At 66.3% G+C, this 56,302-nt stretch carries 50 protein-coding genes; 26 read left to right on the top strand and 24 right to left on the bottom strand.

The features are described 5' to 3' along the window. Position 1: 1 nt before the first annotated feature. Positions 2 to 1,006: an HNH endonuclease gene (locus D1604_RS09630; protein WP_119413108.1), complete on the bottom strand. Its 1,005-nt coding sequence runs from the start codon at positions 1,004 to 1,006 to the stop codon at positions 2 to 4. Between the two features lie 113 nt (positions 1,007 to 1,119). Here D1604_RS09630 and D1604_RS09625 point away from each other — a divergent pair, with 113 nt between their 5' ends. Next, the gene (locus D1604_RS09625) at positions 1,120 to 2,232 is read left to right on the top strand and encodes a hypothetical protein (RefSeq protein ID WP_147399907.1); all 1,113 of its coding nucleotides are present in this window, start codon (positions 1,120 to 1,122) and stop codon (positions 2,230 to 2,232) included. A gap of 99 nt (positions 2,233 to 2,331) precedes the next feature. Here the strand turns inward: D1604_RS09625 and D1604_RS09620 are convergent, their stop codons facing one another. The 4 genes from D1604_RS09620 to D1604_RS15635 all read right to left on the bottom strand — a co-directional run bounded on the left by D1604_RS09620 (position 2,332) and on the right by D1604_RS15635 (position 7,106). Continuing rightward, positions 2,332 to 5,430 carry a hypothetical protein gene (locus D1604_RS09620; protein WP_147399906.1) on the bottom strand — a complete coding sequence of 1,033 codons (3,099 nt, stop codon included), beginning with the start codon at positions 5,428 to 5,430 and terminating at the stop codon, positions 2,332 to 2,334. Beyond that, a complete protein-coding gene (locus D1604_RS15645; RefSeq protein ID WP_147399905.1) occupies positions 5,427 to 5,792 on the bottom strand; it encodes an HNH endonuclease signature motif containing protein in 366 nt (121 codons plus the stop codon). Before D1604_RS15645 ends, D1604_RS09620 begins: the two co-directional genes overlap by 4 nt. 7 nt (positions 5,793 to 5,799) lie before the next feature. Next, positions 5,800 to 6,327, bottom strand: a complete 528-nt coding sequence (locus D1604_RS15640; protein WP_147399904.1) for a hypothetical protein — start codon at positions 6,325 to 6,327, stop codon at positions 5,800 to 5,802. 125 nt (positions 6,328 to 6,452) lie between these two features. Then, positions 6,453 to 7,106: a hypothetical protein gene (locus D1604_RS15635; protein WP_147399903.1), complete on the bottom strand. Its 654-nt coding sequence runs from the start codon at positions 7,104 to 7,106 to the stop codon at positions 6,453 to 6,455. A gap of 173 nt (positions 7,107 to 7,279) precedes the next feature. Here D1604_RS15635 and cas1 point away from each other — a divergent pair, with 173 nt between their 5' ends. Further along, entirely contained in the window at positions 7,280 to 8,344 is a 1,065-nt protein-coding gene (gene cas1, locus D1604_RS09610; protein WP_119413104.1) for a CRISPR-associated endonuclease Cas1, read from the top strand. Here cas1 and D1604_RS09605 read toward each other — a convergent pair. Continuing rightward, positions 8,341 to 8,577: a helix-turn-helix domain-containing protein gene (locus D1604_RS09605; RefSeq protein WP_119413103.1), complete on the bottom strand. Its 237-nt coding sequence runs from the start codon at positions 8,575 to 8,577 to the stop codon at positions 8,341 to 8,343. The two genes, cas1 and D1604_RS09605, sit on opposite strands and share 4 nt — an antisense overlap. Before the next feature lie 117 nt (positions 8,578 to 8,694). Here D1604_RS09605 and D1604_RS15630 point away from each other — a divergent pair, with 117 nt between their 5' ends. Then, a complete protein-coding gene (locus D1604_RS15630) occupies positions 8,695 to 9,690 on the top strand; it encodes a hypothetical protein (RefSeq protein WP_147399902.1) in 996 nt (331 codons plus the stop codon). A 202-nt stretch (positions 9,691 to 9,892) separates the two neighbouring features. Here D1604_RS15630 and groL read toward each other — a convergent pair whose 3' ends face one another. After that, the gene (groL, locus tag D1604_RS09600; protein WP_024354449.1) at positions 9,893 to 11,539 is read right to left on the bottom strand and encodes a chaperonin GroEL; all 1,647 of its coding nucleotides are present in this window, start codon (positions 11,537 to 11,539) and stop codon (positions 9,893 to 9,895) included. A gap of 57 nt (positions 11,540 to 11,596) precedes the next feature. Then, positions 11,597 to 11,884: a co-chaperone GroES gene (gene groES, locus D1604_RS09595; protein ID WP_024354450.1), complete on the bottom strand. Its 288-nt coding sequence runs from the start codon at positions 11,882 to 11,884 to the stop codon at positions 11,597 to 11,599. Between the two features lie 239 nt (positions 11,885 to 12,123). Between groES and D1604_RS09590 the strand changes: the two genes are divergently transcribed. After that, entirely contained in the window at positions 12,124 to 12,591 is a 468-nt protein-coding gene (locus tag D1604_RS09590; RefSeq protein WP_119413102.1) for a hypothetical protein, read from the top strand. Between the two features lie 59 nt (positions 12,592 to 12,650). Here D1604_RS09590 and D1604_RS09585 read toward each other — a convergent pair whose 3' ends face one another. Beyond that, positions 12,651 to 13,034: a DUF4260 domain-containing protein gene (locus tag D1604_RS09585; protein ID WP_119413101.1), complete on the bottom strand. Its 384-nt coding sequence runs from the start codon at positions 13,032 to 13,034 to the stop codon at positions 12,651 to 12,653. Then, positions 13,031 to 14,635: a glucose-6-phosphate isomerase gene (pgi, locus tag D1604_RS09580; RefSeq protein WP_119413100.1), complete on the bottom strand. Its 1,605-nt coding sequence runs from the start codon at positions 14,633 to 14,635 to the stop codon at positions 13,031 to 13,033. The genes D1604_RS09585 and pgi overlap by 4 nt, the downstream gene beginning before the upstream one ends. 165 nt (positions 14,636 to 14,800) lie before the next feature. On the opposite strand from pgi, the gene D1604_RS09575 reads away from it, so the two are divergent. Then, positions 14,801 to 15,277 carry a hypothetical protein gene (locus D1604_RS09575; RefSeq protein WP_119413099.1) on the top strand — a complete coding sequence of 159 codons (477 nt, stop codon included), beginning with the start codon at positions 14,801 to 14,803 and terminating at the stop codon, positions 15,275 to 15,277. A gap of 148 nt (positions 15,278 to 15,425) precedes the next feature. On the opposite strand, the gene D1604_RS09570 is transcribed toward D1604_RS09575, so the two are convergent. The 4 genes from D1604_RS09570 to D1604_RS09555 all read right to left on the bottom strand — a co-directional run bounded on the left by D1604_RS09570 (position 15,426) and on the right by D1604_RS09555 (position 19,362). After that, positions 15,426 to 16,097 (bottom strand): thioredoxin family protein, encoded by a 672-nt coding sequence (locus D1604_RS09570; RefSeq protein WP_119413098.1) that lies wholly within the window; start codon positions 16,095 to 16,097, stop codon positions 15,426 to 15,428. 22 nt (positions 16,098 to 16,119) lie between these two features. Further along, complete coding sequence (locus D1604_RS09565) at positions 16,120 to 18,321, bottom strand: protein-disulfide reductase DsbD family protein (RefSeq protein ID WP_119413097.1); 2,202 nt, start codon at positions 18,319 to 18,321, stop codon at positions 16,120 to 16,122. 103 nt (positions 18,322 to 18,424) lie between these two features. Then, positions 18,425 to 18,880: an OmpA family protein gene (locus tag D1604_RS09560; RefSeq protein WP_035302946.1), complete on the bottom strand. Its 456-nt coding sequence runs from the start codon at positions 18,878 to 18,880 to the stop codon at positions 18,425 to 18,427. Positions 18,881 to 19,008: 128 nt separating this feature from the next. Beyond that, entirely contained in the window at positions 19,009 to 19,362 is a 354-nt protein-coding gene (locus tag D1604_RS09555) for a YMGG-like glycine zipper-containing protein (RefSeq protein ID WP_024354458.1), read from the bottom strand. Between the two features lie 154 nt (positions 19,363 to 19,516). Between D1604_RS09555 and D1604_RS09550 the strand changes: the two genes are divergently transcribed. Together D1604_RS09550 and D1604_RS09545 are read left to right on the top strand one after the other, a co-directional pair. Continuing rightward, positions 19,517 to 20,500 carry a diacylglycerol/lipid kinase family protein gene (locus D1604_RS09550; protein WP_119413096.1) on the top strand — a complete coding sequence of 328 codons (984 nt, stop codon included), beginning with the start codon at positions 19,517 to 19,519 and terminating at the stop codon, positions 20,498 to 20,500. After that, positions 20,500 to 21,288, top strand: coding sequence for a metallophosphoesterase family protein (locus D1604_RS09545; RefSeq protein WP_024354460.1), 789 nt, complete (start codon positions 20,500 to 20,502; stop codon positions 21,286 to 21,288). The genes D1604_RS09550 and D1604_RS09545 overlap by 1 nt, the downstream gene beginning before the upstream one ends. A gap of 68 nt (positions 21,289 to 21,356) precedes the next feature. On the opposite strand, the gene D1604_RS09540 is transcribed toward D1604_RS09545, so the two are convergent. The 3 genes from D1604_RS09540 to D1604_RS09530 all read right to left on the bottom strand — a co-directional run bounded on the left by D1604_RS09540 (position 21,357) and on the right by D1604_RS09530 (position 22,381). Further along, entirely contained in the window at positions 21,357 to 21,536 is a 180-nt protein-coding gene (locus D1604_RS09540) for a DUF1328 domain-containing protein (protein WP_003166483.1), read from the bottom strand. Positions 21,537 to 21,638: 102 nt separating this feature from the next. Next, positions 21,639 to 22,037: a hypothetical protein gene (locus D1604_RS09535; RefSeq protein WP_024354461.1), complete on the bottom strand. Its 399-nt coding sequence runs from the start codon at positions 22,035 to 22,037 to the stop codon at positions 21,639 to 21,641. Next, positions 22,037 to 22,381, bottom strand: coding sequence for a glycine zipper domain-containing protein (locus D1604_RS09530; RefSeq protein ID WP_003167924.1), 345 nt, complete (start codon positions 22,379 to 22,381; stop codon positions 22,037 to 22,039). Before D1604_RS09530 ends, D1604_RS09535 begins: the two co-directional genes overlap by 1 nt. A 143-nt stretch (positions 22,382 to 22,524) precedes the next feature. Between D1604_RS09530 and D1604_RS09525 the strand changes: the two genes are divergently transcribed. From D1604_RS09525 to murJ, 6 genes are all read left to right on the top strand, one after another. Next, on the top strand, positions 22,525 to 23,178 hold the full coding sequence (locus D1604_RS09525) for a fumarylacetoacetate hydrolase family protein (protein ID WP_119413095.1): 654 nt from the start codon (positions 22,525 to 22,527) through the stop codon (positions 23,176 to 23,178). Further along, a complete protein-coding gene (gene maiA / locus D1604_RS09520) occupies positions 23,175 to 23,822 on the top strand; it encodes a maleylacetoacetate isomerase (RefSeq protein WP_119413094.1) in 648 nt (215 codons plus the stop codon). The genes D1604_RS09525 and maiA overlap by 4 nt, the downstream gene beginning before the upstream one ends. A 70-nt stretch (positions 23,823 to 23,892) precedes the next feature. Next, positions 23,893 to 24,792 carry an aldo/keto reductase gene (locus D1604_RS09515; RefSeq protein ID WP_233552019.1) on the top strand — a complete coding sequence of 300 codons (900 nt, stop codon included), beginning with the start codon at positions 23,893 to 23,895 and terminating at the stop codon, positions 24,790 to 24,792. Positions 24,793 to 24,887: 95 nt separating this feature from the next. Continuing rightward, complete coding sequence (gene mutS / locus D1604_RS09510; RefSeq protein ID WP_119413092.1) at positions 24,888 to 27,584, top strand: DNA mismatch repair protein MutS; 2,697 nt, start codon at positions 24,888 to 24,890, stop codon at positions 27,582 to 27,584. A 67-nt stretch (positions 27,585 to 27,651) separates the two neighbouring features. After that, a complete protein-coding gene (glnD, locus tag D1604_RS09505; RefSeq protein WP_119413116.1) occupies positions 27,652 to 30,342 on the top strand; it encodes a [protein-PII] uridylyltransferase in 2,691 nt (896 codons plus the stop codon). 30 nt (positions 30,343 to 30,372) lie between these two features. Continuing rightward, positions 30,373 to 32,070, top strand: coding sequence for a murein biosynthesis integral membrane protein MurJ (murJ, locus tag D1604_RS09500; protein ID WP_119413091.1), 1,698 nt, complete (start codon positions 30,373 to 30,375; stop codon positions 32,068 to 32,070). Here the strand turns inward: murJ and D1604_RS09495 are convergent. Then, complete coding sequence (locus D1604_RS09495; RefSeq protein WP_119413090.1) at positions 32,065 to 32,568, bottom strand: hypothetical protein; 504 nt, start codon at positions 32,566 to 32,568, stop codon at positions 32,065 to 32,067. The genes murJ and D1604_RS09495 overlap by 6 nt on opposite strands. Positions 32,569 to 32,818: 250 nt before the next feature. Here D1604_RS09495 and trpS point away from each other — a divergent pair, with 250 nt between their 5' ends. From trpS to D1604_RS09480, 3 genes are read left to right on the top strand one after another with little or no spacing between them, the layout of a single operon-like run. Then, a complete protein-coding gene (trpS, locus tag D1604_RS09490; protein ID WP_119413089.1) occupies positions 32,819 to 33,856 on the top strand; it encodes a tryptophan--tRNA ligase in 1,038 nt (345 codons plus the stop codon). 16 nt (positions 33,857 to 33,872) lie between these two features. Continuing rightward, complete coding sequence (locus D1604_RS09485) at positions 33,873 to 34,598, top strand: GNAT family N-acetyltransferase (RefSeq protein WP_119413088.1); 726 nt, start codon at positions 33,873 to 33,875, stop codon at positions 34,596 to 34,598. Positions 34,599 to 34,630: 32 nt separating this feature from the next. Continuing rightward, on the top strand, positions 34,631 to 35,095 hold the full coding sequence (locus tag D1604_RS09480; protein ID WP_119413087.1) for an OsmC family protein: 465 nt from the start codon (positions 34,631 to 34,633) through the stop codon (positions 35,093 to 35,095). 15 nt (positions 35,096 to 35,110) lie between these two features. Here D1604_RS09480 and D1604_RS09475 read toward each other — a convergent pair whose 3' ends face one another. Next, the gene (locus D1604_RS09475; protein WP_119413086.1) at positions 35,111 to 35,875 is read right to left on the bottom strand and encodes a dienelactone hydrolase family protein; all 765 of its coding nucleotides are present in this window, start codon (positions 35,873 to 35,875) and stop codon (positions 35,111 to 35,113) included. A gap of 107 nt (positions 35,876 to 35,982) precedes the next feature. Between D1604_RS09475 and D1604_RS09470 the strand changes: the two genes are divergently transcribed. Together D1604_RS09470 and D1604_RS09465 are read left to right on the top strand one after the other, a co-directional pair. Beyond that, positions 35,983 to 36,621 carry a PadR family transcriptional regulator gene (locus D1604_RS09470; protein WP_233552017.1) on the top strand — a complete coding sequence of 213 codons (639 nt, stop codon included), beginning with the start codon at positions 35,983 to 35,985 and terminating at the stop codon, positions 36,619 to 36,621. Further along, complete coding sequence (locus D1604_RS09465) at positions 36,618 to 37,433, top strand: siderophore-interacting protein (RefSeq protein ID WP_119413085.1); 816 nt, start codon at positions 36,618 to 36,620, stop codon at positions 37,431 to 37,433. The genes D1604_RS09470 and D1604_RS09465 overlap by 4 nt, the downstream gene beginning before the upstream one ends. Before the next feature lie 337 nt (positions 37,434 to 37,770). On the opposite strand, the gene purH is transcribed toward D1604_RS09465, so the two are convergent. The 3 genes from purH to rpe form a co-directional block, all read right to left on the bottom strand. Then, positions 37,771 to 39,375: a bifunctional phosphoribosylaminoimidazolecarboxamide formyltransferase/IMP cyclohydrolase gene (gene purH / locus D1604_RS09460; RefSeq protein WP_119413084.1), complete on the bottom strand. Its 1,605-nt coding sequence runs from the start codon at positions 39,373 to 39,375 to the stop codon at positions 37,771 to 37,773. Positions 39,376 to 39,448: 73 nt separating this feature from the next. Continuing rightward, positions 39,449 to 41,263 carry a heparinase II/III family protein gene (locus tag D1604_RS09455; RefSeq protein ID WP_119413083.1) on the bottom strand — a complete coding sequence of 605 codons (1,815 nt, stop codon included), beginning with the start codon at positions 41,261 to 41,263 and terminating at the stop codon, positions 39,449 to 39,451. Continuing rightward, complete coding sequence (gene rpe, locus D1604_RS09450; RefSeq protein WP_119413082.1) at positions 41,260 to 41,940, bottom strand: ribulose-phosphate 3-epimerase; 681 nt, start codon at positions 41,938 to 41,940, stop codon at positions 41,260 to 41,262. Before rpe ends, D1604_RS09455 begins: the two co-directional genes overlap by 4 nt. 337 nt (positions 41,941 to 42,277) lie before the next feature. Between rpe and D1604_RS09445 the strand changes: the two genes are divergently transcribed. Next, the gene (locus D1604_RS09445) at positions 42,278 to 43,258 is read left to right on the top strand and encodes a magnesium transporter CorA family protein (RefSeq protein WP_119413081.1); all 981 of its coding nucleotides are present in this window, start codon (positions 42,278 to 42,280) and stop codon (positions 43,256 to 43,258) included. Here D1604_RS09445 and D1604_RS09440 read toward each other — a convergent pair. After that, a complete protein-coding gene (locus D1604_RS09440; RefSeq protein WP_024354478.1) occupies positions 43,255 to 43,986 on the bottom strand; it encodes a TetR/AcrR family transcriptional regulator in 732 nt (243 codons plus the stop codon). The genes D1604_RS09445 and D1604_RS09440 overlap by 4 nt on opposite strands. Positions 43,987 to 44,165: 179 nt before the next feature. Here D1604_RS09440 and D1604_RS09435 point away from each other — a divergent pair, with 179 nt between their 5' ends. From D1604_RS09435 to D1604_RS09405, 7 genes are all read left to right on the top strand, one after another. Next, positions 44,166 to 46,424 (top strand): TonB-dependent receptor, encoded by a 2,259-nt coding sequence (locus tag D1604_RS09435; RefSeq protein ID WP_119413114.1) that lies wholly within the window; start codon positions 44,166 to 44,168, stop codon positions 46,422 to 46,424. Positions 46,425 to 46,546: 122 nt separating this feature from the next. After that, a complete protein-coding gene (locus D1604_RS09430) occupies positions 46,547 to 48,073 on the top strand; it encodes a spinster family MFS transporter (RefSeq protein WP_119413080.1) in 1,527 nt (508 codons plus the stop codon). 145 nt (positions 48,074 to 48,218) lie between these two features. Next, complete coding sequence (gene sucC / locus D1604_RS09425) at positions 48,219 to 49,409, top strand: ADP-forming succinate--CoA ligase subunit beta (protein WP_119413079.1); 1,191 nt, start codon at positions 48,219 to 48,221, stop codon at positions 49,407 to 49,409. A 56-nt stretch (positions 49,410 to 49,465) separates the two neighbouring features. Next, the gene (sucD, locus tag D1604_RS09420; protein WP_024354482.1) at positions 49,466 to 50,368 is read left to right on the top strand and encodes a succinate--CoA ligase subunit alpha; all 903 of its coding nucleotides are present in this window, start codon (positions 49,466 to 49,468) and stop codon (positions 50,366 to 50,368) included. Between the two features lie 398 nt (positions 50,369 to 50,766). Further along, on the top strand, positions 50,767 to 53,781 hold the full coding sequence (locus tag D1604_RS09415) for a 2-oxoglutarate dehydrogenase E1 component (protein ID WP_024354483.1): 3,015 nt from the start codon (positions 50,767 to 50,769) through the stop codon (positions 53,779 to 53,781). Between the two features lie 55 nt (positions 53,782 to 53,836). Beyond that, complete coding sequence (gene odhB / locus D1604_RS09410) at positions 53,837 to 55,324, top strand: 2-oxoglutarate dehydrogenase complex dihydrolipoyllysine-residue succinyltransferase (RefSeq protein WP_119413078.1); 1,488 nt, start codon at positions 53,837 to 53,839, stop codon at positions 55,322 to 55,324. Between the two features lie 85 nt (positions 55,325 to 55,409). Continuing rightward, complete coding sequence (locus D1604_RS09405; protein WP_024354485.1) at positions 55,410 to 55,847, top strand: hypothetical protein; 438 nt, start codon at positions 55,410 to 55,412, stop codon at positions 55,845 to 55,847. Here D1604_RS09405 and D1604_RS09400 read toward each other — a convergent pair. Continuing rightward, positions 55,844 to 56,110 (bottom strand): DUF6356 family protein, encoded by a 267-nt coding sequence (locus tag D1604_RS09400; RefSeq protein WP_024354486.1) that lies wholly within the window; start codon positions 56,108 to 56,110, stop codon positions 55,844 to 55,846. The two genes, D1604_RS09405 and D1604_RS09400, sit on opposite strands and share 4 nt — an antisense overlap. Positions 56,111 to 56,302: the final 192 nt, after the last annotated feature.

The raw sequence follows: 56,302 nt of genomic DNA, 5'->3' as shown, positions 1-56,302 counted from the left end.
TTCACCCCTCCAAGTCCGCAGCGAAGTCAGCTACCGATTTCTCCATCAGGCGCTCGGCCTCATCACCCCATCCGTCTGGCAGGCTTAGAGTGAGACTGAGGGTGTGAGTTCCTGTAAGCCCTTCCTGAGATAGCGTGTCCGAAAGGAACTCTGGAACTTTCAACGCCTCCTCTAGCAGCACACCAGCAACGCCCGTGAAATGGTCTTGAAGGTTACGAAATATATGGTGAACTGAGGTGAATCTGATATCTTCTTCCCACGAAATGATACTCTGGCAAACCCCTGCGTATAGACGGCAAGAATCCACTATATCCCGGTCGCTTCCGGGAACGCCAGACGCACCCCATGCGCGGGCGAACTCGTCATTCATCAAGCCATTACAGGCGTTCACGATAGCTCGAACTTCGTGCAACCTCGCTTGTATCCAAGGATAGAAGTCTTCCTTTCCTATCCGCTGCGAGGGCTTAACGTAGAGACCTCGTTTCAATGCCCCCCATCGTCGCGCAATCGGAGCCATTTCAAACCGAAGCACCTCCGAAGTGAGCCGGTATTCCCAAAGCGACCCCTTCTCTAGGATTATGCGTTCAGCAAGGTAGCTCAGCTTGCCGAACTCTTCGAGGTGGCGGTCTTCGTATCGTCGACGAAGTTCCGCACCGGCTTTACCGACGTGTTCAGCGATAACCCGTTCATGTTCGCGCTGCCACTCGAACAGAAGTCCCGCCGGAAACCGCTGTTCGTCGTCATCAACGAGCTTATGGCAGTTGCCGCATAGCCAAATCGCATTCGTAATGGCGCTTCGATTAGCCGAAGTCATGTCGGGCGCGTAGCGAGCGGAGCCGAGGTTTGCACCGTAGATGTGAGCGGCTTCGCCGACATTCACCGTGGCCATAGGCGCAACGCCTGGACCGCTCGTAATCGCTCGACAGTCAGGATTCGAGCAGCGGTTGGCCGCTCGCTTCGCGATCGTCGTAACCACGATCTGTTTGAAACGATCTTCGTTCGCCATATGCTCCCGACCTCGCTTAACTTAACAACTTTAGACTACTCCTAGCCGGGATCACCGGCGCAGGTCTTAACTAGCAACGATAAAATCTTATCAACAAATATTGTCGCGCATAAATGAACCCGAACAACGCGGTCGTTTTTCTTGAGATGTTTTTTAAGGAGCACAAGCTCGCTGTCGGCTCTGGCGTTCTATATCGCCGCGCGCAGCGCACCTACCTAGTCACAGCCTGGCATAACCTCACCGGCAGACATTCTGAGACGTTGAAGGCGCTATCAAAGAGCGGGGTTTCCCCAGATCGGGTTAGAGCACATGTAACTTGCAGTTTTGTCGATGGGGCTGGTGGCGTGCGCGGCAATACAAGTTTGCCATTCGAACTACCGCTAGAAAACGACGAAGAAACTTTCTACCTCATCCACCCGCAAGGGTTTCCTCGCGTAGATGTTGTCGCGATCCCAATCGACCTTTCTCATCCATATCCCACGCGAATGATGCTCTCGAGTGGTGGTGATGTGGTCAAATCACTCGCGATGGAATCCCCGGCCACCGAGAACGGATTGGGGTCTCACGTTTCTTGTATTCAAGATTTTGCGGGTGCCAGCGCGCAGTTCAACGTCGATTTCGCGCGCTATCTCTCAGTGAGCGACGATCTCTTCATCCTTGGCTACCCGAAGGGGATCATCGACGAAACGCTCCAACCGCTGTGGAAACGCGCAACCGTGGCGACCGCGCCGCACCTCGGATGGGAACGCCAGAAAAAGTTCCTCGTCGATTGCGCCTCCCGTGATGGAATGTCCGGGGCTCCGGTCATCACCTACAGCAAGAGTGGAAAATTGCAGGTCGGCGGCACCACCTATGTCGGACATGGTCCGGCCACCCTGCTGCATGGAATTTACGTCAATCGGATTGGCGGCGAGGCCGCATTCGAGGCCCAGATTGGTACGGTCTGGAAGAGCGAAGTGATCGACGAGATAATAGACGCGGCGGTTCAGGCACCGCACTCAAGCGCAGTTGAAGCAAGCAATGTCGAGATTCGGGATTTGATCCGTATGGAATGGCCGTGCGATGGCGAGCACGATTTTGCTGATGCTGTGGTCAACAAGGGGCAGCCAAGCGGGTATTTCAGCTTCGAGCTATCCAAGACGCTAAATGGTCGAGCCGCCTTCGAGCACGTGGATGCTTTAGTGATGGAGGAAGCGGTCGCGCGGTCAACCGCTTCGAGCAAATAGAGGGCCTCAAAATATTTACTTCGGCAGAAAGGTGGCGAATAGGGCTTTGAACCCTCGGTAGGCTTTTATCTACGCACACTTCCAAGTGAGCGTGATGGACTACTCTGGCAACTTTCTTCGCAGGTTCGACGGATCGACGCCAAGCTTCCGCGCCGTTTCCCGCAATCCTTCCCGCCCGACTATTTCGCGGAATACCTGCCGTTCCGCGTCCCGGTCGCGGCAGGCCGACGCGTGGGTTTCTAAGGCGGCGGGCAGACGCGTCGCGATAGATCGCACCACCCTTTCGGCGTTTCGACCGCCCGCTAGCGTCATGATGGATTTCAAGCGAGCGGGATTTGTTCGCAACGCCGTGGCGGCCTTGGCTAATCCAACATCGGCGACGAATGCCGCCAGTGCTTCGGCAAGCCGCGACCGGTCGTCATTGCCGATGCCGTAATCCGGCTGCGCCTCCGCATCCCAGCCGAGAATGGCCTGCCGTTCCCAATCGTTCGATTCCTTGCCGATATGGCGCGTCGCAATCATGCGAACGTGTCGGCGGGTCGTCACGCCACGGTCGAGATAGTCGGCGTTGAGAAACTTGGACTCTGGCTGAATGTGATATTGCGCCAGCGTCTCGCCATAGGATTTTAGCGCCGTGGCGGGAACGGGTTCACCGCTTTGCCGGTCGAACGCGGATGCTACGGCCTTTGCATGGTCCTGATCATAAGAGGAAATCGGCCTGGGGCGTTTCGCTGATCGACGGCGTTCTGTGCTGTTAGTTTCAACGATCCGCTCGTCTTCAAGCTTGAGATGGCCGGACATGGCCAGCAGGAAGCCGAACGGTTTGACCTGATCGCGATAGGGCCGACCACGATTCCACACGGTGAACCAGCGCAATAGGTCCGGCGAACTCGCGCCGTATCGACTGACCGCCGGCGCATCCAAAGTCGGATGATAATCGAGGACAACCTGATCGGGATGCCCGGCAAGGGCTGCGCTGACGATCTGAAACCACAGATCGCTGTGCCAAAGCGCGATGCCGTCTTTGAGCACGGTGTCGTCGGGCGACGGAATCCTAACCGCCGGATTGTCGGCATTGTAAGGCGGGCGCAGATGCCCAAGGCCGTGCGCCGACACCTTGCGCATGATCGGAGCGCCATCTTCGCCGACATTGAACAGCGCATATCGCTTGGCGGACACGGCCCAGCAAAACAGGGGTTCGGATCGCTTGCTGTCGTCCAGGGCGAAGTTGACCTTCTCGACGTTCAGGATCGATCCGCCGAACGCATAGGGGTTGAGAGCGCTAAACCAATCGACAATGGCGGCGACCCTGGCCGCGAATTCGTTGGCGTCCATATCGGCTGGCCGAGCGATGGCCATGCTGTCGGTATCGCAGAACGCCCATTGCAGACCGTGGTCCGAAACCAGCCGTTCGGTGATGGCCAGCATCAACCGCGCCGCGCCAGTAATCAGCGTCGCCAATAGCGGATGAAAATATGGCCCCGGCTCTTCAGCCTTGTCGCTAGCGAAGTCGAACGGATCGCACGTCGAACTGTGAATCGTTGTGGCGTGGCGTTTGGTTAGCGTCGCCACATTCACCTCGACATACATTCCGTAACTGGTCGAGTTGGCCGCGATTTTCAGGGCGTTCTGTTCGATCTCCAGTTCGTCCCGTTCCCCGCCGGACGCTGCATCGCGCCTGACCTTGATCGACTGGCGCAGTTCGATCATCCGTTTGAAAAAGTCGGTCGTGGCCGGATCGACGCGGTATTCGGGATTGCCCGCAATGTTGACGGGACAAAGCCCGGCTTGCATGGGCCCCGGCGAATAAGCGACCGCCTCAATAACCTTCGGCGCTTTGCCCGTCGCCAGCTTTGAGGCGATGCAATCGGTCAGGGTGAACCACAACGCCGTGTCGCCGGTAAGATGGTTCGCGCCGATAGTAGATTGGGGTTCGTCGGAATAGCCCGCGCGAACCGGAAACACGTCGCCGTCTGGCAAAACCCGAACCAGCGTCGCCAACTCGCGCCAGATCGCTTGGGATTGCAGCGTCTCGATATCGATGGTTTCAAGAAGGGCGGCGGCTTCCGCCGTTGCGTCCCTCCAGGTCATCCCATCAGCCGTGATGAACCTCCAAAGGCCCATCAAGGTGCAGACGGTCGGATACATAGACAGGAAGTCACAGAGGATGACCTGATGAACGTCGCGACGGATTCTGACTTCGGAGCGACCGCCGAAATAGCTACCCATGATGTTGGCTAGAAGCGGGCGCGGGAAATCAGGCTGCGATTTGCGCCATGCTTCGATGCCCATAGCCGCGATATAGGCTTTGCCGATGCTCGCCTCGCTGTAGATTTTTTCCGGCGCAGCGTTTGGCAGCCCGAGTCGATCAAGACGGGCGGTAAGGGCAGCGTAGCATTCCCAAGTCGCTTGAACGTCGCGGATGGCGTAGCTGATCATCGCGTCCGTGACCGGACCGTCGAAATCGTCAAAATCCAGCTTGAGATTATCGACCTTCAAGAAAGCCGACAGACTGACCAGCGAGAACGACCGGGCGAACAGAGCGCCCGCTAATGTCTTCACATCAACAAAATGGCCAGCCCGATGCGGAGCCTTTCGACCTTGCTTACGGGCGCTGCGCGCGTCTGGCTGGCGCATGGTCGCGGCGAAGCGGATGAACGCCATTCTCTGCGACAGATGTTTGATCTGAACACGCGGGTAGATTTTGTGCTCGGATAGCTTGAAGCTGAACCCGCCTCGCATTGCGGTTCGCGCTGATGAGTGTGCGAGGGCAATCCGTGAAATATCGAACGGCAAATTGAAGCCAATGATTGTGGCGCGAAGCTGCCAGCCGATTGCGAAAATAATTTCGTCTGCAAACTGATCGCGAGTCAGCAAACGCAGACCGTTGACCTCGGCATGGCGGTGAAGGGCGTTGAGTTCAGCAGGCGTCACGCCATCGGCCGCATAGAAAATTCCGGCCTCTTTCAATTCGCCGGATTTGCGAACCTGATAGCTTCCAAAGCGGAGCGCCTGTCCGGCGTTCGTGGTGGTTTCAGTATCGAATATGACCTGCCAATCCGACGCACGCGCGCGGGAAGGGCGACGTTGGCCTTTCGGCTTTTGTAGGCTCGTTCCCGCTACGGCGTGAGGTTCGGCATAGGCGCGGATGGCGAGCGGAAGGTGATCCGTGATCGGTGGAATGGCGAACACGCTCATGACTCGCCGCCAACTGCATTCGAAGCAGCCCGGTTGATCAGTTCATGGCCGAACACGATCAGGCGTTCGACGATCAGGCGCAGAAGATCGGCCAGCCCCAACATGAACCGTCCAACGGCGTCGAGAAAAGCGTCCGCGTCAGGATTGAGGGCTGGATAATCTCGCTGGTCGTCGCTCACCTTACGGTGGCAGTTCCGGCAAACCAAAACTGTCGCGTCGTCATGTTTCCGACCTGCGACATGATGCGCTTCCAGGCACCGATCATCGGCCTCTCCGCATACGCCGCAACGCGGCGTGTTCGTGCCAAACCGTTCCAGCCGGTTTTGCTTTCGGGTTTCTTTGGCCAGTTCAATGGCGTTCATGTCGATCTCACTGAATAAGCCGGTAGACATCATGGAACACCTCGCTCCCGGCGGCGGCGAGGCGGTGAAGAACGTTGGGATCGGTTTCGAGGGGGTGGCTTTGGCCGCGAGCGTCGATGACCGACTGGCCGATAAACGGCGTCAGAAACTCGATCTTATTGGAGCCAAGGAACTGACCGACTGCAGCCAGATGCCTGCCGTTCAATGACGCTTGGTCGAACCCTCGAAGCGTTAGGGTTTTTGCATCGCCGTCTGAAATGACCTGCATACGGCGCAGTCGTTCATCGGTGAAATGCCACGAACTTCCGCGTCGTTCGGCCAGCGAATTCTCGCGCAGAAAACGCCGAAAGCGTTCCGGCGATATCCTGGCGGATTTGGCGGCGTCTGACTGATTGCCGAATTGGCGAAAAGCCTTAAGCGCGGCTTCAAGGTTGTCGCGGTCTCGTTCCAGGCGGGGGCGAATAGACGCTTCGCCCGACCGCGCATGGCCCCGTCCCTGTGACCGGGTTAGGCCACGGGCGGCTGCTTTCGCCATGCGGCGTTTATATTCTGCGCTGTAGTCGCGAGGCCGCGCCATCGAAACCAATCCATCGGCGGGATTGCCGTCTGGCGGATTGGAGCGCGAGTGTGAGCGCTAAGCGACTGAATCAATTGGCAAGATCACTTCAGGCCAGTTTCTGCCAATTCCTGCCGATACCGTTTTAAATAATTACGTAAACTGCGCTCGCTGACGGGTGGTAGCTTCCCGTCTGGCGGACAAAATTTATCGAGATATGCGCGATTAAATGGCTCTAGCAGGCGGGCAGCGGACAGGGACGCATACGACGGCACAGCGAGAAGAGCTTCGAGAACTTCTCGAGCTTGCGGATACTGGCTTATGCGTCCTCCACCTCGTTTGTTCCGAGGCGTATTCTCGGAGACGGGATCGGTAAAAGCCGCCGCCTCCAATCTCAGCATTTCGAGGCCGCATACGCGAATTTCGGCGAACGTTCTGCCTAGGCTTGTGATTATTCCTTGGTCCCAATCAATGCTGGCGCTCTGCGCCTGGAATAATGTCGTCGGAATTCTGCGCGCTGTATCCTCCAGCTTGGGGGCGGTCAGAATCCCGTATGCCGCAAGTTCCCCATCTCCGATTTTCCCGCGCACCTCGGCTTCCATCATCTGCCGCAGTGCAGCGGTTCTGCCTGGGTTATCGCCAGAGTCCCGATACTGCGTTTTCAGGTCGCTTGGCGCGAAACCGAACCAAGCGAAATCAAGCGGGTCCGCCAACTGCCACGTATCGGCAGCAAGTGTTTCAGGGTCAATATCGGCCATCTTTTTAAGCGCGGCAGCCCTCTATTCTCTGCGAATTAGAGCCTAACAATGATAGGTTAGAGCATTGAAAAATAGCGTGTCTGGAATCTTCTGTGTCCTGTCTCGACACCAAGCCGTATCTAACCGATTCAGTCCAGCTTAGCGACGAATGGGCCGCGCGTTCAGCATATTGGATGACTGAAACTGAGAAGCCCCAAAAACCGCGCAGGCGGCGAGAGCGTAATACAAAACCACTGGTCCTTTGCGGGCATGGCGTTTCGCTTCGCATTCAGAACGGTTCGCTCGTCATCCGGGACGGCTTTACACACTACCCGCAAGAGCAGGCTTCGCATCGGTTCTTTCGCGGCGACCTGTCATTACCGCCGCGCATTGTTCTGATCGACGGCAGTGGGACATTGTCTTTCGAAGTGCTGACATGGCTTTCGGAACAAGGCGTGTCGCTGGTCCGCATCGATTGGTCCGGCAATGTTGCGTCTGTTTTGTCGGAGCAAGGCTATGGCGCAGATCGTGCCAAGGTCGAATGGCAGATCGAAACTCGCGCCGACAATCGGCGACGGTTGGCGTTGTCGGTCCATCTGATCCGCCAAAAGATCGCCAATTCAATCGACACTCTTCAAACTGTTTTTCCAAGCTCGGCGGTGCGGGATCGATCATGCGCGGGGCTGCGAAATGAACTCGACCTTCTGACGCAGAATCCACCGGCGGACATTCAACTTCTTCGCGGTATCGAGGGTCGTGCGAGCGCCACTTACTTTTCAGCGTGGCAAGGGGTTCCGCTGCAATGGCGCGCAACGGTCCGTCATCCGGTTCCTGATGCATGGGCGGCCATAGGCCCCCGATCAGCGATCCGCCCTGGTAAAAGCAAGAACGGGAGAGCGTCGCATCCCGTCAACGCCATGCTCAACTACGCTTATGCGGTCCTGCAATCGCATTTGCAGATTGAGCTTTTGGGCGAAGGCTATGACCCGGCTATCGGGATTATGCACCACGCCTCGAAAGGGGCGCCAGCTTTCGTCTTTGATCTGATGGAGACGTCGCGCCCGGTTGTTGATGCGGCCATCTTACGGTTTGTTTTGTCCACGCCGCTATCAGGGGCAGATTTCACACTCCGCAGCGATGGCGTCTGTCGTGTTGGAGCGCAGCTGGCTCGCCGGATATCTACCATGAGCGCTGACATTGTCGCAGAACGAGAACCCATCACTACGCAACTACAGAGCGTAGCTAACTCCGGCCTCTAGTTTGATGCCCGGCGTAGCCGCACCCCTTCACCCTTTTCTGCGGCGGCAATGAATTCAACGCCGCCTTTCATCAAGGCGGTTTCAACAGCGGTTAAGGTGCTCAAGCGTGAATCAACTTGCCCGCGTTCCAATCGGGTCAGGGCGTTCAGCGAAACAATGGCGCGGTCCGCCAGCTCCTGCTGGGACCAACCCAATAAGGCTCGCGCCGCCTTGATCTGTCGTGGCGTGATCATGTCGCCACGATCACTAGTCGCGGGATCGTCGCCACTATCAGGTGATTTTATCACCTCTTTAGGTGTTTACTGATCCTGTTCGAGTAAGGTCTCCGGATAGCAACCGGGGCAAAGAACATGACCACAGCTCATCTGATCGGAATCGCGCGGGCGATCACACGCCGGATCGAAGCCAGCCGCGCGATTCTATTGGCGCTGATCCTGACGGTGATCGCCGCTCCGAGTTTCGCCCAATCCGGACTCTCAGGGACATATGTCAGCGCATCGCCACGCTCGGCGGAAATGATCTTCCTGGTTCAGACGCCAGACGGGCGGATCACCGGACGGCTGGAATCGATGGCGCTGGATGAGGCAGGCAAAACGACAAGCTCATCATTCACTGTGGAAGGTGCCGGAGACGGTTCGACCGTCATGCTGACCATACGTTCAGCCCTTCTCTCTTTGGGGAGTCCGCCCAGCCTATCCGGTGCGTTTGATGGAGACGTTCTGAACCTGTCTTGGCAGGGGGGATATCGCGCTTATCGTCGTGGAACTGCCGAACAATACCGTGCTGCTGTCGTGGATTTGGAAAGGCGCTCAGATCAGATTGGTGCTCAAACCGCTCACGCCACAGCGATGGAAAACCTCGCTCGGCTCACCACAAATCTTGACGGTATAGAAGCCAGAATTCCCGCTTTACAGGATCAACTCGCCAACGCGGCTGGTCGATATCAGCGCCTGTATTCCAGAATGCACAACCGTCGAAGAGCTCAAGCCATCCTGAGCAACAGCCCCGGTCAGAGCATGGCGGCTATCGGAGCGAGTGCAGAGGCGCAAAGCTATGTGATGGACATCAACACCGTGGACTTGGAGGTCGTTCAATATCGCTCGGATATGCGCTGGGAGTTCGGAAGCGCCAGAGCGATTGCTGCCTCTGTTGACACCTATTGCGCCGGGTTCCGAGCGACGGCCAGTCCACCAGTTTGTGTTGGACTGGCAGAGCAAAAACGTCGCCTTGAGCGTTTGAGCATCGCGGTTCAAACGGAATTCGAAGCGATAGAAGCCGCTGCCCGCGAGGCGTCCATCGATGTTCCACCGGGAAGGCATTTGATCAATAATATGACGCGCCGCTGAACCCTTCAGCTAGGTGCAGAACACCCCCAACCTGTCTTGCCTACACGATTGATGCGCCCGCCTATGGTGTGGTCACAACCGCGCAGTCGTGAAGACATCACTATACCCCCCCCATGAAGGGGAGGGAGAAGCCGTGCGCAAAAAGAAAGGGCGGGACCTTTCGATCCCGCCCTTCCGTAGTCTGAGCTTTGAGAAGCCGGACTTAGAAGTCCATGCCGCCCATACCGCCCATGCCGCCCATGTCGGGGGCGCCGCCGGCCGAAGCCTTCTTCGGCGCGTCGGCGATGGCGGCTTCGGTCGTGATCATGATGCCTGCGACCGAGCCGGCCGAGGCCAGAGCCGAGCGGACGACCTTGGCCGGGTCGATGACGCCCATTTCCACCAGGTCGCCGTACTCTTCGGTCTGGGCGTTGAAGCCGAACTCGGCCTTGTCCGATTCCAGCACCTTGCCGACCACGATCGAGCCTTCGACGCCCGAGTTTTCCGAGATCTGACGGATCGGAGCCTGCAGGGCGCGGCGGACGATGTTGACGCCGGCGGTCTGGTCGGCGTTGTCGACCTTCAGCGCGGCCAGCACCTTGGAGGCCTTCAGCAGGGCCACGCCGCCGCCCGGGACGATGCCTTCATCGGCAGCGGCGCGGGTCGCGTTCAGGGCGTCGTCGACGCGGTCCTTCTTTTCCTTCACTTCGACTTCGGTCGAGCCGCCGACGCGCAGGACGGCGACGCCGCCGGCCAGCTTGGCCAGACGCTCTTGCAGCTTTTCCTTGTCGTAGTCGGAGGTGGTGTCTTCGATCTGACGCTTGATCTGGCCGACGCGGGCCTCGATGCCGTCCTTCTCGCCCGAACCTTCGACGATGGTGGTGTCGTCCTTGGTGATCTGGACCTTCTTGGCCTTGCCCAGCATGTCGAGCGTGACCGTTTCCAGCTTGATGCCGAGGTCTTCAGAGATGACCTGGCCGCCGGTCAGGATGGCGATGTCTTCCAGCATGGCCTTGCGGCGGTCGCCGAAGCCAGGGGCTTTGACAGCCGCCACACGCAGACCACCGCGTAGTTTGTTGACCACCAGGGTGGCCAGGGCTTCGCCTTCGATGTCCTCGGCGATGATCAGCAGGGGACGGCCCGACTGAACCACGGCTTCCAGCACCGGCAGCATCGGCTGCAGCGAGGTCAGCTTCTTCTCGTGGAGCAGGATGAGGGGCTCTTCGAGGGAGACCTCCATCTTGTCCGGGTTGGTGATGAAGTAGGGCGACAGGTAGCCGCGGTCGAACTGCATGCCCTCGACGATGTCGACGGTGGTTTCGGCGGTCTTGGCTTCTTCGACGGTGATGACGCCTTCGTTGCCGACCTTGGCCATGGCCTGGGCGATCAGGTCGCCGATTTCAGCGTCGCCGTTGGCCGAGATGGTGCCGACCTGGGCGATTTCCGAGTTGTTCGAGACCGGCTTGGAGTTCGACTTGACCTCTTCCAGCACCGCTTCGACAGCCTTGTCGATGCCGCGCTTCAGGTCCATCGGGTTCATGCCGGCGGCCACGGCCTTCAGGCCTTCCTGGACGATGGCCTGGGCCAGGACGGTGGCGGTGGTGGTGCCGTCGCCCGCCTTGTCGTTCGCCTTGGAGGCGACTTCGCGGATCATCTGGGCGCCCATGTTCTCGAAGGCGTCTTCCAGCTCGATTTCCTTGGCCACCGAGACGCCGTCCTTGGTCGAGCGCGGGGCGCCGAAGGACTTCTGGATCACGACGTTGCGGCCCTTCGGCCCCAGGGTCACCTTGACGGCGTCAGCCAGGACGTTGACGCCCTTCAGCATCTTGTCGCGGGCGTCGGTGTTGAATTTTACGATTTTAGCGGCCATGCGGGCAGCTCCTATCTAGATGTTTTTACGAGAGAAACCGGAAACCCAGGACGTGTCTTACGACAGCACGCCCAGGACGTCGGTTTCCTTCATGATGATCAGGTCTTCGCCGTCGATCTTCACTTCGCTGCCCGACCACTTGCCGAACAGGACGCGGTCGCCGGCCTTCAGCTCCAGGGCGACGAACTTGCCGTCTTCGTCACGGACGCCGGGGCCCACGGCGACGACTTCGCCTTCCTGGGGCTTTTCCTTGGCCGTGTCGGGGATGATGATCCCGCCCTTGGTCTTGGATTCTTCTTCAACGCGCTTGACCAGCACGCGGTCGCCGAGCGGACGAAACGCCATCTGAGTAACTCCTGTCAGGATGTTGGTTCCAGCCCTCGGAGCCCACGACTTTGGCAGTCGCCCTCCCCGAGTGCTAACGACCGGGGAGTTAGGCAGGGGGGCGGGGGGCGTCAAGGGCGGGGCGGCGCGAAATTAGGCGCCTGGATGAAGCGAAAATGAACAGGCGCCCCCGGGGTCGTTCAGACAGGCTTCGCTAAAAGGGGGACAACGGATCAACCGGCTTTCGAAAGGAGCCCGCCATGAAGACCCTGTTCAAGATCGGCGCCGGCGCTATCGCCCCTGCTCTGGTTGTGACGATGCTGGCCACGACTCCGGCCGCCGCCCATAATTATCGCGACCGCGATCGCGACAACACCGGCCGTGACGCCGTGCTGGGCGCGGTGGTCGGCGGCGTCGCCGGGGCCCTGATCGGCCAGGGCGATGGACGCTATGTCGCGGGGGGCGCCCTGGCGGGTGCGGCCCTGGGCGCGGCCTCGTCCTCGAACAACGGCAGCTGCGGCTATTATCGCGGCGGCCGCTGCTACCGGAACCAGGGCCACTGGGAGCGGGAGCACGGCATCAACAGCCGCGACGGTTATTACAACGGCCGCTATGAGCGCAATGACGGTCGCTACTATCGCGATGGTCGTTACTGGAAGAACCAGGGCGAGTGGCGCAGCTATCAGAACCGCCGCGACCGCGACTACCGCTATGACCGCCGCTGGTAAGCGGCCGGTGACATAAGGAAAGGCCCGGTTTTGCGACCGGGCCTTTTTCGCGTGTGCGCTCAGGCGGATAGGCCTCTGCGGGCCTTGCCGATCAGGCCCAGGTGGGTGACGCCGAAGTCCAGCGGGGACTTCAATCCGTAGCCCAGCGCCCGGTCGAACCCGATATGGGCCAGCCAGATCAGGGCGAGCGCGACAGCCAGCGACTGATCCGCGACCAGGCCCGCGCCCGCAAGCAGCAGCGGCCCGATCAGGCTGTGCGCCAGATTATAGGTCAGGGCGCCGAGGCGCGGTCCGGCCAGATAGCCGGCGAAAGACAGATCGGGCGCCAGAAACAGAACGGCGAACAGGCCCCATCCCTGACCGAACCGGGCATAGGCGAAAGCGGCGATAGCCAGCAGGGCCAGCCCCTCCAGCCTTTGCCAGCCCGATGCGACGACGCTCACGCCGTCAGCCGACGCAGCAGGTCGGCCGTGGACGGGTCCAGATCGGGCGAGGGCGCGCCGCTGGCGGCGTCCTTGAGCAGCGCCCTGGCCAGAACCTTGCCCAGTTCCACGCCCCACTGGTCGAAGCTGTTGATGTCCCAGATCACGCCCTCGACGAAGGTCTTGTGCTCATAGAGGGCGATCAGGGCGCCCAGGGTCTGCGGCGTCAGCCGCTTCATCAGAACGGTCGTCGACGGACGGTTGCCGGGGAAGGCCTTGTGCGGGGCCAGTCGATCCGCCTCGGCTTCCGACGCGCCCGAAGCGATCAGTTCTGCATGGGCCTGAGCCTCGCTCTTGCCTTGCATCAGGGCCTGGGCCTGAGCCAGGGCGTTGGCCCATAGGGCTGTTGCAGATGTTCCCCCGCAGGTGTGGCCGACCACGATGAATTCGACCGGAACGACCTCCAGTCCTTGGTGCAACTGCTGGAAAAAGGCGTGCTGGCCGTTGGATCCCGGCTCGCCGAAGACGACCGGACAGGTCTGGCGGCCGACGGGCGAGCCGTCGCGGCGCACCTGTTTGCCGTTCGATTCCATCTCCAGTTGCTGCAGGAAGGCGGGCAGACGGCGCAGGGCATGGGCATAGGGCGCCACGCTGCGGGCCCCGCGATGCAGGCCGTCGACATTGTAGATCTCGGCCAGGGCCAGCAGTACCGGCGCATTCTTCTCCAGCGGGGCCTCGAGGAAGTGGCGGTCCATGTCGGCGGCGCCGTCCAAAAACGCCTGAAACGGCTCCCACCCCAGGGCGATGACGCAGGACAGGCTGACCGCAGACCAGAGGGAATAGCGCCCGCCGACCCAGTCCCGGAACGCGAAGGTGCGGCCGCAGCCGAAGGCCTGCGCTTTTTCCGGCGCGGCGGTTACGCCGGTGAAGTGTTTGGCCAGCCCCTCAGCCGGCAGGGAGGCCGCCAGCCACGCCTTGGCGGCCTCGGCGTTGGTCAAGGTTTCTTGGGTGGTGAAGGTCTTGGAGACGACGATGGCCAAGGTCGTTTCCGGATCCAGCCCGGCCAGGGCCTCGGCCATGTCGCGCGGGTCGATGTTGGCGACGAAGCGCAGGTCGATGTCCGGGTCCAGCGGGCGCAGGGCGTCCCAGATCAGACGCGGCCCCAGGTCCGAGCCGCCGATGCCGATATGAAGCACCGTCTCGAACCGGCGCCCCGTGGCGCCTGTCTCATTTCCGCACCGCAAAGCTTCGGCATAGGCCTTCATTTCGGCGCGCACCGCCTCGACCTCGGCCGACACCGGCTCGCCCAGCGCATGGAATGACGCGCCGTCCGGCGCGCGCAGGGCCGGATGCAACACCGCCCGCCCTTCGGTCAGATTGACGGCCTCGCCCGCGAACAGGGCGGCGCGGCGCCCCTCGACGTCGCACACCCGCGCCAGGGACAGGGCGGCGTCGAACCCGGCCTGAGACCAGCTCTGCTTGGACAGGTCCAGGTGCAGGCCTGCGGCGTCCAGCGTCAGCCGCGACAGTCGGTCAGGGTCGGCGGCGAACTGATCCTGGATGCGGGACTGCGCGTCCCGACGGGCGGCGGCCTCCAGTTCAGTCCAGGCGACATGCGGCATCTTGGTCTCCCATAGGGGCCTTGTTCGGAAGCGATCCGCATTCTGGCCCGGTGTTTGCAGGCTCAGGTTTACGGCTCAGGCCGAGAAGAGTTCAATCCAAGACTGGGTCAAGCGGGATTTCCAGCCGGAAGCCGATTGTCCCCGGTCCTTTGTGAAAGGCACGCCATGTCCTGCGGAATAGCCCTCGCCGTCGCCCTGATGCTCGTCGACCCCGCCGTCGCCGAAGCCGCCGCCCTGCCGCCCGTAGCCCCCTCGGCCCCGGTGTCGGTGGCGCAGGAGCCCCTGTTCGCTGATCTGGTCGCCCGCTCGGGCGCGCTGAAGTCGATCGTCGACGGCTGGATGGCCTCGGGCGAGGCGGACAGCTCAGGCTTCTTCACCGGCGCGGCCTGGGCGGCGTTCAAGGGGCAGGCGACGGAACTGGCCCAGCGCGACATGCAAGGCCATCTGATCCTCAAGGAACGCGGCACGGACAATGATCTGAAATGCATCCTGCGCGGCATCTCGGAGGACATTCCGCTGAAGGTCGCCGCGCTGGAAGCCGCCGCCGACGCCCCGGCCCGCAAGCTGGCGCTGGACGAACTGTCCTATCTGCTGAACGACAACATCGAGGTCATCACCTCGCCGCCACAGCCCGAGGCGTAGCCTCTGGCTGTGGCTTAATTTTTGGGCCTATCGCGCTTCGCGCTGCTTGAGGCCCATTTGGGTGCCTACCGCGCTTCGCGCTGCTTGAGGCCCGATGTGGCCTACCTCGCCTGGAGGAAGGCCGGTGTCCTCGTGAGAAAGGCCGCTCTCAGCCCTCGACCGTTTCCGGGTATTTGATGGCGCAGCCGTAGGGTGTGGCATAGGCGGTCTGGACGGGGCGTCCGGCCTTGGCGTCGGCCAGGGCGGCGCGGACGAAGTTATTGGCGCCGTTCAGATCCTCGACCTTGTTGGTCGGTCGGTCGTCGATGCCGCCGACGTAGATCAGCCGCCCTTCCGGGTCGATGATGCGCATGTCGGGCGTAGTCTTGGCGTCATAGCGCTTGCCCACCTCGCCGGTCGGATCGAGCAACAGGTGGGTGAAGGCGGCCTTGTGCTTGGCTTTCCAGGCTTGCGCCTCCTCGCCCTCGACGAAGCCTTGCGTGCCCGGCGCCGAGGAGATGATGGTCAGCCAGACCACCCCGCCGGCCGTCGCCTCGCGCTGCAGGGCCTGCATGGCGCCGGTGTAGTGCTTCTTCACGAAGGGGCAGCCTTCGTTGGTCCACTCCAGCACGACCGTCTTGCCGTGGAAGTCGGCCAGAGAGCGCTGTTGCCCCTCGGCGTCGACCAGGGTGAAGGCGGGGGCCAGTTCGCCGGGGCCGGGCGCCTCGGTCGTTTCGGGCGCGGCGGCGCTCTCCGTGCGCTCCGGCGATGCAGCGGGCTGCTGCTGACAGGCGGCGAGCAGCAGAAGCGAGGCGGAAGCGGCGGTCAGCAGGCGGAACATGGCGGTCTCCCCAGAGATGAAATCAGTCGATGGCGTCCTTCAGTGCGTCGATGACGACGCCTTCGGTCAGAAGTTGCGGCAGGATGCGCGGCTCGGACCGGCCCGGCGCATAGACCAGATACAGGGGCACGCCTGAGCGGCCGTGGCGTTGCAGTTCGGCGGTGATGGCGTCGTCGCGCCGCGTCCAGTCGCCGACCAGATAGAGGGCGTTGGCCTGTTCCAGCGTCTGCGCCGTGCGGGCCGAGGACAGGGCCGTGCTTTCGTTGACCTTACAGGTCACGCACCAGTCGGCGGTGAAGTTGACCAGAACCGGCCGCCCTTCGGCGAGGGCGGCCTGCACCGCCTGCTCGGACCAGGGCTGAGACGATAGACGGGAAGAGGGGGCGCCGCCCTCAGAGGATGCGGCGGGGGCCTTGCCCGCCAGCACGCCCAGGCCCAGGGCCGCGATCGCGGCCAGCAGAGCGCCGATAGCGGCCGCCCGCCCCTTGCCCGGCGCAGCCTGTACCCGACCATAGAGCCACAGCGCCAGCGCCAGCATCAGGCCCGCGCCGAACAGCAGGGCCAGCGCGTCGGCGGTCTGGCGGCCATAGACCCAGGCCAGCCACAGGGCGGCGCCGTACATGGGGAAGGCCAGCAGGTTGCGCAGGGTCTCCATCCACGGCCCCGGCTTCGGCAGGCGGGCCAGCAGGCGCGGATTGAGGCTGATCAGCACATAGGGCAGGGCCAGCCCCAGCCCCAGCATCAGGAAGACCGCCAGCGCCATCGGCCAGGGCATGAACAGGGCCGCGCCCAGAGCGAAGGCCATGAAGGGAGCGGTGCAGGGGGCGGCCACGACCACGGCCAGCACCCCGGTGAAGAAGGCGCCCGCGACGCCGGGCAGGCGCGACAGCGGGCCGTGCCCCGCGCCCTGCAAACCGGCGCCGATGTGGAAGACGCCCGACAGGTTCAGCGCCACCGCCAGCATCAGCAGGGCCAGCGCGGCCACCACGCCCGGCGACTGCAGCTGAAAGCCCCAGCCCAGCGCCTGACCGCCCGCGCGCAGGGCCAGCAGGGCGCCCGCCAGCACCAGGAAGGTCGCCAGCACCCCGGCCAGGAAGGCCAGGCCGTCACGGCGCGCCTCGGCCGGGTTATGGGCGGCGCGGCTGAGCGAGGCCGCCTTCATCGCCAGTATGGGGAAGACGCAGGGCATCAGGTTCAGGATCAGCCCGCCCAGCAGGGCGAAGACGGCCGCCTTGATGAAGTCGGGCAGGGCGGTGGCGGCGGCGGCTGTCTGCGCGCCCTCGCCGTCGCCGATCGCGCCGTCGCCTGTGACGCCGGTCAGGGCGGCGCCCGGCTCGGCCGTGATCTCCCAGGCGCCGAGATCGGTGGACAGGACGCCGCTGATCGGTCCCTTCAGCCCATTGGACGTCAGGCCGCGTCCGGCGGCGACGGTCACGGTCAGGCCCTGCGGCCCGCGCTCGCCTGACTGGGCGGCGGCGTGGTCGATCACCCCGCCCTCGAAGGGATGGAAATAGGCCCATCGGGGCGCGGCGCCCGCCAGCGGGCCGCCGGCGGCCGTCAGGACCAGACGGCCGTCGGTCAGGGCGACGTGGGCCTCGATCCCGGCGGGACGCGGAGCGGCGGCGACGGCGTCCTGGATCGCCTGACCGGAGCGCGGGTCCAACGGCGCCGCGCTGTCGCGCACCGGCAGGTCCAGCGCCAGATCAAGGTCTTCGGGCACGCACATCTCGTCGCTGCAGACGTAGAAGTGGGCGGTAACGCGTAAGGGAAGGCTCCGGCCCGGCGCCGCGTCCGCCGGAATCTCGATCGGGACGGGCAGGAAGACGGCGCCGGAATAGCCGTAGTTCATCAGGCTCTGCAGCCGCTGACGCTCGGGCAGGGGCCACAGGATGTCGCCCGGCGCGACGCCCGCAGGCAGGGACCAGGTCAGGGTTGTCGGTCCGCCGGAATCGCCCTGATTGCGCCAGTAGGTGTGCCAGCCGGGCTTGATCTGCTGGCGGATGGCGACGACGGCGGTCGAGCCGGGGACAGCCCAGGCGCTCAGGGGGACCAGTTCCGCCTCGATCCGTTCGGTGCGCTGCGGGCCCGGCGCAGTGGAAGCCTTGGCGACCGGCGCGGCCCCGGCCGCCAGGGCGTCGCGCAGGGCGGCCTCGGACGCCGGGACGCTCGCCGCCGCCGGAAGGGCGAGGGCGAGCCAGGTCAGGAGCAGAAACAGGATGCGCAAGGGCGATGCCGGAAACAGGATCAGGGAAAAGGCGCGAGCTTAGACCCTCTAGCCTCGCCTAGCCACGGCCCGCGACGGCGGGCCGCAGCGGACTGCTCGGGCCTCAGCGCGGGGCGACGACCTCGATCAGCACCTCGGTGCGGCGGCGCAAGGGGTCGTTGACCCCGCCCACGACCGCGCCGTCGGCTCCGGCCCCCTCGATATCGAAGGCGGGGGCGGGCAGGCCGGCGCCGGCCAGGGCTTCGGCGACGGCGCGGGCGCGTCGTTCGGAAATGCTCTGGTTGGCGGCCGCCGTGCCGCTGCGGGCGTCGGCCAGGCCTGTCACCTTGACGTGCTTGATCTGGCAGCCCTGAAGCTGGGTCGCCGTCATGCCGATGGCCATGCGGGCGGCGTCGGTCAGGGTGGCGCGATCGGGGACGAAATAGACTTCGAACCGCTTGTCGGCGCAGGCGGACGGGTCGCTGACCAGATCGCTGCGCTGTTTATAGCCGCTGTTGGCGGCGCAACCGGCGGCGGTCAGGCCGAGGGCCATCATAACGACTGCGGAAACACGCTTCATGTCAGCCCCCTCGCGCTCGCTGTGCGGCGTGCGCTGCCTTCAGCAAAAAAGGGCGACCCGCGCCATGCGGATCGCCCTTTCAAGACTGTCCCGAAAACGCTTCGGGCGCCAGAGGCTATACGCCGGTATCAGTAGCGGCGCTGACCATTTTCCCAGTAACACTCGGTCTGGCGGTTGTCGTAGCAGTAGTAGTAGCGGCCCTGATTGTCGCGGTAGCGCTGCTGGTTGTTGCGGTCCTGATTGGAGCCGCGGATGGCGCCCGCCGCGCCGCCCGCCAGGGCGCCGATGGCTGCGCCGGTCGCTGCGTTGCCGCTGCCGACGTTGTTGCCGATGATGGCGCCGGCCACGGCGCCCAGTCCGGCCCCGACAGCGCCCTGGCGCACGGTGTTGTTCGGTCCGGCGCCGCCGCCGTAGTACGGATCGCTGGCGCAGGCGGTCACCAGAAGTCCGGCGCCGGCAATGGCGATGATCGCCTTGTTCATGGTTCTGTCCTTCATCCCTTAGGGGCACCCCTGAAGCTTCGATAACGCAGGGCGAACAAGGCGGTTCCGAGGCCGAACGCTGTAAGCTTTACTTTAAATCGCGGTGTAGGGCCGCAGAAGGGGAACCGCCCCTGTGCGCAGGCGTTCGCCGCCCATGAACACTGACGCTCAGAACGACGCCCCGCCAGCGCCGAACGCTGTTGAAGCCGCACCGTCGTCGTCGGCCGATTCAGGAGAAGGGCGGCGGCCTCTGACCGAGGAGGCTCGGCTGGAGCGGATCATCATCCTGGTCAATCCGCTGTCGGGCGGAGTTGGAGGACAGGCGGCCGAGGAAGCCGCCGCCATCCTGGCCGAGTATCCGCTGGAGGCCGAGGTGGTCGTGCTGGAAGGCGCGCGCATTCCCGATCAGATCGGCGAGGCGCTGGAAGCCCGGCCCGACGTATTGTTCATCCTGGCGGGCGATGGGACGGCCCGGTCGGTCGCCGCCCGCGCCGGAGAGAATGGCCCCCTGATCGCGCCCCTGCCGGGCGGCACGATGAACATGCTGCCCAAGGCCCTTTACGGCACCGGAGACTGGAAGAAGGCTCTGCGGCTGGCGCTGGAGGAAGGCGCGCCCCTGCCCGTGGCCGGAGGCGAGGTCGAGGGCGAGGCCTTCTATTGCGCCGCCATCCTGGGCTCGCCCGCCCTGTGGGCCCCGGCGCGTGAAGCCATTCGCGAGGGCAAGCTGAAGATGGCCTGGACCTATGGCAGGCGCGCGCTGAAGAAGGCGTTTTCCGGCCGGGTCCGCTATGCGCTGGACGGCGGCGAGCGCGAAAAGGCGGAGGCTCTGGTGCTGATCAGTCCGCTGATCTCCAAGGCGATGCAGAAGAATGACGGGCTGGAGGCGGCGGCCATGAATACGGGGGACGCGGCCCAGGCCTTCCGCCTGGCCGCCCATGCCCTGTTCGACGACTGGCGTCATGATCCCAACGTCACCACGCGCAGCGCGCGCCGTATTGTGGTCGAGGCGCGCTCGCGCGTTCCGGCGGTGATTGACGGGGAGCCGATGCTGTTGGGTCGCGAGGCGGCGGTGCGCTTCCTGCCGCGCGCCTTCATGGCCCTGGCGCCGAAGCCTGCGGCGGGCGAGGCCAGTCTCTAGTGGGGGTCGTCCTCCAGTTTTCCGACGTCCATTTCGGTTGCGAGCACAAGGGGGCCGTGGCCGCCGCCGCAGACTACGCCCACGCTGCAGCGCCGGATCTGACCCTGATCACCGGCGACATCACGCAAAAGGGCTATCCGGCGGAGTTCGCCGCAGCGGGGGAATGGATCCGGGCGCTGCCCGAGCCGGTCTTCGTCACTGTCGGCAATCATGACGTGCCTTATTGGGATGTGATGGCGCGGCTGTTCTGGCCCTGGCGCGCGTTTGAACGGGCGACCGGCCATCCCGCGCATGACCACGAGTTCCGATCGGATCAGTTGATGGTGCGCGGCGTCACGACTGCGCGAGGCTGGCAGGCCCGGCTCAACTGGTCCAAAGGGGTGATCGACCTGGATCAGACGCGCCGGGCGGCGGACGCCCTGCGCCAGGCGCCGAGCGGGGCCTTGCGGGTGCTGGCCTGTCACCACCCTCTCATCGAGATGATCGGCGCCCCCATGACCGGCGAGGTCAAGCGCGGCGAGCGGGCGGCCCGCATCTTCGCCGAGGCCGGGGTCGATCTGATTGTGACCGGCCACGTCCATGTCCCCTTCGCCCTGCCGGTCGGCGTCGGCGACAACTGCTCCTATGCCGTCGGCTGCGGGACGCTGTCGCATCGCGAGCGCGGGGCGCCGCCCAGTTTCAACCGGATCGAGTGGGACGCCGAAGCCGTAACGGTCTCGGCCGTGGCCTGGGACGGGCGCCAGTTCGCCGATCATCAGACCTGGCGCCTGCCGCGTCGCCGCGCCTGAAGCTCCAGCCATGAAAAAGGGCCGCGACGCCAAGGTCGCAGCCCTCGTTTTCCATGAAACGGCCAGCGCTAGATGCGCGGTCCGCCTCGCCCTCTCAGGCCGCCTACCAGCAGGGAGACGACGAACAGGATCACCGCAATGATGGCGATGAATTTGGCGATCTCGAAAGACATGCCCGAGATGCCGCCGAAGCCGAGCACGGCTGCGACCAAGGCGATGATAAAGAAAATAATGGCCCAGCGAAGCATAGGCGAAACCCTCCGTAAGGTGTTGACGGGAGCGAGCTTTCGACCCCTCCCGTCGTCAGCGCCGCTTACCTGAAACAACGCGTCGGAGGCTTGGCTGTTCCTTTATCGCCGACGACGAACCCTGCTTTTTTCGGTGAAGGCGGCCGCCACCATCGTCGCCAGGGCGGGATTGCGCAGGAAGATGAAACCGCCGGCCAGGGCTGCAACGGCGCCCAGGACCGGGCGTTGCTGGAACAGATGCAGGGCGCGGGCGCCCAAACCCTCCGGCTCCTCGTCTTCTTCATCATCGCCGTCGCCGCGCGCGCGGCGCACGAACACCAGTGCGACGATCGCCGCGATCAGGGCGAACAGGAGCGCCGTCAGGGCGGCCGCGATCACGGGGATCACGACCAGCAGCAGCAGGTAATAGACCGTGGCCCCCAGGGCGATCATGGCCACGAAGGCCGCGCCAGCGGCGACGAAGGTCGCCACGGCGCGGTTGATGAGCCCCCGGCCGATCATCAGCGCCGACGCCCGGCCAGCAGCAGACCCAGCACGACGCCGACGCCCAGCGCGATGGCGGTCGACTGGATCGGACGCTCCTGCACCCGTTCGACGACATAGCGTTGCGCTTCGTCAAACTTTTCGGCGGCGTCGTCGTAATATTCACGACCGCGCACCTTGGCGTCGTCATAGTAGCCGCGCGCCTTTTCGCGCAGTTCCTCGCCCTGCTCACGCAGGCGGGCTTCGGCCTCGGAGGCCTTTTCCTTCAGACGCTGGGTTTCCTCACGGGCGCCGGCCTTGAGGTCCTCCTTCAGGGTCTTGAGGTCGTTCTTGATGTCTTCACGAGCCTTGGACGTGGCCATGATGCGCGCTCCGCTCCTTGTGTAAGCTTGACGATTAAATAGAGAAGCCCTGCTCGAAACGCCACACCGACGATCAAGGTTCCTGCAGTGCGGCGCGGCTTCCCATCTGGCGCGCAGCGAAGCGCGCTTCTAGAACAGGCGTCATGACCCAATGGCTGTTTCCGCCCGCCCCGACGCCTTCTCTGCCGATTGACGGCGATGCGCGCCGCCTGCCCGTGCGGCGCATCCTGTGCGGGGGCCAGAACTACGCCGCCCATGCCCGCGAGATGGGCGCCGATCCCGACAAGCCGGCGCCTTTCTTCTTCGCCAAGCCGGGTGACGCCTTGGTCGCGGACGGCGCGGATCCGACCTATCCCTCAGCGACGCAGAACCTGCATTATGAAGTCGAACTGGTCGTCGCGCTGGGCCCGGACGCCCGGCCGATAGGCTGGGCCGTCGGCGTCGATCTGACGCGGCGCGATCTTCAGGCGGAAGCGAAAGCCAAGGGTCGGCCGTGGGAGGCGGGCAAGGCGTTCGACCAGTCCGCGCCGTGCGGCGCGCTCAGCCTGACGCCGCCCGCGCCGGATGCGGTCATTGAGCTGAAGGTCAACGGCGCGGTGCATCAGTCCGGCCGTCTGTCGGACATGATCTGGGACGTCGACGGCGTCCTGTCCAAGGCGTCCGAACTGTGGGCGCTCCAGCCCGGCGATCTGATCTTCACCGGCACGCCCGAGGGCGTCGGCCCCCTGAACCCCGGCGATCGGGTCGAGGCGGTCATCGCGGGCCTGCCGCCGCTCAGCTTCACGGTGCAATCATGATCCTGCATGGCTACTGGCGTTCAGGGAGCAGCTATCGCACCCGCATCGCCCTCAATCTGAAGGGCCTGGAGTATCAGCAGGCGCCGCTGGACCTGCGCACGGGGGCGCAGAAGTCGGAAGCCTATCTCAGGCTCAATCCGCAGGGGCTGGTCCCCGCGCTGGAGACGGACGACGGCCTGGTTCTGACCCAGAGCCCGGCCATTCTGGAGTGGCTGGAGGAAACCCATCCCGAACCGCCCCTGCTGCCGCGCGACGCGGCGGGCCGGGCGCAGGTGCGGGCGATGGCGGCGGTGATCGGCTGCGACATCCATCCGCTCAATAATCTGCGGGTTCTGAAGGCGGTGCGAGGCCTGACCTCCGATAGAATGAGCGCCGATCAGGCGGGCGTGGACGCCTGGGCCGGTCAGTGGATCATCGAGGGCTTCACGGCGCTGGAGGCGCTGGTCGCGCGCCACGGCGACGGCTGGTGCTTCGGCGCGGCGCCGACGCTGGCCGACTGCTATCTGATTCCCCAGCTCTATTCGGCGCGGCGGTTCAACGTCGATCTGGCGGCCTTCCCGCGCCTGCTAGAGATCGAGGGGCGGGCCGAGGCGCATCCCGCCTTCATTGCCGCCAAGCCGGAAAACCAGCCGGACGCGGATTAAGCCTCTTCGTTCACCAACGACCTTGATTTCGGTCAATCTCCCTTAAGCTTTGGGTCGGATGATCGGGGTCGTGAGATTCGCTGTTCCGCCCTCTCCAGCCGACAAACTCGCCATCGCCCTGGTGGTCGAGCCTGATCGGTCCCGCCCCCTTCCGCCCGGCCAGCGGGAGGAGGCGACGCGCCACCTGCTGCAGACCGCAGGCGACGCCGGGATCGGCCTGGTCGCCACCCGGCCCGAAGGCGATGTCGAGCGGATGCTGGGGCAGGCCTGGCCCTTCCCCTCGCCCTTCCGCGTCACCGCGCGCACCGTGCCCCTGGCCGACGGTCTGGACCGGGTCGAGGCCCGCGCCCGCCGCTCGCTGGAACGGATGGGCCTGCCGCGCGGCGACGCCGTTCTGGTGCAGAACGCCGCCGATCTGGCGGGCGCCGAGGGCCGCGCCCTGTGGGATCGCCTGCAGGCGCTGAAGGATCGCGGGATTTTCCGCAAGGTCGGCTTCATCGCCACGGTCGAGGACGGTCCCGCCTTGTTGGCCCGTCGCTTCCAACCGGACGTGGTGCAACTGACCTGCAACATCCTGGACCAGCGCGCGGCGCGCTCCGGCGCCATCGCCGATCTGGCCAGCCAAGGGATCGAGGTGCATTTGGCCTCGGTTTTTGCGCAAGGACTGCTGTTCGCCAACCGCGAGAGCCTGCCGCCCGAACTGGCGGCTCACGGCATGGCGCTGTCCCGCACGCGCCGCCGTCTGGCCGAGGCGCGAGTCGATCCGATGCAGGCGGCTCTGGCCTACGCCCTGACTCTGCCGGGCGTGGCTTCGGTCATCGCCAGCGTGGCCTCGTCGGCCGAACTGCGCGCCATCATCGCCGCCTCGCACGCTCCGCGCCCCGACATCGACTGGGACGCCCTGGCGCTGGACGAGACGCCCGCCGCCCTGGCCTCGCGCCCGCGTCTGCGGCTGGTGAGCGCCGCCTGATCCACAAAGCTGTCCACAGGTCGCCTCTCGCCTGTGCATGAGGGACGCCGCCCGCGCTTGAGGCCGTCGCCCCGATCCGCCACCCTGCGGACCAGATGAACGCGCCGCTTTCCCACCCGCCGAAAACCGACCTCAAGCCCGACGCTGGCACCACGCCGGTCATGGCCCAGTATCTGTCGGTCAAGGCCACACAGCCCGACGCCATGCTGTTCTTCCGCATGGGCGACTTCTACGAGCTGTTCTTCGAGGACGCGCAGAAGGCGGCTGCGGCGCTGGGCATCGCCCTGACCAAACGCGGCAAGCATCAGGGCGAGGACATCCCCATGGCCGGGGTGCCCGTCCACGCCATGGACGGCTATCTGGCGCGGCTGATCCGGCAGGGCTTCAAGGTCGCCGTCTGCGAACAGCTGGAAGACCCGGCCGAGGCCAAGAAGCGCGGCTCCAAGGCCGTGGTCCACCGTGACATCGTGCGGGTGGTGACGCCCGGCACCCTGACCGAGGATGCGCTGCTGGACGCGCGCGGCGCCAACCGTCTGGCGGCCGTGGCGATCCGTAAAGGAAGGGCCGCCGTGGCGGTGGTCGAGCTGTCGGCGGGCGTGGTGGATTCGGTCGCCTGCGACCTGTCGGATCTGGGCGCGGCGTTGGCGGCGTTCCGCCCGTCCGAGGTGCTGGTTCCCGACCGCCTGTTCTCGGACGAGACGATGAAGGGCGCGCTGGACGGCTCGGGCGGGGTGGTTCAGGCCATGCCTCAGGCTCTGGCCGAGCCGGTCGGGGCGAAGGATAGGGTGCAGCGGCTTTACGGCGTCTCGGCGCTGGACGGCTTCGGCGCCTTTGAAGAGGCCGAGATTTCGGCTCTGGGCCTGATCGCCGCCTATCTGGAGACGACGCAGGCGGGCAAGATTCCCGCCCTGACCCCGCCGCGCCGTTCGGGCGAGAGCGGCTTTCTGGCCATCGATCCCGCGACCCGTCTCAGCCTCGAGATCGACCGCACCCAGAGGGGAGAACGCGACGGCTCCCTGCTTCACGCCATCGACCGCACCGTGACCTCGGGCGGGGCGCGGGCGCTGGCCGAGCGTATTTCGCGACCCTTACGCGATCCGGCGGCGATCAACGCGGGACTGGATGCAGTCGAGTGGCTGCTGGAGCGGCGCGACCTGCGACGCGACCTGCGCGACGCCTTGCGCGCCTCGGCCGATGTGGCGCGGGCGACCTCGCGTCTGGCGCTGGGGCGCGGCGGGCCGCGCGATCTGGCGGCGATCCGTTCGGGGTTGAAGACGGCTGAAGGACTCAGCGCCTTGTTCGCCGCCTCGGCCAATGATCCGCTGGCCGGGCCGCCCGCGCGGGCAACGGCCTGTCTGGACCAACTGGCGCTTGAGGGCGACCTGTCGCACCTGCTGGCCGAACTGACCGACGGCCTGATGGACGAGCCCCCCCACCTGGCGCGCGACGGCGGCTATGTGAACCCCGGCCATCGCCCCGAGCTGGACGCCGCCCGCACCCTGCGCGACGACAGCCGCAAGATCATCGCTGAACTGGAAGCCAAGGCGGTCGCCGACAGCGGCGTCGCCTTCAAGGTCCGCCACAACGCCGTCCTCGGCTACTTCCTTGAAGCCAGCGCCAAGGCGGCCGAACCCTTGTTGCGCGCGGGACCGGACAGCCCCTTCATCCACCGCCAGACTCTGGCCAATCAGGTGCGGTTCACCACCGTCGAACTGTCTGAGCTGGACGCGAAAATCAGCCAGGCCGGGCACCGCGCCCTGGCCATCGAGGCCGAGACCTTCGAGGGCTGGCGCCGCGAGGTGGCGCGTCTGGCCGGGCCGCTGCAGGGCGTGGCCGAGGCTCTGGCAGAACTGGACGCCCACGCTGCCCTTGCCGAATGGGCCGAAGAGGTCGGGGCCGTGCGCCCCAGCGTCGACGACAGCCTTTGTTTCGCCGTCGAGGCGGGCCGCCACCCGGTGGTCGAGGCGGCGGTGAAGGCGCAAGGGCTGCCTTACACCCCCAACAACTGCCAACTGGCGGGCGACGGCGTCGGGGCCTCGCGCCTGTCCATCGTCACCGGCCCGAACATGGCGGGTAAGTCGACCTTCCTGCGCCAGAACGCGCTTCTGGTGGTGCTGGCGCAGGCCGGCGCCTTCGTGCCGGCGCGGTCGATGAAGCTGGGCGTGGTCGACCGTCTGTTCAGTCGCGTCGGCGCCGGAGACGATCTGGCGCGCGGCCGCTCCACCTTCATGATGGAGATGGTCGAGACGGCCGCCATCCTGACGCAGGCGACCGGGCGCAGCTTCGTCGTGCTGGACGAGATCGGGCGCGGCACCGCCACCTATGACGGCCTGGCCATCGCCTGGGCCACCGCCGAGGCGCTGCACGAGACCAACCGCGCCCGCACCCTGTTCGCCACCCACTATCATGAGCTGGCCCAGCTCGAGGAAAGGCTCGACCACGTCTGCAACCTGTCGATGAAGGCGCGCGAGTGGAACGGCGAACTGGTCTTCCTGCACGAGGCGGCGCCTGGGGCGGCGGACCGTTCCTACGGCGTGCAGGTGGCGCGTCTGGCCGGGGTGCCGACCGCCGTCGTCGGCCGCGCCCGCGAGGTGCTGGAGCGGCTGGAGAATGAGAAGGCGGCGACCGCCCGTCTGGACGACCTGCCGCTGTTCGCCGCCGCCGCCGAACCGCCCCCGCCGCCGATGAAGTCCATGCTGGACGAGGCCGTCGCCGCCATCGACCCCGACGACCTGACCCCACGTGAGGCGCTGGAGGCGCTCTATCGGCTGAAAGGCTTGGCAAAGGGCTAGAACCCCGCTCATCCCAGTGGACGCGGGGATGAGCGCGGGAAGAAAAGGGCATGCTATGGTCGTCGCCGTGACCTTACCGCCTCCGCTCCCGTCCGCCATTCTTGACGCCGCCTCGGCGCCGGACCCGCGCGCCGCCGTCACCGCTGCCTTGCGCGAAAGCTTCAACGCTGACCGCGCCCGAGCCGCCCGCCGGGCCGAGAGCGCCACCGACGGCGCAGAGGCCGCACGCCTGTACGCCGAGGCGGCCGACGACCTGCTGTCGACCTTGTGGCGGTTCGCGACCGAACAGATTCATCCGGCTCCGGACGAGCGGCTGACTCTGCTGGCCGTCGGCGGTTATGGGCGCGGGGTGCTGGCGCCGTTTTCGGACCTCGACCTGCTGTTCCTGCGGCCGGGGCAGGCGATCAGTCCGCGTGCGCAGGCGGTTGTCGCGTTCGTCCACTACGTCCTGTGGGATCTGGGGCTGAAGGTCGGTTCGGCCTTCCGCTCCATCGGCGAGACCCTGACGCTGGCGCGCGACGACATGACCGTGCGCACCACCCTGCTGGAGGCGCGGGTCCTGGCGGGGGACGTCGGGCTCGGCGATGGCCTGCTGAAGCGGTTCCGTAGCGCGGTCAGCCGCGCTGATCCGCGCCCCTTCATCGCCGCCAAGATGGCCGAGCGCGACGTGCGTCTGCAGAAGACAGGCGCCGTCCGCTATCGCGTCGAGCCGAACGTCAAGGACGGCAAGGGGGGGCTGCGCGACCTCAACACCCTGTTCTGGATCGCCCGCTCGCTGGCCCCGGACAGCGAGCGGGGACAGGCGGCGTTGGAGGGCCTGCTGACCGCGCGCGAGATGCGCAGCTTCCGCGAGGCGATCGGTTTCCTGTGGCGGGTGCGCATCCTGCTGCATCTGGTCGCCGGGCGGGCCGAGGAGAAGCTGACCTTTGACTTCCAGCCCGAGATCGCCCGGCGCATGGGCTGGCGCGGGCGCGGCGACGAACTGGCGGTCGAGCGTTTCATGCGCCGCTATTTTCAGGTGGCGCGCGAGGTCGGCGCCCTGACCCGCGCCGTCTCGGCCCAGCTGGAGGCGCGCCAGCAGAAGAAGGCCGAAGGGCTGGCGCGCGGCCTGTCGCGGCTGATCCGCCGCCGACGCATCAAGCTGGCCTTCGATGGGCTGGCGGTGGAGGAGGGGCGGCTGACCGTCACCGGGGCCAACGTTTTCGCGCGCGATCCGGTGCGTCTGCTGCTGCTCTTCGTCGAAGCGGATCGGCTGGATCTGGACCTGCACCCTGACGCCTTCGCCGCCGTGATCCGCTCCCTGACGCTGGTGACGCCCGCTCTGCGGCGCGACCCCCGCGGGGCCGATGCCTTCCTGAAGGTGTTGGCGCACGGGCAGCGGCCCTATCGCGTCCTGTCGATCATGAACGAGACGGGGCTGTTGGGCCGCTTCCTGCCCGAATGGGGGCGGATCGTCGGCCAGACCCAGTTCAACATGTACCACGCCTATACGGTGGACGAGCACACGCTGCAGGCGGTGGGGATCATCAACGATATCGCGCGCGGCAAGCTGAAGGCGGACCATCCGGCCTCGACCGCCATCGTGCCGCGCATCGCCGATATCGAGGCCCTGATGCTGGCCATGCTGTTGCACGACGTGGGCAAGGGCGGCGACCGGGGACAGCTGGAGGACGGCGCCATCGCCGCGCGCCGGGCGTGCGAGCGGCTGGGCGTCGATCCGCGCCGGATCGAGTTGGTCGTCTGGCTGGTGCGCCACCACCTGCTGATGAGCGACTACGCCCAGAAGCGCGACGTGTCCGACCCCTCGACCGTGCGCGCCTTCGCCGAGGCGGTCGGCGACCCGGAACGTCTGCGGATGCTGATGGTGCTGACCGTGGCCGACATCCGCGCCGTGGGGCCGGGCGTTTGGAACGGCTGGAAGGGGCAGTTGATGCGCGCCCTGTTCGAGGCGACCGAGGCCTTGTTCCGGGGCGACGCCGTGACGCGCGAAGACCCTCTGGCCGACCACCCGGCCCTGGTCGAGCGCGCGCGGCGCGAGGGGGCGGCGGTCGAGGCCCTGGCCGCCGAGGGGCCGCTGGAATCGACGGCCCGCGTGGCCGTGGCGGCGCGCGACCGGTCGGGTCTGTTCGCCGATCTGGCCGCCACCCTGTCGATGGCGGGCGCAGACGTCGTGGGCGCGCGTCTGGCCACGGCCGACGACGGCATGGCGCTGGACGTGTTCGAGATTCAGGATGGCGCGGGCGAGCCTTACGGTCAGCGCGAGCCGCGACGGCTGGCCATTCTGGTCAAGGCGATGGAGCGGGCGGTGCTGAAGGGCGCACGGACCTCGGCCATGCAGGCGCCGCGCGTCAGCGCCCGCCGCGCCGTCTTTGATGTGCGGCCGGTGGTGCGGATCGACGCCGATACGGGCACAAGCGCCGTGGTGATCGAGGTTTCGGGCGCCGACCGGCCCGGTCTGCTGGCCGATCTGGCGCGGACCATTTCGACGCACGGTTATTCGACCCGCTCGGCCCACGTCGCCAGCTTCGGCGAGCGGGCGGTGGACGGCTTCTACATCACCGACGCGGACGGCCGGAAACCCAAGAGCAAGGCGAAGCTGGAGGCGCTGAAGGCGGATCTGCTGGAGGTGCTGGATCGCGCGCCGCAAGGCCCAGCCGGGCGCAGCATCACCCCCGTGCGCGCCAGCGTGCGCGACGTTTCGGATCTGGAAGGCGCGCTGGGCCGCGCGGGCGTATCCAGCGACCCGCAGGCGCGCTAAGGCGTTGCGGGACCGAGCGCAGGAACAGCCGTGAACGACAAGACCGACCCCCTCGAACCGGCCGCGCCGATCTCAGCGGCTAACGCCACGGTCGAGCCGGTGGTCCAGCCGCCTGCGTCTGCTGCAACAGCCAAGGCGGGCGGGGTGGCGCGCTCCTCGGCCATTTTCAGCGCCATGACCCTTCTCAGCCGTCTGGCTGGCTTCGCGCGCGATCTGGTCATCACGGCGGCGCTGGGCGCCTCGGCGGGACCGGCGGCCGACGCCTATTACACGGCGCTGAACTTCCCCAATCTGTTCCGGCGCATCTTCGCCGAAGGCGCCTTCGCCGCCGCCTTCGTGCCCGCCTACGCCAAGACGCTGAAGAGCGAAGGCGAGGCGGCGGCCGACAGGGTGGCGACCGACGCCCTGGCCGCCGTGGCCGCCGTCACCGTGGCCCTGACCGTGGTCGCCCAGCTGGCGATGCCGTGGCTGATGACGGTCATCAACATCGGCTTCCTGGATGATCCGGCGCGGTTCAAGCTGGCGGTGATCCTGACCCAGATCACCATGCCCTACCTGCCCTGTATGGCCATCGCCGCCCTGCTCAGCGGGGTGCTGAACGCACGGGGGCGCTTCATTGTCTCGGGCGCCTATCCGATCCTGCTGAACCTGATCATGCTGGCCGCCGTCATCCCGGTGAAGGGCGACCAGATCCAGGCCGCCTACGCCGCCTCCTGGGCCGTGCTGGTCGCGGGCGCAGCCCAGGCCGGCCTGTGCTGGTGGGCCGCGCGCAAGGCGGGGGCGAACATCCGCCTCAGCCTGCCGAAAATGACCCCGGCGGTGAAGGCCATCATCATCACCGCCATCCCGGCCGCCATCGGCAACAGCGCGACCCAGATCAACGTCTTCATCTCCGGCAACCTGTCCAGCTTCGTGAACGGCGGGCGCACCTGGCTGGCGACGGCGGACCGGCTGTATCAACTGCCGCTGGGTCTGGTCGGGGTGGCCATCGGCATCGCCCTTCTGCCCAAGCTGTCGGCGGCGGTGGCGTCTCAGGACCACGGCCAGCAGCAGGCGTCGATGGACGAGGCGCTGATCCTGTCGATGGCCCTGACCCTGCCGGCGGCGGCGGCCCTGATGGCCATGCCCTACTTCCTGATCGACGCCCTGTTCACGCGCGGCGCCTTCCTGCAGGTGGACGCCGTCAACACGGCCCACGCCCTGCTGCATTTCGGCTGGGGCGTGCCCGCCTTCGTCCTGATCCGCATCCTGGCCCCGGCCTTCTTCGCGCGCGGCGATACGCGACGGCCGATGGTCTTCGCCCTGATCTCGGTGGCGGTGAACGCCGTGCTGGCTATCGGCCTGTTCAACCTTGGCATGGGGGTGTCCGGCATTGCGGCGGCGGTCAGCGCATCGGCTTGGACCAATGTCCTGCTTCTGGGCGCGACGCTGTGGCGGCGCGAGCACTACCGACCCAGCCCGCGCGCCGTCTGGCGTCTGGGCCGCATCGCCCTGGCCAGCGCGGGTCTGGCGGCGGTGGTTGGCGCGGCGTCGTGGGCGCGGCCGATGCTGCAGGCGCCGGTCGCCGACCTGCTGTCGATGGCGGGTTCGAGCCACGGCGCCAAGGAGGTCACCCTGCTGCTGGTCGTGGCGGCGGGCGGTCTGGCCTATGTCGTCCTGGCCTTCCTGACCCGCGCTGTGACTGTGGCCGAGGTCAAGGGCCTGGTTCGACGCTCGGCCCGGTCATAGGTCTAGTAGAACCTCCAGCGCCTTCTTGAACTCCACCAGCCCCTGTTTGGCGCCGAGCGCCGCCGTAAGGGACTCCAGCGGGCCGTCGATGGCCGCCAGTGTCGCGCGCAGGGCGCGGCGATAGAGGGACCAGCCTCGGCTCATACCCGGATTCCGGCTAGGCTGGGCGGCGACGACCAGGCGATAGGTCGCCAGGATCGCCAGCATCTTGAAGCGCAGCGCCTCGCCCTGAAGGCGGTGCTCGACCATGGCGGGGGCCGAGAAGTCCGCGTCGCCGACCATGGCGATCAGGGCGTCGACATCCTCCAGCGCCAAAAGTCTGGCCGCCAGGAAAGCGTCATCCAGCACCGGGTCGGCGGGATCGCCGCCGCTGGTCAGAATCAGCGTCTCCCTGAACTCGGCGATCATGTCGATCAGGTGATGCAGCAGCGCCAGCATCCGCGTCAGCGCCTGGCGAGAGTCGAAGCTCTCGGGCGGGGCGACTTCGAACTCGTCCATGTCCTTCCCTCCATGAGGATGGAAGAGGAGGCTAACATCGTTCCGCGATCGCGGCGACGCGCGAACCGCCGCAGGAGTGTTGCCCTTCGCGGCCCGAACCGATAAGCGCGAGGGCATGGCGCTTTCGGGACGATTTCTCGCTCACGGACGATGGCGCGGCTGATCCGCCGCCCCGGGCTTCCGCACGCCCGCCTTTCGCACGCGAAACCGTGCGCCGACATTCGCCTTTCGACTTCCGAGATCCGCTATCATGACTGACCAGACCCCGGCCCAATACACCGGCCCGCGCCGCATCCTGTCCGGCATCCAGGCCTCCGGCGCCCTGCACCTGGGCAACTATCTGGGCGCGCTGAAGCGCTTCACTGAGCTTCAGGAGACGGGCGCGCCCCTGTTCGTCTTCGTCGCCGACATGCACGCCATCACCGTGTGGCAGGAGCCCGAGAAGCTGGCCGCCCAGACGCGCGAGATCGCGGCGGCCTATCTGGCCTCGGGCCTGGACCCGGCCAAGGCCGTCATCTTTCCGCAGTCAGCCGTGCCCGCCCACGCCGAACTGGCCTGGATCTTCAACTGCGTCGGCCGTCTCGGCTGGCTCGACCGGATGACCCAGTTCAAGGAGAAGTCGGGCAAGCACAAGGAACGCTCCAGCGTCGGCCTCTACACCTATCCGGTGCTGCAGGCGGCGGACATCCTGCTCTACAAGGCGACCGAGGTGCCGGTCGGCGAGGACCAGAAACAGCATCTGGAATTGACCCGCGACATCGCCCAGAAGTTCAACAACGACTTCGGGACGCCCGGCTATTTCCCTCTGCCCGAGCCGCTGATCCAGGGGCCGGCGACGCGGGTGATGTCCCTGCGCGACGGCGCGGCCAAGATGTCCAAGTCCGACCCGTCGGACCTGTCGCGCATCAATCTGACCGACGACGCCGACGCCATCGCCAACAAGGTCCGCAAGGCCAAGACCGACATGGAGCCCCTGCCGGAAACGCTTGAGGGTCTGGAAGGTCGGCCCGAGGCCAAGAACCTGGTCGCCATCTACGCCGCCCTTGCCGACACCACGCGCGAGGCCGTTCTGGCCGAGTTCGCGGGGCAGGGCTTCGGCGCCTTCAAGCCCAAGCTGGCCGAACTGGCCGTGTCGTCCATGGCCAATGTCACGGCCGAGATGCGCCGCCTGATGAACGATCCGGCCGAGATCGACCGCGCCCTGGCCGCCGGCGCCGAAAAGGCGCGCGAGATCGCCGAACCGACCATCGCCGAGGTCAAGAAGATCGTCGGCTTCTGGCAGGGCTGATCGGGAAGAAGCGGCGATGACCCATCCGCTCGACCGGCCGGTCTGGAGCGCCCTGACGTCTGGGCGTCAGGCGTCTCTGGCCGTGGGCGCAGGCGGGGCGCTGCGCCTGGCGCCGGGCTATGGCGTCTTCGCCGCCAGCGTCGATCAGTCGGCGGAAAGCCTGGCGGCCATCTCGGCGCTGGAACAGCCGGAGGGCATGCTGGCCACGGTCGAGGCGGCGCGGACGCCTGTCCCGCCCGGTCTGACGGTGCTGAAGGAGGCGGTGTTGTCGCAGATGGTGCTGGTCGAACTGACCCCCGCCAAGGCGCGCGACATCGCCGTGGAGCCTCTGGGCGAGGCCGACGCGCCCGCCATGCTGGCGCTGGCGACCCTGACCGAGCCAGGGCCTTTCTTCGACAAGACGCACCGGCTGGGCGACTTCTTCGGGGTCAAGCAGGATGGTCGGCTGCTGGCGATGGCGGGCGAGCGGCTGAAGCCCGACGGCTTCACCGAGGTGTCCGGCGTCTGCGCCCACCCCGACGCGCGCGGCCGCGGTTACGCCGGAGCCCTGATGCGGGCGGTGATCGAGCGTATCCTGGCGCGCGGCGAAACGGCCTTCCTGCACTCCTATGCGGACAACGCCGGGGCCATCGCCCTGTACCATTCGCTGGGCTTCACCATTCGTGCGTCGATGCAGATGCGGATGTTGACCAGAGGCGATCTGACCCAAGGCGATCTGGCGCAAGCTGAACCGGGCGCCTAGCTTAGCTTCGACCTTCAGTCTTGGAGCCCGTCATGAGCCAGCATGTCGCCGTCGTCGAATGGAACCGGGGCGATCAGCCCTTCAGCGACAACAAATACGGCCGCGGCCATGACTGGCGCTTTGACGGCGGCGCGGTGGTGCGGGGATCGTCGGCGCCTTCGCCCATGATCCCGCCGCCCCTGTCGGAAGAGGCGGCGGTGGACCCGGAAGAGGCGCTGGTCGCCGCCCTGTCCAGCTGCCACATGCTGTTCTTCCTGGCCTACGCCCGCAAGGACGGCTTTGTGGTCGATTCCTATCGCGACGAGGCGGAAGGAACGCTGGGCAAGGACGAGCGCGGCAAGATGTCGATCACGGACATCGTCCTGTGCCCCGTCGTCGCGTGGTCGGGCGACAAGCGGCCGGACGCGGCGGCCATCGCCGACCTGCACCATCGCGCCCACGACATCTGCTACATCGCCAACTCGATCCGCGCCAAGGTGAGGATCGAGCCGCGTTGACGCGGCGGGCTTCAGTCAGGCTACAGGTGTCGCTTCCGCCTGCGCGGTTTCCTTCAGGAAGACGGTGAAGCGGCGCAGGGCCTCTGCGGCCAGCTCGGGATGATGGCGCATCGGCCCGTTGTTGGTCGGTTCGTCAAAGGCGTGGGTGCCGTCGACGACCCAGCTTTCCACCTCGGCCCCGCCCGCGCGGATCATGGCGTTGACGCGCTCGGCGTTGCGCACCGTGGTCAGGTGGTCGCGCCCGGCCGTCAGGGCGAAAACGCGCGGATGCAGGCGCCACGGCTTCATCCGGTTGAACGCCCAGGCGCCGATATAGCTATAGGCCAGCCACACCGCCTTCACGCCCGACAGATCGACGACGCCGGGATCGGTTACACCCATACGGCGGGGCGCGGGCGTTTCGCTCATCATCTCCATGATCGACCAGCCGCCGTGACTCCATCCGGCCAGGATGAGCTGCGAGGAGTCCACGTCCGATCGCTGTGAAATTCCGTGGATGGCCGCCAGCACATCGCCCGCCCGCTCATAGCCCCGAAGCGCCAGGCCGGTGCAGACGGCGGTCAGGGTGAAGGCCCGGCTCCAGCCGCGTGGAGCGTAGGAATCGACGATGACCGCCCGCCATCCCGTCGCCTTCGCCGCCTCGGCGTACCGCGGCAGGTGGGCGCGAAGACCGCCGCAGCCGTGGAACAGCAGGACGGTCGGGCGCGGCCGGTCGTCGTCCGGCCCGACGACCTGGATGTGGGGCTCAAGCTTGGCCCAGCGGGCGGCGATGGTGTCCATACCCGCAACTTAGGGCGTCGTTTTTTTCAGGAAAGGGGTCTTGCGCTTCCCTCATTCAGATATATCTGTTTGCAAGTTCGATATATCTAAGTGAGAGAGAATATTAGATGAGAGGATCCAAGGGGATCGGAAAGCGCGGCCACGGCATGGGTCATGGCATGGGTCAGGGCGGCGGTCGCGGATTTGAGCGCGGCTGGGGCTTTGGCGGCGGTCATGGCCGCACGATGCGTCCGGAAGGCCGACGCATGGGCGAGGGCCGGATGCGCGGCGAGGGCCATGGCCGTCGCGGCGGCGGCCGCATGTTCGAGCACGGCGCCCTGCGCTGGGTGCTGTTGTCGCTGATCGCCGACAAGCCCAGTCACGGCTATGAGCTGATCAAGGCTGTCGAAGCGCGGATGGGCGGCGCCTATACGCCCAGCCCCGGTGTCATCTACCCCAGCCTGACGCTGTTGGAAGACATGGGCGCTCTGAGCGCCGTCGCCGGGGGCGGTAAGAAACGCTACGCCATCACCGATGAAGGCCGCCGCCTGTTGGTCGAGAACGCCGAGGCCCTGGCGCATGCCGAGCGCAAGATGAAGGTTCTGCGCGGCCGCGCCGACCGTCCGGCCCGGATCGCCCAGGCCATAGAGGCCTTCCGCGCGGCGACCCACGACCGCCTGACCCAGGAGCCGCCGCTCAGCGAGGCCCAGGTCGAGGCCATCGCCGATCTGATCGAAGCCGCAGCCGAAAAGGTGAGACAGGCATGAGCAACGCTCTGTTGAGACAACCGCGCCGCGTGCGGCATGAGCTGAAATTCCGCCGCGCCCGCGTTGAGGCGGTGGAGCAGCTGACCCCCGTGCTGAAGCGGATCGTGCTGACGGGCGATGAGCTGGAAGGCTTCTTCAGCCCCGGCTTCGACGACCATGTGAAGGTCTTCCCGGCGCCGCGCGGCGAGGCGCTGGTGCTGCCGACGCTGGGGCCGGATGGGCCGGTGTTCCCGGAGCCCCGGCCCGTGGCGCGCGACTACACGCCGCGCGCCTTCGATGCGGCCAACCGGCGGCTGACGATCGACTTCGCGGTCGGTCACGGCGGTCCGGCCACGGCCTGGGCCGAGGATGCGCGACCGGGGGATGAACTGGGCCTGGGCGGGCCGCGCGGCTCCTTCCTGATCCCGACCAGCTTCGCCGAACACCTGCTGGTCGGCGACGAGGCGGCGATCCCCGCCATCGCGCGGCGGCTGGAGGAACTGCCCCAAGAGGCGCGCGCCATCGCCTGCATCGAGGTCAATGATGCGGCGGGCGAACTGGACCTGCCCAGTCCGGCGGACGTCGAGATCGCCTGGGTGCACCGTAACGGCGGCCCGCGCGGCCGCGCCGAGGCCCTGACGGCGGCGGCGATCGCGGCGGCGAAACGCATCGACCCGGCCGACGCTTATGTGTGGGTGGCCTGCGAATCCTCGGTCGCCCGCTCGATGCGGGCGGCTCTGCTGGCCGCCCGGCCGTTCAACCCGAAATGGATGAAGGTCGCCGGCTACTGGCGTCTGGGCCGCGCCGGCTCGCACGAGGTCATTGAGGATTGATGTTTAATCTCCCGCTCATCCCGGCGGACGCCGGGATCCAGCAAGAGCGCCGGTCTCACGCTTTGCTCATGGGAGCGGCGGTTGAAGCCAAAGCACTGGGTCCCGGCGTCCGCCGGGATGAGCGGGGGTGAATGGGCGGCGCTCAAACCGGCCATGAAGAAGGGCGCTGCCGATGATCGGCAGCGCCCTTTTCCTTGCGCTCAAGCAGCGAGCCGCCGCGCGGCTTGCGTTAGCGTCCAAAAAAACAGCTCAAGCAACGAGCCGCCGCGCGGCTCGCGTTAGCGTCCAAAAAGCAGCTCAAGCAGCAGGCGGCCGCGCCGCCTGCGGTAGCGGTCTATCAGTGCCTGAAGACGCGAACGCCGGTGAAGGCCATGGCGATGCCGCGTTCGTCGGCGGCGGCGATGACTTCCTCGTCGCGGATCGAGCCGCCCGGCTGAATCACCGCCGTGGCCCCGGCGGCGACGGCTTCCAGCAGGCCGTCGGCGAAGGGGAAGAAGGCTTCGGACGCGCAGGCTGAGCCTTCGGCCAGCGAATGGGCCAGACCCTTGGCCTCGCCCGCTTCCTTGGCGCGGATGGCGGCGATGCGGGCGCTGTCGCGACGGTTCATCTGGCCGGCGCCGATGCCCGCCGTCTGGCCGTCCTTGGCGTAGACGATGGCGTTGGACTTGACGTGCTTGGCCACGGTGAAGGCGAACAGCATGTCCTGGATCTCGGTCGGCGTCGGCTGGCGGCGCGTGACGATCTTCAGGTCGGACGGCTTGATCAGGCTGCGGTCGCGCGACTGGACCAGGAAGCCGCCCGCGACCGAGCGGAACACCTCGCCCGGGCCGTGCGGGTCGGGCAGGCCGTCGGTGATCAGCAGGCGCAGGTTCTTCTTGGCGGCGAAGACGGCCTTGGCCTCGTCGTCGGCGCCCGGCGCGATGACGACCTCGGTGAAGATGCCGGTGATGGCGCGGGCGTCTTCGCCATTCAGCGGGCGGTTGACGGCGATCACGCCGCCGAAGGCCGAGACGGCGTCGCATTCCAGGGCGCGGGCGTAGGCTTCCGACAGATCCTTGCCGACCGCCACGCCGCAGGGGTTGGCGTGCTTGACTATGACGCAGGCCGGGGCCTCGAATTCGGCCACCAGTTCATAGGCGGCGTCGGCGTCGGCGATGTTGTTGTAGCCCAGTTCCTTGCCCTGGACCTGGGTGGCGTAGGCCACGCCCGGACGGCGCTCGCCGGTGCGGTAGAAGGCGCCGGTCTGGTGCGGATTTTCGCCATAGCGCAGGGTCTGGGCCAGCGAACCGGCGATCGACTTGCGCGCCGGGGCGGCGTCTTCCAGCTGAGCGGCGAACCAGCCGGACACGGCCGCGTCATAGGCGGCGGTGCGGGCGAAGGCGCGGGCGGCCAACTGCTTGCGCAGCGCCAGGGTCGTGGAACCGTCGGCCTTCAGGGCCTCGACGATCAGGCCGATGCTTTCCGCGTCGACGGCGACGGCGACATGGCCGTGGTTCTTCGAACCCGAGCGGATCATGGCCGGGCCGCCGATGTCGATGTTCTCGATGGCCGCTTCAAAACCGCCGCCGTCCTCGACCGTCTTCTCGAAGGGGTAGAGGTCGATCCAGACGATATCGATGGCGCCGATTTTGTGCTCGGTCATGGCGGCGGCGTGGGCCGGGGCGTTGCGCACGCCCAGCAGGCCGCCGTGGACGACGGGGTGCAGAGTCTTGACCCGGCCGTCCATCATCTCCGGGAAGCCGGTCAGATCGGCCACGTCCTTGACCGGCAGGCCGAAGCCCGCGATCGCCGCCTTGGTGCCTCCGGTCGAGACCAGTTCGACGCCCAGCCCCGCTAGGGTGCGCGCGGCGTCTTCGAGCCCGGTCTTGTCCGACAGGGAGATCAGGGCGCGGACGGGTTTGATCGCGTCCGGGGCGGGCGGAAAGTCGGGAGCGGCGGGCATGGGCGGCGTCCGTTTACGGCTGGGGCGGGGAGATGGCGGGGCCTCTAGCACCAACGGGACGCGGCGTCAGCCCTTAGTCCGGATCGCCGCTCGCGCCTGCCGGGCTCAGCTTCCAGCGGACCTTGGTTTCGGCGTCGGTGCGGGCCGAGCCGCGGACGACGATCTGGAGGCTGCGGCGGGTCAGGCCTTCGTCGATGTGGACGGCGGGTTCGATGGCCACGTCGGGGCCGTCGCTGCGGAACCACCAGCCGCGACCGGACGGGCCGCGCAGTAGGATGGAGCGACGGTCGCGGGCCAGCGAGGCCTGGACTCCGGGCTCCAGCTGGAAGCGCAGGGCGTAGGGGGCGGCGATGGCGCGCGTCGCTTCCGGGCGGCCTTCGGGCGGATGCAGTCGCTCCTCGGCGCGCAGCTCGTCCAGACGCTGGTCGATATAGAGGCGACGCTGGTGCATCAGACCATGCAGCGGCATCCAGCCGTCGTGCTCGACCTCCAGCCAGACGGCGCCGTCGCCTTCCTGATGCTGGCGGGTGACGCTGATGGGCGGGCCGACCAGACGCGGGCCCAGCAGTTCGCCCTTCCAGCCGGACAGGGGGTCGCCCAGCGGCTGTTCGCCCAGCGTCAGGGTCGAGGCGCCGGGCGTCAGGCGCAGGGCCTGGCGGTCCAGGGCGCGCGGCGTCCATCCGGCCGAGGTGAACAGGCGGTCGCGGCCGCAGACGACCTCCAGCGCGGCGGGCTGGCCGCAGGCGGCGGCCGACCAGGCGTTGCGGGCGGGCGCCTCGACATCGACCATGACGGTCAGCAGGGGGCTGGAGACGCGCAGCAGGCCGCCGACGGCGCCGCTGGGCGGGGCGGCGGGGGCGTCGTCATGGGCGCGCGCGGCGGCGATGCGCTCGGGCGTCGAGGGGCCGCCGCCCTGAAACACGGCCAGCTTCCGGTCGGGCAGGGTCTGGATGCGCAGGGCCAGGGTCAGGCGCGATATGGATTCGGCGACGGCCTCGGGCGTGACTTCGGACAGCTGGGCCAGGGCGTCGTCCAGCGTCAGCAGGTCCAGCAGCAGCTCCAGCCCCATTTCCGGCGCGCGAGAGGCGTGGCCGCCGTCGGGCGCGACCGTGGCGCTCAGGGCGGCGGGCAGGCGTTTCAGCGCCCGGTTGCGGATGGCGGCGCCGGTCTTGCCGGTCAGGGCGCAGCCGGCGACGGCGGCGGCGGTCAGGCGCTCGGCCCGGCCCATGATCCCGCCGGGCGGGCGCAGCAGCTGGCGCGCCTGATGGGCCAGGATATCGGTCAGCTGAAGGCGTTCGACCTCGGTCGCCACGCCCGCCAGCCGGCGTCCGGCGCAGGCCAGGTGATAGACGCGGCGGGCCAGAATGTCCGGATCCCAGGAGAAGGGCGACCAGCGGCTGAAGACCTCATTCCAGGCCAGCGTCAGGGCCAGAACTTCGCGCACGCCGCGATCGCCCTGGGCCATCATGGCCGGCAGCCAGTTGAAGCTGTGAAGCTCGACCGCAAAGGCGCGGCTCGGCGTGGGGCTGTTCCACAGCTCGGCCGGGGTTCCGGCGTCCAGGCTCAAGCCCGCCAGCGTCAGCTTGCCCGACAGCAGGGGGCGCGGCGCCTCCTCGGGCAGGGGGCGGAAGTCGCGCGGGCTGACGGCGAAGCCCTCGGCGGTCGGACCGCCCAGCGTCAGGCCATAGCCGGGCAGGCCGTACAGTTCGATCCACGCCTGGCGCGCAACCAGTCCCTTGGCGACCGAGGCCCACAGGCGCGGATCCGGCCGCGCGCCCGAGGCGGCGCGCACGGGGGTCCGCATGGGGGCGCCCTTCAGGCCGGGGATGTGCCCCTCGGCCAGGGGGACGTCGCTGTCGCGCGGGGCGAAAGGGCCGAGAGGGCTCACGCGGCGGCGGCCTTCAGGGCCTGGATGTTGGCGGCATAGGCGTCCGGCCCGCCCTTGAAGACGAAGGAGCCGGCGACCAGCGCATCGGCCCCGGCGGAGACGCAGGCCCCGGCGTTGGCGGCGACCACGCCGCCGTCGACCTGAAGGTGCGCCTTCGATCCCGCGCGGTCGAGGATGGCGCGGGCGCGCTCGATCTTCCTCAGCGAGGTCTCGATGAATTTCTGACCGCCGAAGCCGGGATTGACCGACATGATCAGCACCAGATCGACCAGTTCGACCGCCTCTTCCAGCACGCTGAGCGGTGTGGCCGGATTGAAGACGAGGCCCGCCTTGGCCCCCAGCTGGCGGATCTGGCCGAGCGTGCGGTGGACGTGGGGGCCGCTTTCGGGATGGACGCTCATGATGTCGGCGCCCGCCGCGCGATAGGCCTCCAGCCAGTTGTCGACCGGGGCGACCATCAGGTGCACGTCGAACGGCAGGGTCGTGTGCGGGCGCAGGGCCTTCACCACGTCCGGGCCGATGGTCAGGTTGGGCACGAAATGGCCGTCCATGACATCGACATGGATCCAGTCGGCGCCCGCCGCTTCAAGCGCGCGGATTTCCTCGCCCAGCCTGGAGAAGTCGCTGGCCAGGATGGAGGGGCAGATCAGCGGGGCGGTCGCGGTCGTCTGGGTCATGGCCTTGCGACTTACGTGGGTGCGAGGCGAGGGGCAAGCCGGGCCGCTGAGGCAAGCCCGCGCGTTCCGCATTGTTTCGAGCGCGCGGCGGCGTTTCGCGGCGACTGGGCGGAAAGGTCACACTCCGCCATCGGCTGGTCTCGGGAGAAAGGCGGGCGGTTGACCCTGGTTTGCGAACACGTCAAGACGCCTGCGCCGTCCAGATGCCTGTCGTGGGGCGGCGTCTTTTTTGGAAACCCTCAGATGAACCCCGAAGACCGAAGTCTGTCTTCAACTTCTTCGACGCTCTGAGGACGCTTTCGCTTCCGCGCGAGCGCCCTCGCGAAAGGAAGCAACCATGCTGAACGCCTATGACTGGCGCGCCGATCGGCTCGTGCGCCTTGATACGGCCGTGGATCACGGCCCTGCCTGCTGGATCGATCTCGTCTCTCCGACCGCCGAGGAGGCGGCTGCGCTGGAGGTCATGACCGGCATCGACATCCCCAGCCGGGATGAGATGGACGACGTCGAACCGTCCGCCCGCCTGTATGCCGAAGACGGCGGCGTCTTCATGATCGGCTCTGTCGCCACCGATCTGGAGACCCACGATCCGATCAAGACGCCGGTGACCTTCATCCTGAAGGGTGGGCGGCTGGTGACGGTCAGCTACGGCCAGCCGCGCTCCTTCCAGACCTTCATCGCCCACGCCACCCACAAACCTGGCGAAAAGCTGGCGGGCGGCGAGGCCGTCATGATGGGGCTGATCGAGGCCGTCATCGACCGTTACGCCGACGCGCTGGAAACAAAGGGACTGGAGCTGGACGCCATCTCGCGGATGATCTTCCGCAAGCGCGACCCCAAGGCGATGGAGAGCCACAACCTTCAGGCGGTGATCCGGGATATCGGCCGGGCGGGCGACTTCCTGGCCCTGATCCGCGAAAGCCTGTCCAGTCTGCAGCGGCTGCTGGCCTATCATGCGGCCGTGTCCGGCGCGCGGGCGGGCAACAAGGTCGACCGCGAGGCGCGTCAGACCGTGCGCCTGTTGCAACGGGACGCGACGGCGCTGAGCGAGCTCAGCGTCTCCATGTCGTCCAAGGTGACGTTCCTGATGGATGCGACTCTGGGGCTGATCAATCTGGAGCAGAACCAGATCATCAAGATTTTCTCGGTCGCGGCCGTAGCGCTGCTGCCGCCGACGCTGATCGCCTCGATCTACGGCATGAACTTCGACGTCATGCCGGAACTGCACTGGCGGTACGGCTATCCGGCGGCGGTCGGAGCGATGATCCTGTCGGCGGCCCTGCCTTATTTCGTCTTCCGCAAGAAACGCTGGCTCTAATCGTCCTGAGCCGGGCCGCAGACGGCGCGGAAACCGGCGGCGGCGAAGCGCACCATGTAGTCGCATGCGCTGTCCAGATCGCCTGACCGGCACAGCCCGCCGGACAGGCGGTCCAGCCGCCCCGTTTCCCCCAGCGTCAGGGTCAGGGCGCCCGACAGGTTATGATAGGCCCAATAGAGGTCCGCCTCGTCCGCCTCGGGCAGGATGCGCTTGACCAGTTCAAGCAGGCGCCGGATCGCCGGGTCGAAATAGCGGGCCATCGTCTCGCCGCCGAAGGCGGGGTTGGCGTTGGTCTGGGCCACCAGAGCGGCGTAGTGCTTCCAACCCGGCCCGCCTTTCAATGACCACTGGAACGGCGGGCGCAGGAAGGCTTCCAGCAGGCCTTCCAGCGTCATGGCGTCGCCTGCGGCCTCGGCGTAGCGGTCGACGGCGGCGACGCGCTCGCTGTTCCACACCTCGGCGCGGCGGTTGAAGACGGAGTCGAACAGCTCCTTCTTGGCTCCGAAATAATAGTGGACCAGCGCTGTATCCACGCCCGCCTCGCGCGCCACCTCGCGGATGGTGACGCCATAGAAGCCGTGTTTGGAAAACAGGTCCTCGGCCGCGTTCATGATGGCGTCCCGGGTTTCTCCGGCGGCGGCGGCCTTGGACTTCTTGGGACGCCCGCGCCGCGTCGGGGCGGCAGGCTGGGCGGGAATCTGGGGCGGCGGCAGGTCGCTCTTCGTCATGGCCGGAAGCTAGTCGCGCTTCGGGGGTTAGTGCAACGGCGCCACAGGGCGGGCCTTTCTGCGGCCTGAGGCAGGCCTCGTCGTTTGACAGGAGGCGGAAACCCGGTCACCTATGCTGAAAATCATTGAACGCTGAATAAAAAAGCGTCGATCGGGCCGGAAACAAGATTGGGATGCACATGAACAGACTCGTGAAGACCGCCCTGCTGGCGGGCGCCGCCTTCGGCGCAATGGCCTCTGCGGCCCAGGCTCAAGACACGACGGCGCCGGAAGGCGCGTCTCAGGTCGAAGACATCATCGTCACCGCCCGTCGCACCGAAGAGTCGGCGCAGACGACGCCTCTGGCGCTGACCGCGTTCAGCGGCGAGACGCTGGAGCGCACGGGCGCCCAGCAGGTGACGGACCTGCAAGGCGCGGTGCCGAACCTGAACCTGGTTCAGGGGCGCGGCTCGTCGAACTCGACCAACATCTACATCCGCGGGGTGGGTCAGCCGGACGCCTTGCAGACCTTCGACCCGGCCGTCGGCGTCTATGTCGACGATGTCTATTATTCGCGTATCCGCGGCACCCAGTTCGACCTGCTGGACCTGGAGCGTGTCGAAATTCTGCGCGGTCCTCAGGGCACCCTTTACGGCAAGAACACCATCGGCGGCGCCATGAAGCTGGTGTCGCGCCGCCCGGGCCAGGAGTTCCGCGCGCGCGCCTCAGCCGCCTATGGCGACTATGATCTGGTTGAAGTCCAAGGCTCCGTCTCCGGGCCGGTGACCGACACTCTGGCTCTAGGCCTGTCGGCTCTGCATTCGGAACGCGGCGGCTATGTCACCGATCCGGCCACCGGCGCTGAATACAACGACAAGAACTCGACCGCCGTGCGCGCCAGCCTGGCCTGGGACCCGGCTTCGAACTTCCGCATCGACCTGAACGCCGACTACGCCAAGGACGACGCGGGCATGACGGTTGGTCAGGCCCAGAATGATCTGACGGACCTGCTGAAGACCACCGTCCTGCGTCCCGTGCCGAATCCGGTTCCGAAGTATGATTTCAAGACCCGCACGACGACGGGCCTGCCGAACGAGACGCGGCTGGAAAGCTGGGGCACGGCCCTGCGCGCGACCTGGGACCTGTCCGACGCCCTGTCGCTGAAGTCGATCACCTCCTATCGCGCGATGACGACGGACGACTACATCGACTTCGATGCGACCGAGCTGGAGATCGCCGACGCCCTGGTGGCCGTGGATCAGAACCAGTTCAGCCAGGAGCTGCAGCTGACCTACACCGGCGATCGCCTGAACGCGGTGGCGGGCCTGTACTACCTCAAGGAAGACGTCGACTCCCATCAGGAGAGCTACAATGACGCCCTGCTGGGGCCGGCGTTCGGCAACTCGGGCTTCCTGCGCACCATCGACGATACGCTGGAGACGACCTCCAAGGCCGTCTACGGAAACGTCAGCTATGACGTGACCGACAGGCTGCGCCTGTCAGCGGGCGTCCGCTACACTGAGGAAGAGAAGGACTACTGGCGCACGACCTCGACCTTCTACAGCCTGCTGCCGGCGTTCAACGCGACCTATGTCTTCACGCCGGACGTGGGCAAGTACGACGACACGTCGATCATGCTGTCGGCTGACTATCAGCTGTCCGACGACGCCATGGTCTATGCGCGTTATTCGCAGGGCTTCAAGTCGGGCGGCTTCAACGGCCGCGCCAACTCGCCGACCGAGGCGACCGAGTATCAGCCGGAAACGGCCGACTCCTTCGAAGTCGGCGCCAAGACCTCCTTCTGGGACCGTCGCGCCCGCCTGAACCTGGCGGCCTTCATGACCAAGTATGAAGACTTCCAGGCGCGCGTCGCCGGCCTCGACACCGATCCGGTCACGGGCTTGCCGGCGCCGGTCCTGTCGGTGCTGAACGCTGGTCAGCTGGACATCTTCGGCTTCGAGCTGGAAGGCGTTCTGGTTCCGATCCGCGGCCTGACGCTGGACGCTCAGGTCGGCTTCCTTGAAGCCGACTACAAGGAGTTCAGGGACGACCGCTTCACCAACTTCGGCGGCAGCCGCGCCTTCCAGGACCCGGCCTTCTCGCCCAAGTGGACCCTGCGGGTCGGCGGCCAGTATGAGTGGTTCCTGTCGGGCGGCTCGTCCGTGACGGTCGGCGGCGCGGCCAAGTTCCGCTCCAAGATGGCTCTGGCGGTGGACAACACCTACGAGAACACGGCCACCGAAATCCCCGGCATGTATCAGGACGACTACTGGCTGTATGACGCTCGCGTCGTCTGGTCGGACGCGTCGGACCGCTACACGGTCGGTCTGTACGGCCAGAACCTGTCGGACGAAGTCTACAAGACCGACGCCCAGGAATTCTCGTCCATCGGCAACATCCGCACCGCCTATTACGGCGCGCCGCGGACCTGGATGATCAAGGTCTCGGCCAAGTATTGATGCTGCGGTCCTGAACGTAGCGCACTGGGCGGCGGTTCGTTGGAGCCGCCGCCTTTCTTTTTTGTGGCGTGGGTCGGCCAGGCCGCTACCGTCGCCTTGAGAGTCACTGTCGGGAAATGTCCATGAGCCAGACCGAAGCCGCAAACACGCCGGAGCCCGTCGTCTCGTCGCGCTATCGCTATTATGTTCTGGCGATCCTGGTCTTCGTCTACATGCTGAACTTTGTGGACCGGCAGATCATCGGCATCCTCGCTTCGCCCCTGAAGGAGCATTTCCAGCTGTCCGACAGCCAGTTCGGCCTGTTGGGCGGCATCGCTTTCGCTTCGGTCTATTCCACCCTGGCCATTCCGCTCGCCTGGCTGGCGGATCGGGCCAGCCGGGTGTGGATCATGACCGGAGCCCTGACCGTCTGGTCGGGCTTCACAGCCCTGTGCGGGGTCGCCGGCTCGTTCGGCCAGCTGTTCCTGTTCCGCATGGGCGTCGGCGTCGGCGAGGCCGGCGGCGTGGCGCCCGCCTATTCCCTGATCGCCGACTATTTCCCGCCGAACCAGCGCGCCCGCGCCCTGGCTGCCTTCGCCTTCGGCATTCCGCTGGGCACGGCGGGCGGCACCTTGGTCGGGGGGTTGCTGGCGGCCCAGTATGGCTGGCGCACCGCCTTCATCGTCGTGGGGCTGATCGGCGTGCTGGTCGCGCCCCTGCTGCGATTGACGGTGCGTGATCCCAGGCGCGGCGGCTCCGACCTAGCGGCCAAGGCGGCCATTGCGCCTGCCGAAGCGGCCCCTCCGGCGCCGACGGCGGGCGAGGCGGACGTCGACCTGGGCCGCAGGGTCGCCCTGGTCTGCTTTGGCGTCGGCGGCCTGCTGGCCGGTCTGGGCGTCCTGTCGCTGCTCGGCGCCGGGGCCTCCAATCCCTTGGTCCCGTTCTTCGGCGCGGGTCTGTTCACCGTGATCGGGGTGTCCCTGTTCATCGCCCGGGCCACCGGCACGGTGATCATGCGCAAGAAGAGTTTCTGGCTGCTGTCCCTGGGCGCCGCCGCGTCGTCGGTGTGCGGTTACGGCGTAGCGGGCTGGCTGCCGCTCTTCTTCATGCGCAGCTTCAACCTGACCCTGTCGCAGGTCAGCTGGTACTATGCCGGCATCGCCCTGATCGGCGGACTTATGGGCATATGGCTGGGCGGGTCGCTGGCGGACAGGATGGCGCGTCGGTCCAAGGGCGCCTATCCGCTGGTGCCCGCGGTGGCCTTTATCATCTCGGCGCCCTGCTTCATCCTGGCGATGAACTCGCCGTGGCTGATCAGTCTGATACCGGGCGGGGGCAGCCATGCGATGGCGTTGGTGCTGGCCTTCCTGATCTTCCTGATCCCGACGGGGCTGAACCTGGCCTGGCTGGGGCCGGTGACGGCGGCGGTGCAGCATCTGGCCCCGGCGCCCATGCGTTCAACCGCTTCGGCCATCTTCCTGCTGATCAACAACCTGCTGGGACTGGCTGTAGGCTTCTACTATTTCGGCTGGATGAGCGACCTGCTGCGCCCGACCTTCGGCGACGAGAGCCTGCGCTGGGCCATCTATACGGGCATGGGCTTCTACCTGCTGTCGTCGGTCCTGCTGTTCGGCGCCTCGCGGACGCTGAAGAAGGACTGGGTGGACTGAGCCGTCGGGCCGGGCGATCCCGGACCGCCGCATAAGAAAATCCTCATGAGGCCATAACCAGACAGACGGTTGCGCAGGCGAAGGCGCGACGCCTATAAGCGCGGCCAAAGTTTCCACAAACCTCCCTAAACGGCGCGGATCAGACATGAACATTCACGAGTATCAGGCCAAGCAGGTCCTCAAGGGCTACGGCGCCCCGGTTGCGGACGGCGTCGCCATCACCTCGGCCGACCAGGCCGAAGCCGCCGCCAAGCAACTGCCTGGCCCGCTCTATGTCGTGAAGTCGCAGATCCACGCCGGCGGCCGCGGCAAGGGCAAGTTCAAGGAACTGGGCGCCGACGCCAAGGGCGGCGTGCGTCTGGCCTTCTCGATCGAGGAAGCCGTCGCCCACGCCAAGGAAATGCTGGGCAACACCCTGGTCACCGCCCAGACGGGCGAGGCCGGCAAGCAGGTCAACCGCCTGTACATCGAAGACGGCGCCGACATCGCCCGTGAGCTGTACTGCTCGCTGCTAGTCGACCGTTCGGTCGGTCAGACCGCCTTCGTCGTCTCGACCGAAGGCGGCATGGACATCGAGGAAGTGGCCCACGCCACGCCTGAGAAGATCCACACCATCGCCATCAACCCGGAAGCCGGCGTGACCGCCGAGAACGTCGCCGCGATCAACGCCGCGCTGGAGCTGACGGGCGACGCCGCCGAAGACGGCAAGTCGCTGGTCCCGATCCTGTACAAGGCCTTCGTCGAGAAGGACATGGACATGCTCGAGATCAACCCGCTGATCGTCATGGAGAACGGCCGCCTGCGCGTTCTGGACGCCAAGGTCTCGTTCGACGGCAACGCCCTGTACCGCCACGAAGACATCCGCGCCCTGCGCGACGAGACCGAAGAAGACGCCAAGGAGATCGAGGCCTCCAAGTGGGACCTCGCCTATGTCGCCCTGGACGGCAACATCGGCTGCATGGTCAACGGCGCCGGTCTGGCCATGGCGACGATGGACATCATCAAGCTGTACGGCAAGGAACCCGCCAACTTCTGCGACGTCGGCGGCGGCGCCTCGAAGGAAAAGGTCGCAGCGGCCTTCAAGATCATCACCGCCGACCCCAAGGTCGAAGGCATCCTGGTCAACATCTTCGGCGGCATCATGAAGTGCGACGTCATCGCTGAAGGCGTCGTCGCCGCAGTGAAGGAAGTGGGCCTGAAGGTGCCGCTGGTCGTGCGTCTGGAAGGCACGAACGTCGAGCTGGGCAAGAAGATCCTGAACGAGTCGGGTCTGGCCATCACGGCCGCCGATGACCTGGACGACGCCGCCCAGAAGATCGTCGCGGCGATCGCCTAAGGCTCGGCCTTAACGACGACCGCCTCGCAGACACACAGATTTCAGAGCACAGACACATGTCCATCCTCGTTAACAAGAACACCAAGATCCTGGTCCAGGGCCTGACCGGCAAGACCGGCAGCTTCCACACCGAACAGGCCCTGGCCTACTACGGCACGCAAATGGTCGGCGGCATCCATCCGGCCAAGGGCGGCCAGACCTGGACCGGTTCGCACGGCGAAAGCCTGCCGATCTTCGCCTCGGTCGCCGAAGGCAAGGAGCGCACCGGCGCCGACGCCTCGGTGATCTACGTCCCGCCGGCAGGCGCGGCCGACGCCATCATCGAAGCCATCGAGGCGGAGATCCCCTTCATCACCTGCATCACCGAGGGCATCCCGGTGCAGGACATGGTCCGCGTCAAGGCGCGCCTGGACCGCTCCAACTCGCGCCTGCTGGGCCCGAACTGCCCCGGCGTCCTGACCCCGGAAGAGTGCAAGATCGGCATCATGCCGGGCTCGATCTTCAAGAAGGGCAACGTCGGCATCGTCTCGCGCTCGGGCACCCTGACCTATGAAGCCGTGTTCCAGACCACGAACGAAGGCCTGGGCCAGACCACGGCCGTCGGCATCGGCGGCGACCCGGTCAAGGGCACGGAGTTCATCGACGTGCTGGAGATGTTCCTGGCCGACGACGCCACCGAGTCCATCATCATGATCGGCGAAATCGGCGGCGCGGCCGAAGAGGACGCCGCCCAGTTCCTGATCGACGAAGCCAAGAAGGGCCGCAAGAAGCCGATGGCCGGCTTCATTGCGGGCCGTACGGCGCCGAAGGGCCGCACCATGGGCCACGCCGGCGCCGTCGTTTCGGGCGGCAAGGGCGATGCGGAATCCAAGATCGCTGCGATGGAGGCCGCGGGCATCCGCGTCTCGCCGTCGCCGGCGCGTCTGGGCACGACTCTGGTTGAAGTGCTGAAGGGCTAAAGCCCTTCAGCGGCGCACGCTGCGCGTGCGGGCGCTATCGCTCGCCGCGCGGCGGCTCGCTGCTTCAGCGCCTTTTTTTGAGGGGCGCGGCGCTATGCTCGCGACGCGGTCGCTCGCTGTTTGAGCGCTGGATTCACTTGAGGGTGGGTTCGGCGCAGGCGGGGGCGAATTGGACTAAAGTCTAGTCGATCCGCGTTCCGGGGACGTTTTTCGCGCCATGTGACCTTTTGTAACGCCTCCGGAATCGTCCGGAGGCGTTTTTTCTTGCGGAATCGACCAAATTCCACCCGCTCCGCCTCCCTTCGGTCATGACCAGTAAGGAAACAGGGCCTATATGAACGGCGCTGCTCTCCGCGCGGCTGTGCGCGGGCGGTTGTAAAGGGACGATTGAAAGAAAAATGGCGGACGATGCGGGTCGGCTGAACCAGGTCTTTGCCGAGACCTCCTTCCTCTATGGCGCGAACGCGGCCTTCATTGAGGACCTGCACGAAAAATGGGCCTCGGACCCCGGCTCGGTGTCGGGGGAATGGCGCGCCTTCTTCGATCAGCTGAAGGACAACGCCGACCTGGTGAAGCAGTCGGCCGCCGCCGGCTCCTGGGGCCGTTCGGGCGCGACCGAGCCGACTGAGGAAACCGCCGTGTTCGATGGCCGCTGGCCCGCGCCCAAGGTTGACCCCAAGGCCGCCGGCAAGTCCGGCGCGCGCCCGGCTCCGGCTGCAGCTGGCGCCGGTGTTTCGGCCGCCGATGTGCGCGCGGCCGCCCATGACTCCATCCGCGCCCTGATGCTGATCCGCTCTTATCGCGTGAACGGCCACCTGCAGGCGAACCTGGACCCGCTGGGCATTGAGCCGCCGGTTCAGAACCCGGAGCTGACGCCCGAATTCTACGGCTTCACCGAAGCCGACATGGACCGTCCGATCTTCCTCGATGGCGTGCTGGGTCTGGAGACCGGTTCGCTGCGCCAGGTGATCGAGCTGCTGCGCCGCACCTATTGCGGCAGCATCGGCGTGCAGTTCATGCACATCGCCGAGCCGGAAGAAAAAGCCTGGCTGCAACAGCGCATCGAGGGCCCGGACAAGTTCGCGCAGAACGCCTTCACCAAGGAAGGCAAGCTGGCCATCTTCAAGAAGCTGGCCGAGGCCGAAGGCTTCGAGCGCTTCCTGCACAAGCGCTTCCCCGGCACCAAGCGCTTCGGTCTGGACGGCGGCGAGGCCATGGTCCCGGCGCTGGAGCAGGTGATCAAGCGCGGCGGCGCCCTGGGCGTTGACGAAATCGTGCTGGGCATGGCGCACCGCGGCCGTCTGAACGTGCTCGCGGCCGTCATGGGCAAGCCCTACAAGGCCATCTTCCACGAGTTCCAGGGCGGCTCGTCCGTCCCGTCGGACATCGAGGGTTCGGGCGACGTCAAATACCACATGGGCGCCTCGTCGGACCGTGAGTTCGACGGCCACAGCGTCCACCTGTCGCTGACGGCCAACCCCTCGCACCTGGAGATCGTCAACCCGGTCGTCCTGGGCAAGTCGCGCGCCAAGCAGGCCTTCGACATCCGCGAGGCCGAGGTCAACCTGGGCAAGCCGGACACCGAATGGGTGCTGGACCGCTCCAAGGTCGCGCCTCTGCTGATCCACGGCGACGCCGCCTTCGCCGGGCAGGGCGTGGTGGCCGAATGCTTCGCCCTGATGGGGCTGAAGGGTTATCGCACCGGCGGCACACTGCACTTCGTGATCAACAACCAGATCGGCTTCACCACGGCGCCGCGCAACTCGCGCTCGTCGCCCTATCCGTCGGATGTGGCCCTGATGGTTCAGGCGCCGATCTTCCACGTGAACGGCGACGATCCCGAAGCGGTCGTCTTCGCCGCCAAGGTGGCCACCGAATACCGCCAGAAGTTCCACAAGGACGTGGTGGTGGACATGTTCTGCTACCGTCGCTTCGGCCACAACGAAGGCGACGACCCGACCTTCACCCAGCCGCTGATGTACGCCAAGATCAAGAACCAGCCCTCGACGCTGGAGATCTACGCCAAGCGCCTGATCGCCGAGGGCGTCGTCACCCAGGCCGAGGTGGACGCCGAGATCGCTCGTTTCGAGGCTTACCTCGATGCTGAGTTCGAAGCCGGCAAGACCTTTGAAGCCAAGAAGGCCGACTGGCTGGACGGCGTCTGGAAGGGCCTGGGCGCCGAGAAGGTCGACGATGCGGCGCAACGCGGCGACACCGCCGTCTCGGCCGACAAGCTGAAGGACTTCGGTCACCGCCTGACGACGATCCCCAACAGCGTCGACGTGCACAAGACGCTGAAGCGCGTCATCGACGCCCGCCGCGATGCGGTGTCGAGCGGCCAGAACATCGACTGGGCCACGGCCGAGAGCCTGGCCTTCGCCAGCCTGCTGGACGAGGGCTACAATGTCCGCCTGTCCGGTCAGGATTCGGTGCGCGGCACCTTCTCGCAGCGTCACTCGGGCATCACCGACCAGACGACGGAAGTCCGCTACTTCCCGCTGAACAACCTGCGCGACGGCCAGGCCCACTTCGAGGTCATCGACTCGGCCCTTTCCGAAGAAGCGGTGCTGGGCTTCGAGTACGGCTATTCGCTGGCCGATCCGAACACCCTGACCATGTGGGAGGGCCAGTTCGGCGACTTCGTGAACGGCGCCCAGGTGGTGATCGACCAGTTCATCTCATCGGGCGAGCGCAAGTGGCTGCGCATGAGCGGCCTCGTGATGCTTCTGCCGCACGGCTATGAAGGCCAGGGCCCCGAGCACTCCTCGGCCCGTCTTGAGCGCTTCCTGCAGCAGTGCGCCGAGAACAATATGCAGGTCGCCAACTGCACGACGCCGGCCAACTACTTCCACATCCTGCGTCGCCAGCTGCACCGCTCGTACCGCAAGCCGCTGATCCTGATGACGCCCAAGTCTCTGCTGCGTCACAAGAAGGCGGTCTCGACCCTGGCCGACATGGCCGAGGGCAGCTCCTTCCACCGCGTGCTGCGCGACGACGCCCAGCTGCGTCCGGATGTAGCGGGCGTGACGCTCAAGGCCGACAAGGACATCCGCAAGGTCATCGTCTGCTCGGGCAAGGTCTATTACGACCTGCTGGACGCGCGCGAGAAGGCGGGCGTCAACGACATCTACATCCTGCGTCTGGAACAGTTCTATCCGTGGCCGATCAAGTCGATCTCGGCGGAACTGGCGCGCTTCCCCAACGCCGATCTGGTGTGGTGTCAGGAAGAGCCGAAGAACATGGGCGGCTGGACCTTCGTCGATCCGTGGATCGAGCTGACGCTCGAAAAGCTGGACGTGAAGGCCAAGCGCGCGCGCTACGTCGGTCGTCCGGCTTCGGCCTCGACCGCTGCGGGCCTGATGAGCCGCCATCTGAAGGAACTCGAGACCTTCCTCGCCGAGGCCATGGCCTGACCGCCGCACCTGACCTAAAAGACAAGCAAAGTTCAGACACGAAAAGACACTGAAGATGGCCGATATCCTGACTCCCGCCCTCGGTGAATCCGTCGCCGAAGCCTCCATCGCCAAGTGGACCAAGAAGGTCGGCGACGCCGTGAAGAAAGACGAAGTCCTGGTCGAGCTGGAAACCGACAAGGTCTCGCTCGAAGTCGTGGCGCCCGCCGACGGCGTGCTGTCGGCGATCAACGCCGGTGAAGGCGACACGGTCGTTCCCGGCACTGTGCTGGGCTCAGTGACCGAAGGCGGCACCGCCGCGGCTTCGGCGCCTGCCGCCGCCCCTGCTGCTGCTCCGGCCGCTTCGGGCGGCGCTGCGGTCGACATCGCCGTGCCGACGATGGGCGAAAGCGTCGCCGAAGGCTCGATCGGAACCTGGCTGAAGAAGTCGGGCGACACCGTCGCCAAGGACGAGCTGCTGGTCGAGATCGAGACCGACAAGGTGGCCGTGGAAGTCTCGGCCCCGGCCGCCGGCGTCCTGACCATCACGGCTGCTGACGGCGCCACCGTGACCCCCGGCCAGGTGATCGGTTCGGTCGCCGCCTCGGGCGCCGCTGCTGCGGCCGCTCCGGCTCCGGCTGCGGCTGCTGCTCCGGCCAACACGGGTTCGGCGCAGGCTCCCGCCTCGGCTCACCTGTCGCCCGCCGTTCAGCGCGTCGTTTCGGAAAACAACCTGAACCCGGCCTCGCTGTCGGCTTCGGGTCCGAAGGGCAACATCACCAAGGCCGACGCCATCGCCGCCATCGGCGCCGCTACTCCGGCTGCGCCCAAGGCTGCCGCCCCGGCCGCCCCGCGCGCCGACCAGCCGCGCGAAGAGCGGGTGAAGATGACGCGCCTGCGTCAGACCATCGCCCGTCGCCTGAAGGAATCCCAGAACACAGCCGCCCAGCTGACCACCTTCAACGAGGTGGACATGACCAACGTCATGGCCCTGCGCGCCCAGTACAAGGAAGTCTTCGAGAAGCGCCACGGCGTGAAGCTGGGCTTCATGTCCTTCTTCACCAAGGCGGTGGTTCAGGCCCTGCATGAAATCCCGGCCGTCAACGCCGAGATCGACGGCACGGACATCATCTACAAGAACCACTATGACATCGGCATCGCCGTCGGCACCGACAAGGGCCTGGTGGTTCCAGTGCTGCGCGACGCGGATGCGCTGTCGCTGGCAGGCATCGAGAAGGGCATCGCCGCCCTGGGCAAGGCCGCCCGTGACGGCGCCCTGACGATGGACCAGATGCAGGGCGGCACCTTCACCATCACCAACGGCGGCACCTATGGCTCGCTGATGTCGACGCCGATCCTGAACACGCCGCAGTCGGGCATTCTGGGGATGCACAACATCGTGCAACGTCCGATGGCCATCAACGGCGAGGTCAAGATTCGTCCGATGATGTACCTGGCCCTCAGCTACGATCACCGCATCGTCGACGGCAAGGAAGCCGTGACCTTCCTGGTCCGCATCAAGGAACTGCTGGAAGATCCGGCGCGCGCCCTGCTGGACCTGTAAGGTCCGCGCGACGCGAACGACTGACGATGGCGGGGTCTTCGGGCCCCGCCGTTTTCAATTGGGCGGCGGATGATAAGGTGACGGCATGAGCCTGGTCGAGATCGCCCGATATCAAGACGTCTATGAGGCCGATCTGGCGGCCGCCTTCCTGTCGTCGCACGATATCGAGGTGTCCGTGACCGAGCGGTTCCAGACGACAGTCGATCCCCTGATGCAGCGCGCGTTGGGCATTCGTCTCATGGGGCGGGCGGATCAGGCCGAGCAGGCGCGCGACCTGCTGAAACGCGCGCGGGCCGGAGAGTTCGCCACGGACGAGGGCGATGATCTGAACGCGCCCGATTCCACGGTTCGTGCAGCGTCGCGCGGGCTCGCCCTGCTGGCGTTCGCGTCTGGCGCGGGCTTTGTCGGCACCAGCCTGCCGCGCCGGTTCAGCGCCTTTCAGTGGACTGGGCTGGCGATCCTGGCGGCGGTGCTTTTGCTGAGCCTGGCCTTATGGTCAGTGGGCGTGCTGAACGGCGCCTAGAGGCCGACGTCCCAGACGCCGGCGTCGCGCATCCGGCATTCGCGGGCTTCGGCGGCGCGGCCGCCCATGTCATGGGCCATGCTGCGAATGGCGTCGGACACCGTCGTCTTGTGACGGCCCGGCACGACGGCGTGGATGAATGCGCAGCCCGCCAGACGCATCAGCTTGAAGCCGAAGCGCGACGAGGCGGCCATATGCTCGAAATAGGTCTCGTTGACCTCACGCGGGTGATCGCGGAACAGACGATTGAAAGCGTTCGACATGCAGCCAGCCTAGCGTGTTCGCGCCGGTCCCTCTACCCGGCCGCCGCATTCTGGCCTAAACCCGCGCCAGGAATAGAGGGCGCTTCGTCACGTCGCTTCAACCCCGCGTGAGGCGGGCGCGGACGAATCTTCCCTTTCAGGCTCAAGAGGACGACACATGGCCGACGGCAAGACCCCTTCCGCACAGAAATC

The organism is Brevundimonas sp. LPMIX5, assembly GCF_003576505.1.
GTDB classification, from domain to species: Bacteria; Pseudomonadota; Alphaproteobacteria; order Caulobacterales; family Caulobacteraceae; genus Brevundimonas; species Brevundimonas naejangsanensis.
Note: the sequence above shows the minus strand (reverse complement) of the source record. Positions and strands in the feature narration are given on the sequence as shown.

What these genes read in the sequence shown, in the direction of transcription:
- D1604_RS09570 (WP_119413098.1), bottom strand. Translation starts at nt 16,097, where the DNA reads ATGTTCCGCCTGCTGACCGCCGCTTCCGCCTCGCTTCTGCTGCTCGCC.
- D1604_RS09495 (WP_119413090.1), bottom strand. Translation starts at nt 32,568, where the DNA reads ATGGACGAGTTCGAAGTCGCCCCGCCCGAGAGCTTCGACTCTCGCCAG.
- D1604_RS09400 (WP_024354486.1), bottom strand. Translation starts at nt 56,110, where the DNA reads ATGTCGAACGCTTTCAATCGTCTGTTCCGCGATCACCCGCGTGAGGTC.
- maiA (WP_119413094.1), top strand. Translation starts at nt 23,175, where the DNA reads ATGATCCTGCATGGCTACTGGCGTTCAGGGAGCAGCTATCGCACCCGC.
- D1604_RS09430 (WP_119413080.1), top strand. Translation starts at nt 46,547, where the DNA reads ATGAGCCAGACCGAAGCCGCAAACACGCCGGAGCCCGTCGTCTCGTCG.
- D1604_RS09630 (WP_119413108.1), bottom strand. Translation starts at nt 1,006, where the DNA reads ATGGCGAACGAAGATCGTTTCAAACAGATCGTGGTTACGACGATCGCG.
- groL (WP_024354449.1), bottom strand. Translation starts at nt 11,539, where the DNA reads ATGGCCGCTAAAATCGTAAAATTCAACACCGACGCCCGCGACAAGATG.
- groES (WP_024354450.1), bottom strand. Translation starts at nt 11,884, where the DNA reads ATGGCGTTTCGTCCGCTCGGCGACCGCGTGCTGGTCAAGCGCGTTGAA.
- D1604_RS09555 (WP_024354458.1), bottom strand. Translation starts at nt 19,362, where the DNA reads ATGAACAAGGCGATCATCGCCATTGCCGGCGCCGGACTTCTGGTGACC.
- D1604_RS15645 (WP_147399905.1), bottom strand. Translation starts at nt 5,792, where the DNA reads ATGAACGCCATTGAACTGGCCAAAGAAACCCGAAAGCAAAACCGGCTG.
- D1604_RS09465 (WP_119413085.1), top strand. Translation starts at nt 36,618, where the DNA reads ATGAGCAACGCTCTGTTGAGACAACCGCGCCGCGTGCGGCATGAGCTG.
- D1604_RS09530 (WP_003167924.1), bottom strand. Translation starts at nt 22,381, where the DNA reads ATGGCCACGTCCAAGGCTCGTGAAGACATCAAGAACGACCTCAAGACC.
- D1604_RS09540 (WP_003166483.1), bottom strand. Translation starts at nt 21,536, where the DNA reads ATGCTTCGCTGGGCCATTATTTTCTTTATCATCGCCTTGGTCGCAGCC.
- D1604_RS09560 (WP_035302946.1), bottom strand. Translation starts at nt 18,880, where the DNA reads ATGAAGCGTGTTTCCGCAGTCGTTATGATGGCCCTCGGCCTGACCGCC.
- D1604_RS09435 (WP_119413114.1), top strand. Translation starts at nt 44,166, where the DNA reads ATGAACAGACTCGTGAAGACCGCCCTGCTGGCGGGCGCCGCCTTCGGC.
- trpS (WP_119413089.1), top strand. Translation starts at nt 32,819, where the DNA reads ATGACTGACCAGACCCCGGCCCAATACACCGGCCCGCGCCGCATCCTG.
- D1604_RS09470 (WP_233552017.1), top strand. Translation starts at nt 35,983, where the DNA reads ATGAGAGGATCCAAGGGGATCGGAAAGCGCGGCCACGGCATGGGTCAT.
- D1604_RS15635 (WP_147399903.1), bottom strand. Translation starts at nt 7,106, where the DNA reads ATGGCCGATATTGACCCTGAAACACTTGCTGCCGATACGTGGCAGTTG.
- D1604_RS09535 (WP_024354461.1), bottom strand. Translation starts at nt 22,037, where the DNA reads ATGATCGGCCGGGGGCTCATCAACCGCGCCGTGGCGACCTTCGTCGCC.
- D1604_RS09440 (WP_024354478.1), bottom strand. Translation starts at nt 43,986, where the DNA reads ATGACGAAGAGCGACCTGCCGCCGCCCCAGATTCCCGCCCAGCCTGCC.
- D1604_RS09445 (WP_119413081.1), top strand. Translation starts at nt 42,278, where the DNA reads ATGCTGAACGCCTATGACTGGCGCGCCGATCGGCTCGTGCGCCTTGAT.
- sucC (WP_119413079.1), top strand. Translation starts at nt 48,219, where the DNA reads ATGAACATTCACGAGTATCAGGCCAAGCAGGTCCTCAAGGGCTACGGC.
- D1604_RS09575 (WP_119413099.1), top strand. Translation starts at nt 14,801, where the DNA reads ATGTCCTGCGGAATAGCCCTCGCCGTCGCCCTGATGCTCGTCGACCCC.
- D1604_RS09525 (WP_119413095.1), top strand. Translation starts at nt 22,525, where the DNA reads ATGACCCAATGGCTGTTTCCGCCCGCCCCGACGCCTTCTCTGCCGATT.
- cas1 (WP_119413104.1), top strand. Translation starts at nt 7,280, where the DNA reads ATGACTGAAACTGAGAAGCCCCAAAAACCGCGCAGGCGGCGAGAGCGT.
- D1604_RS09620 (WP_147399906.1), bottom strand. Translation starts at nt 5,430, where the DNA reads ATGAGCGTGTTCGCCATTCCACCGATCACGGATCACCTTCCGCTCGCC.
- D1604_RS09405 (WP_024354485.1), top strand. Translation starts at nt 55,410, where the DNA reads ATGAGCCTGGTCGAGATCGCCCGATATCAAGACGTCTATGAGGCCGAT.
- D1604_RS09590 (WP_119413102.1), top strand. Translation starts at nt 12,124, where the DNA reads ATGAAGACCCTGTTCAAGATCGGCGCCGGCGCTATCGCCCCTGCTCTG.
- mutS (WP_119413092.1), top strand. Translation starts at nt 24,888, where the DNA reads ATGAACGCGCCGCTTTCCCACCCGCCGAAAACCGACCTCAAGCCCGAC.
- D1604_RS09480 (WP_119413087.1), top strand. Translation starts at nt 34,631, where the DNA reads ATGAGCCAGCATGTCGCCGTCGTCGAATGGAACCGGGGCGATCAGCCC.
- rpe (WP_119413082.1), bottom strand. Translation starts at nt 41,940, where the DNA reads ATGACCCAGACGACCGCGACCGCCCCGCTGATCTGCCCCTCCATCCTG.
- D1604_RS09475 (WP_119413086.1), bottom strand. Translation starts at nt 35,875, where the DNA reads ATGGACACCATCGCCGCCCGCTGGGCCAAGCTTGAGCCCCACATCCAG.
- purH (WP_119413084.1), bottom strand. Translation starts at nt 39,375, where the DNA reads ATGCCCGCCGCTCCCGACTTTCCGCCCGCCCCGGACGCGATCAAACCC.
- D1604_RS15630 (WP_147399902.1), top strand. Translation starts at nt 8,695, where the DNA reads ATGACCACAGCTCATCTGATCGGAATCGCGCGGGCGATCACACGCCGG.
- D1604_RS09550 (WP_119413096.1), top strand. Translation starts at nt 19,517, where the DNA reads ATGAACACTGACGCTCAGAACGACGCCCCGCCAGCGCCGAACGCTGTT.
- odhB (WP_119413078.1), top strand. Translation starts at nt 53,837, where the DNA reads ATGGCCGATATCCTGACTCCCGCCCTCGGTGAATCCGTCGCCGAAGCC.
- D1604_RS15640 (WP_147399904.1), bottom strand. Translation starts at nt 6,327, where the DNA reads ATGGCGAAAGCAGCCGCCCGTGGCCTAACCCGGTCACAGGGACGGGGC.
- D1604_RS09415 (WP_024354483.1), top strand. Translation starts at nt 50,767, where the DNA reads ATGGCGGACGATGCGGGTCGGCTGAACCAGGTCTTTGCCGAGACCTCC.
- pgi (WP_119413100.1), bottom strand. Translation starts at nt 14,635, where the DNA reads ATGCCGCATGTCGCCTGGACTGAACTGGAGGCCGCCGCCCGTCGGGAC.
- D1604_RS09625 (WP_147399907.1), top strand. Translation starts at nt 1,120, where the DNA reads ATGAACCCGAACAACGCGGTCGTTTTTCTTGAGATGTTTTTTAAGGAG.
- D1604_RS09485 (WP_119413088.1), top strand. Translation starts at nt 33,873, where the DNA reads ATGACCCATCCGCTCGACCGGCCGGTCTGGAGCGCCCTGACGTCTGGG.
- D1604_RS09605 (WP_119413103.1), bottom strand. Translation starts at nt 8,577, where the DNA reads ATGATCACGCCACGACAGATCAAGGCGGCGCGAGCCTTATTGGGTTGG.
- sucD (WP_024354482.1), top strand. Translation starts at nt 49,466, where the DNA reads ATGTCCATCCTCGTTAACAAGAACACCAAGATCCTGGTCCAGGGCCTG.